Raw genomic sequence first — 57671 nt, 5'->3', positions numbered from 1 at the left:
TCAAACCTGGTGGATTTGGGTCTTATCAAAGAAGAATGAACGGACAGATGTCGAATTTATTATATTGATGCTTATATCCGGGAGGTCTGAAATGAAGGTCAAACGAATCGTCGCCAATATCAATGCAAAGGATGTCGCAGCGGCAAAATGCTTCTACCAGGATGTGCTCGGCCTTGATTTATTGATGGATCATGGTTGGATTAGAACTTATGGTTTAAATGAAGAGATGAGTATTCAAATTAGTTTCGCTTCGCAGGGCGGCTCGGAAACGCCTACGCCCGATCTATCGATTGAAGTCGACGATGTCGATGCTGCATTGGAAGGCATGAAGAGGGCTGGATTCCCGATAGAATATGGTCCTGTTAATGAGCCTTGGGGCGTTCGGCGATTCTATGTCCGCGATCCGTTTGGCAAGCTTATTAACATTCTGGCTCATGAATAAATCGTAGGGAGGATAATGTTAGCCTTCAGGCCGTCAGTTGTTACGTATGTCGAAGGGTTAAGGTACCATGTACTGCCACTCCGTTTTGTCGCCGTACGCTGGATTTCCTCCAGCGAACTCTGCAAAATGAGGAACCATTTGGAGCTACGTTGGAATCACTCCATCAAAAAAGCCAAAAATGAGCCGAATGATCAAAATTTGGACTTAAACTAAAAAGTAGACACTTCGTTATTGGAAACCTGTATACTCAAAACAACTAATAAACGAGGTGTAAGAATGGAGCAAAAACGTAAACGATACAGTGAGGAGTTCCGCCGGAAAACGATTGAACATCTGTACGAAACAAAGAAATCGTTAACTCAGTTATCCCGAGAGTTAGATATTGGGGTAACGACACTAAGTAATTGGAAACAAACCTACAGCAAGGAAAAGAAAGATCAGAGTACTCAGCCCCTGGTGGACTATGATCGTCTAAAGAAATTGGAGCAACAAAACCGTGAGTTACAAGAGGAAAATGAAATCCTAAAAAAGGCTATGCACTTCTTCACCAAAAACCGGGAATAATTTATTCATTTGTTCATAAAAACCGCTTTAAGTACCGAGTTAAGAAGTTGTGCCGTGTTATGGGCGTTTCCCGAAGCGGTTATTACAAGTGGCTCATAAGAAAACCAGACAAACGTGCTAAACGACGTAAACACCTGAAGATACGTATTCGTTATCATTTTGAAGGCTTTAAACGTCGCTATGGCAGTCCAAAAATAGCTGCAAAGCTGCGTGAGGAGGGTTGGGTTGTAGCCACGAAAACGGTAGCCTCGCTCATGAAAAAGATGGGTCTGGTTTCGTGTGTTGTTAAGAAATACAAAGCTACGACCAACTCCAAGCATAGCTTACCTGTTTTTGAGAATGTGCTGAATAGAGAATTTAAAGTAGCCAAGCCGCATCACGCTTGGGTTGCAGATATTACTTATGTGCCCACGTCCGAAGGATGGGTTTATTTAGCGACCCTGATGGACCTGTACTCTCGCAAAATTGTTGGCTGGGCTATGAACGACCGCATAAACAAAGAACTAACACTAGCCGCTTTAAACGATGCCTACGAGCGAGAAAACCCAGGTCCAGGGCTGATACACCATTCCGATCGAGGGTCTCAGTATGCTGCAAACGAATACCGTGCACAGGTAGAAGAATACAAGATGGTTGGAAGCATGAGTCGCAAAGGAAACTGCTATGACAATGCATGTATCGAATCTTTTCACAGTGTTCTAAAAAAAGAGCTTGTTTACCAAACGAAATTTCGTTCGCGTAAACAAGCTTATGAGGCGCTTAATGGATATATTGAACTTGAATATAACCGTATTCGCATCCATTCTACACTTGGCTATAAATCCCCAGTTTCATTCGAAAAACTGTACTACCAGCAGCTCCAAGTTTCATAAATAAGTGTCTACTTAATTGACAGAAGACCAATTGAGCCATCTCTAATGGATGTAATCCAACGTAGATCATCAGCTCCACTAAAAACACCTCATATTACTGTATTAAATCCAACGTAGAACTCTGTTATCTATTGTTGAGGTAATTCCGTGTCGAGGTAGTTTGCTGAAGAAGCCGCAAGAGATCGATCTGACTATGAAAACAGCAGTGCAGGGATAGCCCCCTGCACTGCTGTTTTTAATGATAATCTTATTCATAAATGCGGATTTCAATCACTTCGGCATGTTCGCCGCCGTTGGTTTCCTTCACCACGATCCGGACCCGGTCCGTCCGTACCGGCTTGCCCAGCGTATGGATTTTTTTACGGGTCCGGTTCATGCTGTCACTCGCGACAATGATCCATTCGCCGCCTGCCCATGCCTGCAACTCATACGATTTGGCAACCTCCGGAATAACAAGGAACGGAGTCTCATGGTGATGTAGGTTAATCAGATCCTCGTTCACGTCATCGTTAAAGGTGATATGAACTTCCTTTACGTCGGCCGGCTGGGACAGCTCAACCTCCACCCACTCTTCCCGGCCCTCCGCCAACGGCTGGGACACCCACTGACGCGGACCGCCATACGGACGCGCATAACCGTCAATCACTTTGTCCGGCGCAAAAGCCTTTGTGCCAACCGCAAAGCAGAAAGGCTTGCGGACCAGTCGTTTCATAGACCATTCAATTACCGGCTGATCCGGCTGATGGTCCTCCAGATCGGAGCTTACAATCGGCTTAACGCCTCTCTCGAACGCTAGCACGCCGGTAACCGGAACGGCTGACGTATGGAGGCTTGCCTCTTCATTGGCACGGACAATAACAAACACATTGCAAGGCTCATTACCAAAAAGCGTATTGTCTGCAGGCACATCCAGCCATTGTTTCTCCCCCGCTCTAACCGGGATGGTCAACGCTTGCTTAAAACCAGCCGGCACATAATTCTCCGGACGTCCCGTATCCCAAAGCTCAACGGTTAAGCTGGTTGCTTCGGATGTTGACACAAGAAGAGTTAATCCGTCAAAGCCGCCGTCCGCAGGAAACACAAATCCGACATCCGAAGCAAGCCGGTACTCTTCAGCCGGACGGTCCAGCCGGATTTGCGTCATCGTACTGGATGCCGTCACCGTTCCCGTTCTCGCCAAATCCGCCGGATCTTCATTGCGTAGACCAATTATGGAGGCATCCATGCGCAGCATCGTTTGCTGAAGCTCGGTTAGATGCCGCTCGCGCAGCTCGCGTGGCGTAATGCCTTTACTGGCCGACAGCGCGGCGCCAACGCCGGCCGCTTCCCCCATTACCGCGCAGGTTGCCATAACGCGGGTTGTCCCGAAGGCAACATGAGAGGCGCTGACATTACGTCCCGCGAACAGCAGATTGCCTACATTCCGGGAGTACAAGGAGCCGAACGGAATATGGTAGATGCCGTCGGCATGGAGATGCTTGGAGCCGCTTTCGGTTGCGTACATGCCTTGCGGCGGATGCAGGTCAATCGACCAGCCGCCAAAGGCGATGCGGTCCTCGAACGGACGCTGGGCGATCACGTCGTTTTGCGTCAGGATGGTATCGCCGAGGAAACGCCGGTATTCCCGCTTGCCCGGAATGGAACCAACCCATTCCAGCGTCATATTCTCGGCTTCGAATTGACCGGAGTTTTTTATATAATCCCAGATGCCGTAAATAACGGACCATAATTCATCCCGGATCCGTTCGTTCTCGTGAACGGTATCCAGCTCGCCGCCCCATTCGATCCACCAGTAATGGCAGCCGGAATCGCCGCTTCGGATCACGCGCTTGAGCGGAATCGAGGTCGTCGTAATGTCTTTCGCAAACGATGGAGCAACGAACCGGACCGGCTTGCCGGTATCCTTCGTATAGAACAGCAAGGTGCTGCCAAGCGTAATATCGTCGGCAGCCTCCGGCGCCCAATCCTCCCCGTACTCCTGACGGGCTTCCCGGCCGATGCGGTATGCCGCCCCCGCGAGGAAGCCCACTAATCCGTCTCCCGTACAGTCAAGGAAAACGTCGCTTTCGAACGTCATTTCCCGCTCCGAGCCCATCATCCAGCCCGTTACGCTTCGTATGATTCTAGCATCCAGCTCGCCGTCAGCTTCGACTTCCCTCACATCCGTATTCATATATAAGGTTAGATTAGACTCCGCTCTTACCGCTTCCAGCAGCGTCACATCCCAGAGATAAGGATTGCCTTCCGGATTGCGGTACTGATTCTGAATAAAGAGCTCTCCCATGATGCCGGTTTCGCGGGCATAACGGTTAACGCCATGCCCGGTAGCGCCGCATACCCATACCCGCACCTCGGAGCTGGAATTGCCGCCAAGCACCGGCCGGTTATGGACAAGCGCCACCTTTTGCCCCAATCTTGCCGCCGCAATCGCCGCGCTGATTCCTGCCAGGCCTCCGCCAATAACCGTCACATCGGATTTTACCGTTTCATGTCTCATGTCATAGCCTCCTTCAATTTAGCCTTTAACGGCCGAACTGGAAATACCTTGTATAATGTACTTCTGGCCAAGCAGGAAAATTAGAATCATAGGAACGATTGCCGCCGAAGAGGCTGCCATCATGCCGTTGTAGTCAACGTTGTTTTCCAGAACGAAATTCTGGAGGCCAAGAGGAATCGTATACAGCTTGGGGCTTTGCAGGAAGACAAGCGCATTCTCGTAATCATTCCATTGCCAGGAGAAATCGATAATCGCAAACGTCGCCAAGGCCGGCTTAGCCAGCGGCAGAACAAGCCGGAAGAATATCCGGAAATGACCCGCGCCGTCAAGAAAGGCCGACTCCGTAATTTCCTTAGGAATGCCCAGGAAAAACTGCCGGAGCATAAATACGCCAAAGATCGAAAACATCGCAGGCAATATGAGCGCCCAATGCGTGTTATAAATATGAAGCCAGTTAAACATGATGAATTTCGGAACAAAGATCACTTGAGGGGGAATCATCATCATGGATAAATATACCATAAAAAGGGTGTTCCGCCCTTTAAATTCCGTACGGGCAAAGCCGTAAGCGGCAAGTGCCGACATAAAGACGGCGCCGGCTGTGCCTATCACCGATATTTTCAGAGAGTTCAAATAATAAGGCAAAAAGTTATAGCTTCCCGACCATATCCGCTTATGACTGCTTAAGTCGAGCTTCGAAGGAAGCCATTGGCGGAATACTTCGCTTGGGGTCTGGAAGGATGTGCTGATCATCCATAAGAAAGGGACAATCATAAACAACCCTGCGATCAGCATCAAGATCGTAACGGAAAGCTTAACCGGTAGGTTCTTATTGGTTTCAATCATCAGGCTTGCTCCTCTCTTAGTAATGGACCCAGCGTTTTTGTCCGACCCACTGGATGATCGTAATGATAAGAATAAAGACGAACAGGAACCAGGAAATCGTGGACGCATAACCCATCTCATAGTAACTGAAGGCTGTTTTGTAGACGAACAGCGATAGGATGGTGGTGCTTCCGCTTGGGCCTCCGCCCGTAATAGCCTGGATAAGAGAGAAGGACTTAACGGTCATAATCAGACCCGTAATAAGCAGCATAAAGGTCGTTGGACTAACAAGCGGCCATACGATCCGCCATGTAATGGTTGCCGAACCTGCTCCGTCGATACGCGCGGCTTCAAGTTGCTCGGTCGAGATTTCCTGCAAGGCCGCCAAGTAAATAATCATGTTGTAGCCAAGCATAAACCAGATTTGGATAACGTCGATCGCATACATCGCCGATTTTGTATCCGCGAACCAACCCGGTGGCGAAACAATGCCGATAAAGCGAAGCACTTCATTGATTGGGCCTTGGGACGGCTGGAACAGCAGCATCCAGACAAACGCAACCGCTACGCCGCTTGAGATATACGGCAGGAAGAACATCCCCCTGAGCAGTCCCTTCAAGTACACGCTGCGGTTGAGCACCAGCGCAACGAGGAACGCCAGCCCCAGGGAGACGGGAACGGAGAACAGGAAGATGGCGGTATGCTTAAGCGAGGCATAGAACTGATCATCGCCAAACAAACGGTTGATATTGTCCATGCCGGTGAACTTCCAATTGGGATTAGCGAACTGATAATCCGTAAACATCATAACGAATGAATACAGGGCAGGCAAAATAAAGAAGGCCACAATGCCCAGCATATTCGGTAAAACAAACGCGTAACCAATCCAGCCTTGCTTCTGAATCCAGCTTTTCCTTTTCACAGAAAACGCCGCCTTTCTTGATCGTATAGAGCTGTCTGAATATAGCAAAGAGAGAAGAAGGAAGCGGGGAATCCTTCTTCTCTCTTTGGGGCTGAAAGGCTATATTCGGTTACTTGATATATTCCTGATGGCGTTTGGCCATATTTTTGAGAGTCGTATCAAGATCCTGCTCGTTCAGGAAGAATTTCTCGTACTCTTCCTTCCGCGCATCCAGTGCCTGCTGCGGCACGCTGAGCTGGAACGAAGGGAACTGGCCAAATACGACTTTGTTCATCGATTCGGTATCGTACTTGTCTTCTACCCCTTTAAGCAGCAAATCCATTGCTTGTTTGTTGTCTACGCTCTTCGAGGACGGAATACGTCCGCCGCTTGCCATCGGCAGCATGCCGCCGTCCGCATACCATTTCGCGAACTTCCAGGCAGCGTCCTGGTGTTTGGATTTCGCGTTTACGGAAAGCACGTCGCCTAGACCGCCCGGATACTTGTAATCCTTTTGGTCCGCCGTTACTTTAGGAATCGTAGCGAACGCGATTTTGAAGTCATGAGGGAAATTGGTCAGGTCATTCGCATTACGGAAAATAAATTCGCCTGCCGACAGCATCGCTGCTTCGCCTTTCAGGAACATCGTGTCTACCGGCATCTTGCTCGTTACCTGCTCGCCGTACTCCGGCGTCGATTTGTCTACAAACATCATGTCATGAACCGTTTGCAATTGCTTCTTCCAGAGATCGTTATCGAAGTTGGAAGTTCCGTCCGGCTTCGTTACGCCAAGACCGGCAATCGTTCCGTCGATTGTAGCCGTAAAAGCAGCATCATGCTGAAGCAGCCCGTATACTTTGTCTTTTTTCAATTTACTCGCATACTCTCTCAAATCATCCCAAGTCCAGTCTACAGACGGGATCGGCAGTCCGGCAGCATCCAGCATATCTTTGTTCAGCCAGATAAACAGCATATTTTTCTTTGTGGGAATGCCGTAATATTTATCCCCGATTTTCCATTGCGCAGCATCCTGCCCCATCTGATCATCGATGTTGTAATCGGTTTTTCCGCTGAGATCCAGAGCTACGCCGGCGTCAACGCGTTTTTGCAGACGGGTGAGCGTGTAGTTGATATAGAGGTCCGCATCCTGTCCGGTCATAAGCGCCGTGTCAAGCTTCAGGTTGCCCGGATCATCGTTGACGTAGCGGATATATTCAACCTGAATATCCGGATTTTCCTTATTCCAGTTGTCAATGACGGCTTGAGGGCCCGCTTCAGCGGGAACGGCTCCCCACAAGGTAAGCTTCACTTTTTCACCGGGTTTGCCTGCCGGCGATTCGCTTGCCGTTCCGGGGCTTGCACCGGTATTTCCGTTATTGCCGCCATTGCTTCCGCATGCCCCAAGAATCGTTGCAGCCAAAGTCGTAATCAGTACTGTCTTTAACCAGCCTTTTCTTTTCATTCGTTTTCCCCCTTCTGAAGATGTCCAGCCTGTTTGCTACGTCTTTAACTTTATCACCTGCCCGGCCATTGGGGGATGAACAGCGTTTGGGGAATCATAGAACGAATTTTTGTTCTTTGCGGTATTCGTTTGGCGTGACGCCGCACCAGCGTTTGAAGATTTTGATGAAGTAGTTGTCATTCTCGAAGCCTACGGTCCGGCCGATATCGCTGACGGTACGCTCGGTTTCGGCAAGCAGCATTTTCGCTGCCGCAACGCGGCGGTTCTGGATATAATGCGTTAAGGTAGACCCCGTCTTCTTCTTGAACAAATCGCTGACGTAGCTTGCATCCATGCGGATCCAATCGGCCAGACTCTTCAAGGTAATGTCCTCGGCGAAATGCTCTTCAATATAGGCGATAATGCGGTTCATCTCCGGATGATCGGTAGGTTCCTGCGCCGTCTTCTCCGGAAACCATTTGTCCGCCTTGCGCAGCTTCTCCATTCTCGCAAGCTCGGCAGCTACCTTCTCCATTGCCTGCCTTAAGCCTGCCAAATCCAAAGAGAGCTTCATCAAGTACCCGGAAGCTCCGTATTCTACTGCTTGGCGGGCATATTCGAATTCGCTGACGGCCGTAAGCATAACAAACCGGCATTCGAGCCCTTCCTCCCTGGCAAGCTGCAAGAGCCGTACGCCGTCCATTACCGGCATAAAAATATCGGATATCACGACATCGGGCTGAAGCTCCCGGATCATCCGCAGCCCTTCTTCGCCATCTGCCGCTTCACCAACGATCTCAAAGGGAATATCCGCCTTCGAAAATAATTTGCGCAAGCTTGCCCTTGCATGCTGCTCATCCTCAACGATTAATGTCCGCCACATGGGTAAGCCCCTCCTCCGTATAAGGTTTGGATAATAGCAGCGGGCAATTCATCGTCACCCGCGTTCCTTCTTCCGACGATTCCACCTGGAGCCCCGAAGGCTGATTTTTAAACATAAGCTCCAGACTCTCCCGCAGGTTCTGGATACCGATGCTTTTCCGTTTCCGCGCGGATTGATTGTTCTTCGCCTTCTCGATACCAACTCCGTTATCGATCACTTCCAGAATAAGCTGCTTGCCCCGGCTAGCTGCCCGTATAACGATGCGCCCTCCCCGCTGGGATTGTCCAAAACCGTGCAGCAGGGAATTTTCCACGAGCGGCTGCAGACTGAACTTCGGAATTAGCGCAAATTCAAGCTCGCCCTCTACCTCGTATTGAACCTCAATGCCGTGTCCAAACCGCTTCCGCTGAATGTCCATGTAAGATTCAATAAGGACGATCTCCTCCTTGAGAAGAATAAGGTCAGCCTCCGTATTTAACGTCGTTTCCAGTATCTTTCCGAGCGCTACGCAAATATCGTAAATATCGTCCTCGTCCTTATCCAAAGCAATGCTTTTGATCGTATTGAGCGTGTTCAGCAGAAAATGGGGATTCATCTGCCCCAGCAGCACCTGGAACCGGACATACTGCTTCTGCCGCTCCTCCAGCTTTAATCTTTCCAAAAGACCGTTAATGTCGGTTATCATGGAGTTGAAGCTTCGGGTTAAGGCCAGAATCTCGCCCCTTCCCTGCTCCGGCAGCTTGGCCTTCAGATTGGATTTGACCGTTGTTTCCATCTTTCGCTGAAGCAGCTTCAGCGGTCCGGTAACCGTGGAGGAAATGAAGTAAATCATCAGCATAAACAGGATCAGAATGGTGATATAGAGGGCAAAAGAACGCTTCTTCTGCTTGTCCACCTCATTAAACAGCAACGATAGAGGAACCTTCTTAACAAGATAACCGTCAAGCTCCTGAACATTGCTATACGTATACATTATCCGGTTATTCAAGATGGATGTGGAGGAAGCATCGCTCTCCCCGCTCCGGCCGGCTGACGCAATGGACGCGGCAACCGCTGGCGGCACGCTTTCTTCAGGGGAAGATTGCAGGATGGTATTTCCGCCGGCATCCAGCAGGAAATAAGCCCCTTCCCCGCCGCTGCCTTGCGTTTTCTCCGCAAACCATGCTTCGTAATCAATGCTGAACCGCCCGTAAGCAAAAGGCTTCAGACCGTCGTCCCTCAACAATTCAAAAAGGCTGAGCATCCGGTTGCCCTTTACCTCCCGTATTTCGGTGGATTGATCATTCGTGCGCCAAATATACCGTTGACCGCCTTCCCGCTTCAGCTCCCGTACCCAGGCTTCCGAGCTGATTTCCTCGTAATTCAAGGAATTCTCCGGCGTATAAGAGGTGTAAGCGTTTCCTTTTAAGTCGATCAAGGTATAGTAAACCGTAGCTCCCGTAAGGAAAAAGCTGTTCTCGATACCCGCAAACTTATTTTCAACGATTTTCTTGCGGTTGATGGCATCGTATTGCTCCGGCTTTTGCATGACCTGACGAAGGACGGAATCCTGCTCCAGCAGCATTCCCGTCTTCATGACTAGACTCATCAGATCAACAAGATCGGTCTTAAGACCTTCAAGCTGCTCGATATTTTTGTCGGATGCGTTCCGCTGTAGCAGCTCTTCCGTCTCCCGGAAATTGTATAGGAATAGCAGCGCGATAGGAACAAGAAGGAAGATCAGGAGGGACAGCAAGATCCGGTTTTTAAACGTAGCCGGCGTTAACAAGCGGAATAATCGGGTGAACATTGGCGCTCAGTCCTTCACTAGGATGTATACCTCTCAATTTACTTGACGGATACGCCCGTCCGCAAGGAAAAAAACAAAAGCGGCTGTACAGGGTTTCCTGCGCAGCCGCTTCAGACATTAACTTATTTCTTCCTGCTTCTTCTCTTTTTAGCCGTTGAGAATTGAATATGGACTCCGTCGATTTCGTTCAAGAGAACATTGCGGAACACAAAGGCCGCTACGTTATTATAGTTCCCGTAGAAGTCGGAAAGGTCATCATTGTAGAACTGGACGACTTTAATCCGGAAAACCGGATAAACGTAGGTGCTGCCGAATATCGATCGAAGGGCGACAAACTGGAAGATCCGGTTTGTGCGAAATGCGATCCTGTACAGTCCCGCAATCTCTTTCGCCGTCAAGGCACGAGCAATCGGGCTAATTGCCCTCCCGCTGCTGATGACTTTAACGTGAATGCCGATCTCTCCAATGACCTTGTCCGAAGCCATTAGGGTTGCCAACGCCTTTGCCTTTTTGATCCCTTTTACTAACAGCTTAACCTCGAATTGACCGTCTCCGTGATCCTCCAGCCGACCAACCTTAACAAGCGGGTCTTTGCCAACCGAATATTTGATCTCATTATAATACGTAATTTCCGGCGGAGATAAACTGATCCTTGCCTTCTTGCCGTGTGACATGATGAATCTCCTCTCCTATGACGATTACTAGTATCATATTTTGGGAGAGAGGAGACGGTTACCTCATTCAACCAGGCGGGACAACTATTTTTGCATCTCAGTTGCGTCCGTATATACGTAATACATACAGCCTTGCTCTGCTTCGAACCCGCCGTCGCTAAGAGCAACGGCCGTCCCTTTCTCATCCTCCACGCGGATAGAACCGGCATAGCGAAGCTTGCATACGCCGCTTATTCTTGCTTCAATGGCAGCCTGCTTCAGCGTTCCATTCGCCCATTCCACATCAACCACATATCCGCCTCTTGCCTTCAAACCGCTGATCTGGCCATTTGTCCACGATGCGGGCAGCGCAGGCAGCAGGTCGATAGTATCCAGATGGCTTTGGAGCAGAAGCTCGGCTATACCCGCGCTTCCGCCGAAGTTGCCGTCAATCTGGAACGGCGGATGGGCGTCAAGCAGATTCGGGTAAGTGGATCGCGCAAGCAAGGTCTGTACGGCACCGTAGGCCTGCTTCTCATCCTTCAATCGGGCAAACAGATTCAGCAGCCAAGCGCAGCTCCAGCCGGTGTGCCCGCCGCCGTTCGCCAGCCTGCGATCAAGCGTCGCAACAACCGCTTCCAGCAGCTCCGGCTTCTTTTCGTTAATTTCTTTGCCCGGATAAACCCCGTACAAATGCGAAACGTGGCGATGCCCCGGCTCGCTTTCTTCGAAATCCTCATACCATTCCTGCAGTTGGCCGTGACGGCCAATCTTGTAAGCAGGAAGACGGTCCAGCGATGCAAGAAGCTCGTCGCGGAACTCCGCTTCTTCAACGCCTAGTGCATCAATAGCTTCCAAACAGTTCTGGAACAGATCGCGAATGATAGCGATATCCATCGTAGAACCATACGAAACGCTGCATGGCTCTCCTTCGCTTGTCAAAAACTTGTTCTCCGGCGAGGTGGACGGATTCGTAACCAAATCGCCGTTTGGTCCTTCGACCAGCCAATCCAGGCAGAATAAAGCCGCTCCTTTAAGCAGCGGATAAGCTTTCTCGCCGAGAAAATCCTTATCCATGTTATACAGATAGCTCTCCCATACCTGACGGACAAGCCATGCGCCGCCAAGCGGCCAGAATGCCCAGCTGGCGCTTCCGCCGGTTGGCGTCGTCATCCGCCAAATGTCCACATTATGGTGGGCGGTCCAGCCTCGGCTGCCGTAATGAATTCTCGCTGTACGCGAACCGGCTTCACTCATTTCCCTAAGCATGGTGAAGAGCGGCTCGTGACATTCGCTGAGGTTGCATACTTCGGCAGGCCAGTAATTCATCTGCGTATTGATGTTAATCGTGTAATCGCTATGCCATGGCGGCGACACATGATGATTCCAGATTCCCTGCAGATTCGCGGGCTGGGTACCAGGTCTCGAGCTTCCCATCAGAAGGTAACGTCCGAAATGGAAATAAAGCGCCTCCAAATGAGAGTCCTGCTTGGTCGTTTGATAGTCCGCAAGCCTGCGGTCGGTAGGCTTATCGGAACCGTCCGTTTCATCCGCTAAAGAGAAGGAAACACGGTCGAACAACTGCCGGTGATCTTCGGTATGACGGCTAAGCAGTCCTTCGAATCCGAGAGCCGCAGCCTTTTCCAGGCGAATAGAGCAGCGTGCCGAGCAAGCTTCCTGATCCGGCGACTGATCGTACCCGGCAAAGCCCGTTTCGGCAGTCAAATAAATATGAAGATAAGCCGCATTCCGGACCTCAAGCCCCTTCTCACCGTTCTTCACCGTTCCATCGGTCTCCACCTTCACCCGGATCTCGAACGGCAGGCCAAGCCCTTCCTCATAAAGGACATCCATAGGATGATCTTTATGATAATTGCCGGCCACATGGCTTGGAGCTTGTCCAATGAGATGAAGCTGCCGCTCTCCTGCTTCCTCTAACCGGTACTGCAGTAAGGAATCCATAACGATATCGCGGTTCAAAGTCCCCCCTGCAGCTTCATAACGGACAACAAGCGCTTGGTCCGGCACGCTCACGAAATATTGGGACTGTACCGTAACATCGCCATCCTGGTAGCAGGCTGCAGCAATCCCTTCATTCAGATGCAGTTCCCGTTTGTATTGCGATACGGCGGATTCCCGGTCTTCTCTGCGCACGATCGAAAGACCGCCAAGCGGCAAATAAGGCTCAACATCCCGTCCTTGCATGGTTGATTCAATCAGCCGCTCGGCTTCCGCGTATTTCCCGGAAAATATAAGCTGTCTAGCCTTGGCCAAGTAACGCTGGGCTTCATAATTAATCGGGTCCCGCGGAAAACCGGCCCATAATGTATCCTCATTCAGCAGAATTTGATCGATTTCCGTCCCCGCGAATACCATTCCGCCAATCCGGCCGTTGCCGATTGGCAAGGCTTCTTCCCATACCGATGCCGGCTGCTCATACCAGAGCTTCCAATCCCTTGCTTTCCCCATAACGCATCCTCCGTCTCCCTAAGCCAAAGAGAGCCCGCAAAATTCGGGCTCTCTTATAATCAAATGCTTATTATTCGCTCCACAATTTAACGCGGGCTTTAACCAGATCTTCACGGATTTTTTCCGCTTTTTCAACATTAGCTTTTACCAGCTCTTGTTGGTATGCATCCCAAATTTTATCAAAGTCTTCCGGTTTAGCCAAGATCGCTTCAGGAATACGTTTCCAAGTGATGTCCGTCAGTTTCTTCTCGATAACTACGGCTTCGCTGTCGCCAGGAACCGGAATGTTCCAAGCTGCGCCCCAAGGCTTAACTTTGAACTCTTCTTCTTTAGGGAACAGATCTTTCCATGTTGTTGCACCGTAAGCTTTAAGCGTTTCTTTCTCCACATCGTTGAAGCCTGCTACGATTTGCTCAGGGAAGCTAGTTGTGTAGTAGTTGCCGCTTGGATCTTTCACGCCGTCGCCGTAGTGACCGCTGAGCAGGTTGTAAAGGCCGATACCCGTTTCTTTCGTGAAGTTAACAGCGTCGTTGATTTTGCGGTTATTTACATCTTCAGGAATAACGCGTTTGCCGTCAACAACATTGTATTGCTTGCCTTCAATACCCCAGTTTACAAGCACTTGACCTTCATCGGAAGCCAGATAGTCAAGGAATTTGATCGTACGAACCGGATCCGGATTGTCTTTGGAGATCGCTACGCCGCTGCCGCCCATGAAGCCTGTTGGCCAGAACGATGCTTCCTTCACGTCTGCAGACATCGTAACCGGGTAGTGTCCGTAGCCTTGATCGAATTTACCCGCTGCTTTCAGAGCTTTCTCGCCATCGCCGTAATCCCAATCCTGGTCAATCAAGCCAAGAACGCGGCCGGAAGCGACTTTCGCTTTGTATTGATCGTATTTTTGAACGAAGCTTTCCGGATCCAGCAGGCCTTCAGCGTTCATATGGTTTAGCCATTTGAAGTAGTCTTTCTCTTCCGGACGACGGAAGTGGTACGTTACTTTTTGCGTATCGATGTCGATGTTGAACTCGCCGTCATCGGAACCGCCTGTTGCGAAGAATGCCGGGTTCGTTACCGAAATGTACATATGCCAGTCGTCAGCATTCAGTGTCAGACCGATATTCGGGTTGCCGTTCTCGTCTTTCGGATGAAGAGCAAGGTAGTCTTTGATCGCTTTCTCGTAATCCGCTACCGTACGAATTTGCGGGTAGCCAAGTTCTTTTACAACGCGGTGCTGCAGCTCGAAGCCGCCGCCAGCGTTGAAGTACTGCTGTCCAATGCCGTTATAGGAAGGAATGACGTAAATCGCATGGTCATCATCGCTGTAACGAAGACGGCTCATATTGCCTTCAAACAGTTTCTTCAAGTGAGGAGCATATTTATCAATCAGATCAGTTAAATCAAGTACGGCGCCGGCGTCAACAAACTTAGCGATACTTTGTTTTGCGCTGATCAGATCCGGATACTCACCGCTTGCCGCAATTAGGGACGATTTCTGAACCGCATCGCCTACCGCGAATTCCGCATCAAGGGTAATGCCTGTTTTCTCTGTAAGGCTTTTGCCGATTTCGTCTTGCATGTTCGCCCAGTTAGGTGATGGATCTTCGCTGTAATAAGTCAATGTGAGCGGTGAAGTATCTTCAGGCGCTGCAGACTCCGTGTTTGTTGCATTGCCGCCAGTATTTGCGCTGCTGCCGCTATTCTTTTCGTCATTGTTATTGCTGCCGCAGCCCGCCAGCAAACCGGCAACTAACGTAGTAGACAATGCCAGGCTTGACCATTTGCTGATTTGATTCATGTAATAACCCTCCTATATATTTATGAGAACCATATCGTATTAACGGGTTTCCCCAAGAATACCGCTTCTAATCATCAGATCAGCCTTTTACGGCGCCTAATGTCATGCCTTTAACGAAGTATCTCTGCAAGAAAGGATAAACAACCAGGATTGGTACGGTCACGACGATCGTAATCGCCATTTTTACGGATTCCGGGGAAACCGAAGACATCATTTGCGTCATGTTCGAGTTATGGATATCCACGTTATTGCCGGAAGTCGTACTTTGCAGTACCTTCATCAGCTCGAACTGCAGCGTAGTCAGCGATTCTTTGGAACCGTTGTAGAGATAAGTATCGAACCAGGAATTCCATTGACCGACGGCGAGGAACAAAGCGATTGTTGCCAGCGCCGGCTTTGCCATCGGAAGAATAATGCGCCAATAGATCGTAAAATCATTCGCGCCGTCGAGCTTGGCCGACTCTTGCAGCGCATATGGAATGCCATCCATAAAGGAGCGGATAACGAATACGTTAAAGGCACTTACGAGACCCGGAAGGATATAGACCCAGAATGTTCCCATCATGTGCAGGTCCCGGATCAGGAAGTAGACCGGAATCAGACCGCCCGAAACATACATGGTCAGCGCAAGGAAGACCGATACGAATTTGCGTCCTTGGAAATCCGGACGGCTCAGCGTAAACGCGAGCATCGAAGCACTGATCAAACCAACGATTGTACCGGCTACCGTACGTAATACGGAGATTTTGAAGCCGGTAATCAATCCTCCGAAGGAGAAGATTACTTTATAGTTTTCAGTAGTAAAGTCACGCGGGAAAATCGTAATCCCGCCCCTAACGCTGTCTACGGAATCGTTAAATGAAAGAGCAAGCACGTTCAGAAACGGATACAAAGTGATGATCATTACGAAGATGACGAATACGTATACGAACACGCTCAGAAGCCGGTCTGACAGAGGCGCGCCGCCCAGCAGTCTTTTTGATGTCATGGCTCACACTCCTCCTTACATGATGCTTTCTTTCGTAATTTTCTTAAACAGCCCGTTTGCCATAAACAGTAGAATAATACTAACAACCGAGTTGAAAATATTAACCGCAGTACCAAACGAGTAACGGCTCATCTGCAAACCGTATTCAAGCGCATACAAATCAAGGACTTGCGAATAGTCGCGAACAAGATTGTTGCCAAGCAGGAACTGCTTCTCGAATCCAATCTGGATCAAGTGACCGATCGACATAATGAGCAGGATAACGATCGTCGAACGAATGCCCGGCAGCGTAATGTGCCAAATCTGGCGAATACGGTTCGCTCCGTCTACCCTCGCTGCCTCATACATCTCTTGGCTGATGCCTGCAATCGCCGCCAGATAGATAATGGTGTTCCAGCCCATCTCTTTCCATACATCGGAGACGGTTACAATGCCCCAGAAGTAATGCGGCTTCGCCAGGAATTGAATCGGCGTATCGATAATACCAAGCCACATAAGAATTTCGTTTACCGTACCGTGGTCAGCCGAGAGCATCTTGGATACGATACCCGCAACAACAACCCAGGATACAAAGTGAGGCAGATACGATACGGTTTGGGCAAACCGTTTGAATGCCATACTGCGGACTTCATTAAGCAGAACCGCGAAGATGATCGGTACCGCAAAGCCTGCGATAATTCCCATAAAGCTCATTGCCAGCGTATTTCTCATAACAAGGTAGAACGTATCGTCCTGGAATAACGTTTTGAATTGATCGAAGCCTACCCAGTCCTGCTCCCAGAACGATTTGGCCGGCTTGAATTTCTGGAAGGCCATTGTCCAGCCCCAGAGCGGATAATAACTAAATACAAACACCCAGATTATGAAAGGCAGCGACATCATGTATAAGTATCTGTTACGGATAGCTGTTTTCCAAAAGTTTCTCTCTCTTTTTTTTCGCGTCTGCTGCGGAACGCTAGTTGTGACCGCTTTCATCGGTATCCCTCCTGCCTTATGCATTCATGATAACGGATACATGGCAGATCTCGGTACCCAAAGGATTTGGCATAAAATCATATAAAAATTAGTGTAAGCGGATTCACCAAGGTGAAACGGCTATCGCCGTCCTTGGCGGTGCGAGTTTCAATCCGGAGAATTCTAAGCCATGTTTGTAAGTAAAAACTTTATTAACTCTTAGAATTTAACTAAAAAACGCATGGTTTCTCCGGATGAGAGAAAACCACGCGTTCCTTCTAGGAATCCTTCTTACGATAAACAGACGGCGAAGAGCCCACATACTTGCGGAATTTGCTGTGGAAATAATCGACGTTTGCGTATCCGACCATCTCCGCAACCTGATATACCTTCAGTCCTTGCTCAAGTAATATTTTCGCTTGTTCCATCCGTACTTTATCCAGATACGTGTTGAAGTTTTCTCCCGTAACCTGCTTGAACAGCTTGCCGAGATAAGCACTGTTATAGTTAAACAGTTCGGCGAGCGTCTCCATTTTCAGGTTCTCCTTGTAATTCCGGTGAATCAGGTCGATCATGCGTTTGATCTGCTTGTCCGCAGACGAGTTGTCGAGAGAATCGGCTATCTGATCAATAATAGCAGTAGCAAGTCTGGTCAGCGAGCTTATCCGGTATTCACGGAACAGCTCCGGTATGCGCTGACGGTAATCGCGAACCTGAAGCTCCGGCCGCTTGGACGCAAGCTTATCGAGTACGGCCGAGACAAGCTCAACAAATGCCGCCTTCATTTCGGCTTCGCCAAATCCTATTGCTTTCATCGCTTCCGCGGATTCCTCAATCTGCTGCCGGATCGCTTCCCTGTTTACAATCTCAAGCGCCAGATAAAGCTTCTCCGCCGTTCCGGTCAAGTCCGGCTTGGCATCCTCACTGCCCGCCGGCATTTGCGGATCCTCCGCCGTAATCTGGCCGCCCTTAAGGAAGAACCTGTTCTTCATCCGTTCAAGCGCCTTCTGGTAGGCAGCCTGAATATCCGCGTTGCCCGATGCATTGCCGCCTGACACGACGGTAAAATCCGAAGCCAATCCTTCGCAGGCATCGGCAATCATCGCATGCATATCACGGCGGAAGCGCTCATTATCCAGCCCCTTGTTCAGCAGGACCAGCAAATAAGGCTCCATGGCGATTGCCAAACCTCCGCCGGACTGATCCAGCCGCTCGGATAACCTGCGTTTAATCTGGGCATGTCCGGCTGTCTCCTCTTCATTCCGTTCATGCGTCTTAATGAGCAGCAGTTCGAACTCCTTCCAATCCGGAGAAGCGGACAGCGGAGACAGGCTTGAGCCCGTGCTTCCTTCAACAAGCAGACGCTTTAAGTCATCCTCCGCATTGCCTTGGCGTTCGTCTAAGCGTTTCTGGCGGGTCTCATACTCAAGATCCAGCTCTTTCCTCAGGGAATGCAAGTATTCCATCAGTTCGTCCTCGTCAACAGGCTTCAGCAAATACCCGTCAATCCTCTGGACGATAGCCTGCTTGGCATATTCGAAATCCGCGTAACCGCTTAAGATCAACACATGCATCGTTCCGCCGTTTTCACGGATCTTCTTGATCAGCTCAAGCCCATTCATCTCCGGCATCCGAATATCCACGATAATGAGATCCAGATCATGCTGTTCGCATTTCTGCAAGGCATCCTTGCCGTTGGCTGCGGTGTCTACCACTTCATAACCGAGGCTCTCCCATTCCAGCAAAGTCCGGAGACCTTCCCGAATCATCGGTTCATCGTCCACAAGCAATACTTTATACATATAAATCCTCCCCAAAAGGTAAGGTGAAGGAGACCTTCGTCCCTATACCCGGTTCACTCTCGTATTGAAGCCCGTGCTCCGGTCCGTACGTCAGCTGCAGACGTAAATGAACATTGCGCAGACCAATCCGGTTGTTTTCTGCATCCTCTGTTTCGTTCAAATGCTGGGTAAGCTTATCTATTTTCTCGCGGGTCATTCCCGCTCCGTTATCGATGACGTCAACCCGGACATAATCGCCTTCCCTTACTGCCCGAACCGTTACCATGCCGCCCTCCACCTTGTTCTCGAAGCCGTGAATAACGGCATTCTCAACAAGCGGCTGAATAATAAGCGGGGGAATCGACACTCTTTCCACGACGGGATCCACATGAAGCTCGTAGGATAACCGGTCCTCATACCTGAATTTCTGAATATCCAAATAGCAGCGGACAATATCCATCTCATCGGCAAGCGGCGTAAGCCGCTGGCTTACCTCGATGCTGCGCCTCATGAGCTTGCCAAGCAGTCGGACAACCTGCGAAATCTCCTTTTCCCCTTTCAAATGGGCTTTCATCCGGATCGACTCAAGCGCATTAAACAGGAAATGAGGATTAATCTGGCTGGCCATCATCTTCAGCTTGATTTCGTTCTGCTTGGCTTCAAGCTGCCTCTTCATTTTGTTGGATTCCTGGACTTCCTCGACGAGACCATTAATGCTCGACACCATGGAATTAAACTGCCTGGACAGCTGTCCGATCTCATCCTTGCCGTCAATCTCCATGACGATGTCCAGCTTGCCGGTCGCAACCTTCGTAATATGCTTGCTTAAGCGGAGCATCCGCTTCGTAATAATCGTGGATACGCCTATGATCAGGAAAATGGCAATAACTAAACTGATTGAAATAACCGTTAAGGCAAGCGAGTTAATTCGATTGGCATCCGCCACAATCGTGTCAACCGAGAATACGGAAATAATGCGAAGCGTATTTCCGCTTGCTTCGGGTATCAAAGGCTCTATCAGGACACGCGAGGCTTGACCGTCTATATTCGCGGAGTACATTCCGCTCTGCTCCTCCACGATACTTTGTTCGTAGTCAATCTCCTGCAGCGTTTTCCCCGCCCTGCCCATCCGGTTTGCGGCAACAATCCGGTTATTATCGTCAACAATCATCGTCTCGAAGGATTCCTGATTCAGGATGCTGTTCAGCGCCTGCATATTTAACGTAATGACCAGAACGCCGCTTGTATTGTTGCTCGAAAAGCTGATTCCGCGCACGAGACTCAAATAATTCCGCTTGTCCCGCTCGTCCTCGAGATAATACCAATTTACGCCGCTGCCGGGTCTTAATGCATTGGCATACCAGACTGTTTCCTTCATCGAATTGTCCGGCTGGATAAAATCCCAGTTGTTCAGCATCGTTGGATTTTCCATGTAAAACCGGATATTCGCCACTTCGTCATGCTGCTGCCGGATCTCGTTGAAATCGGTATATTCCCGGTATGCTTTAACGACCTCGTAAGTCGATTCGTATTTCCGGTTCGTCACAGCCTCCAGCCGGCTGTTCTCCAGACGGTAAGCGCTGTCGTAAGCGACATTCATCAGCTCGGTCGTCCTTGCTTTGACGCGCTGCACGTTTGTATGCGTCTGCTCCATCGCGTTATCCAGCGCCATATTGCGCAGCTCGTTTGTCAGAAACACGCCAACGATCAGAATTGGGATGAATGCGACTACGATACAGGATAAGATGAGCTTTGTTCTCAGCTTCACGTTGTTAAGCAGGTGCGAGAACATCTGAAACATCTTCCAAGCCCCCTGTCACCATTACAAAAAAATTTGATTGCGTTTACATTCTAGGGGTTCAACCGCTAATTGTACAGGGATTTTATCTCCAATTTATCGGGTATGAACGGTTGCGCCAACATGATAGAATTTTTGAAACCCCTTACAATTAAAGGAGCTGACTTTTGTAGTGACCCACAATTCCGAACAAAAATATCCATTTCAAAATCCCGACCTGCCGCTCGAGCAGCGCGTTAATGATTTGGTTAACCGATTCACCCTGGAAGAAAAAATCAATCTGATGTGCCAGTACCAGGACGAGATTACTCATCTTGGCGTTAAAGCTTATAAGCACGGTACCGAAGCGGCGCATGGCATGGCATGGCTAGGCGAAGCAACAACGTTCCCTCAGCCGATTGGCCTCGCTTGCACATGGGACAAAGACCTGATGAAAAAAATCGGCAGCGTCATCGGCGATGAAGCACGCGGCTTCTATTCCCAGAATCCGACGCATAACGGTCTGACTTTATGGGCGCCAACCGTCGATATGGAGCGTGATCCGCGCTGGGGCCGTACCGAAGAAGCTTACGGCGAAGACCCGCATCTGACAGGCAAGCTGTCTGCTGCGCTTACTCAAGGCATTCAGGGCGACCATCCGTTTTATGTGAAAGCGGTCGCATCGCTTAAGCATTTTATCGGCAACAATAACGAGATCAATCGCGGAGAATGCTCCGTCAGCCTGGACCCGCGCAACAAAAACGAATACTACCTGAAAGCGTTCGAAATTCCGTTCAAGGAAGGCGGAGCCCTGTCGATGATGACCGCCTACAATTCGGTGAACGGCGTTCCCGCCAACATCAATCCGGATGTGAATAACATCGTCAAACGGGATTGGGGCATGAACGGTTTCGTCGTAAGCGACGCCGGCGACGTGCTTGGCACCGTCAACGACCATCATTACGTCGATACGTACAAGGAAGCCGTAGCTCTTACGATCAAAGCCGGCGTAGACAGCATCACCGACGATCATCCAATCTCGAAGCAGGCGATCCGCGATGCGCTGGCCGAAGGAATGCTGACGGAGAATGATCTCGACATCGCGCTGCGCAACACGTTCCGCGTCCGCTTCCGTCTTGGCGAATTTGATCCGGCAGACCGCAATCCTTATGCGGCAATCGACGAATCGGTTATCATGAAGCCGGAGCATGCCGAGCTTGCCCTTGATGCCGTGCGCAAAAGCATCGTGCTGCTCAAAAACGACGGTATCCTGCCGCTGTCTGCGGAAAAGCTGAGCAAAGCTGCCGTCATCGGCCCGCTGGCCGGCATCGTATACCGCGACTGGTACAGCGGTCTTATGCCTTATTCCATTTCGCCGTTCGAAGGCATCCGGAAGAAAATGAACGGTGCCCATCAAGCGGTAACGCTGGCAACGGGCAGCAACCGCGTGAAGCTTAAATCGCTTAAGAACGGCAAGTACGTGACACTTGGAAGCGACGAGAAAAACTCGCTGTCCGCAAACTCTCAGGGCGCGGATTCTGCCGATCTGTTCGAAACAACCGACTGGGGCTGGGACAGCCATACGCTCATCGCGGAGAACAACAAGCTCTATCTGACGACCGACGACGAGAAAATCACCGCATCTTCCGAGCATATCTGGGAATGGTTCACCAAGGAAGTATTCCACGTCCGTCCGCAGAATGACGGGAATGTCGTGACCTTTACGACTTGGAACAACCGTCCAGTAACCGTAAATGCGGAGACCGGAGGCTTGGAAGCGCAAGATGGCGATGCCATTATTGCCGAACCTTTTGCGATTGAAAAAGAAACCGACGGCCTGCAGGAAGCGATTGCTGCCGCGCGCAACAACGAAGTTGCGGTTGTTGTTGTCGGCAACCATCCGCTTATTAACGGGAAAGAGACGATTGACCGCCCTGACCTGACGCTTGCCGCTTATCAAGAGAAACTCATTCGCGAAGTCTACGCCGTGAACCCAAATACCGTTGTAGTAGTTGTGGGCAGCTATCCGTTCGCCATGCCTTGGGTGCAGGAGAATATCCCTGCGATCGTCTATCTGTCGCATGCCGGTCAAGAGCTGGGCCATGCGCTTGCAGACGTCCTCTTCGGCGATTACAACCCGGCTGGACGCGTCAACATGACTTGGTATGAGTCGGCTGACCAGCTTGGCGAATTTATGGATTACGACATTATCAAAAGCGAACGCACTTACCAGTATTTTGCCGGGAAGCCTTTGTATCCATTCGGACACGGTCTATCCTATAGCCGCTTCCAATACGATGCTCTCGCTCAAGAGCAGTCCGGTAATTCGCTTACCGTCAGCTTCCGCGTTACGAATACAAGCGATGTAGACGGCGAAGAAGTGGTTCAGCTGTACACAAGAGCCTTGGAATCCCGCGTGAAACGTCCGCTCAGACAGCTCCAATCGTTTGAACGAATTGCGCTTGCTGCCGGTGAATCCAGAGAAGTAAGCTTCAAGCTGGACCGTTCCGCTCTTGCCTTCTGGGATGTGACCAGAAGCAAAATGTGCGTCGAGCAAGGCAGCTATTCGTTCCTCGTTGGCGCATCCTCCGGCGATTTCCGCCTGGAAGGAACCTTGATCGTTGCCGGCGAGACGATTCCGCCTCGCGATTTGTCCCAAGTTACCGGCGCCGTGAACTATGACGATTATTCCAATGTCATCATCAGCGACAATACCGAAGGCGGCGACAGCGCGGCAACAACGTCGTCAGCGGCATGGCTCCGTTATGATGACGCCCTGCTTGGCGAAGAAATCTGCTTCTTCGAAGCAAGAGCTTTGTCTGCGCATGGAGCAAACCTCGAGATCCGCCTGGATGCTCCGGATGGTCCGCTCGCTGGCAGTCTGACGCTGCAAGCAAGCTCCGCTTGGCAGACGGTCACCGCTTCGATTGAGCAAGCAGCCGGTAAACGCCAAGTGTATCTGGTTGTTCAAGGCGAAGGAGAAACGAAGCTGAGCTGGTTCCGCTTCGGCAAATAGATATTTGTCAGCCCGGAAAGGGGAGTGAAACTTCCTCCTTTCCGGGCTTTTCTGTTGCTGTACGTATCTTTGTTACGTACGAATGGGCAAACAGCCGCTTGCTTCTTAGAGCAAGCGGCCGGTCGCCGATCGTTTTACAATTACAGTTTTACAATGATCTTCCGGCCGGAGGTTGGAATGAGCTTCAAGCCTTCGGATGTTTGCTGCGAGTCAGCGCCTTCAACAGCAGCTGCCTGCTCAATACCGCGCAGTACGACCTGCCATGGCTTGCCTGTGCCTTCATAGCTGATTTCGATTGTGCTGCCTGTACGTACCGCCGCAGCTGTTGCTTGCGGCTGACCGTTCAGATCATGGATAACCGTAGTTGCCGTTGCGCCGTCTTCCAGCTCGAACAGGTGCAGCGCTACGTTATCCGCATAATCGTAATCCGGCTTTTGGTTGTTGCTGCCGATTGCAAGAAGCGTGTTAGGACGAACAAGCAATGGAATCGAGCTGTAGCCGTGCCGCTCTTCTACCCATTTGCCGCCTTCAACCGTTGTGCCGTCGATCAGACTGGTCCATTTGCCCGCCGGCACATAATATTTCGCTGTACCTTCGGTATTAAAGATTGGAGCAACAAGCAGGCTTTCGCCCAGCATATATTGACGGTCCAAATAATGAGTTGTCGGATCTTCAGGGAACTCGAGAACCATCGCACGCATCATCGGTACGCCTTTTTCCGTTGCTTCAACTGCATGGTTGAACAGATAAGGCATCAGGCTGCTCTTAAGCTCCGTGAAGTAACGAAGCACGTCAACGGATTCTTCGTCAAACAGCCAAGGCACGCGGTACGACTCGTTGCCGTGAAGACGGCTATGCGAGCTGAGCATGCCGAAGGCTACCCAACGCTTGTAGATATCCGGTGGAGCTGTCCGTTCGAAGCCGCTGATATCGTGGCTCCAGAAGCCAAAGCCGGACAGGCCAAGCGACAGGCCGCCGCGGAGCGATTCCGCCATCGAATCATAATTCGCCGAGCAGTCGCCGCCCCAGTGTACCGGGTATTGCTGTCCGCCTGCCGTAGCCGAACGCGCGAACAGCATAGCTTCGTTTTTGCCGCGGTTTTCTTCGAGCACTTCGAATACCGCTTTGTTGTACAGCTGTGTATAATAATTGTGCATTTTTTGCGGATCGGAACCGTCGAAGTAAACGACATCCGTAGGGATACGCTCGCCGAAGTCCGTTTTGAAGCAGTCAACGCCCATGTCCATCAGACGTTTCAGATGGCCTTTGTACCATTTCACCGCATCCGGGTTCGTGAAGTCGACAAGACCCATTCCCGCTTGCCATTTATCCCATTGCCATACGCTTCCGTCCGGCTTGCGAACGAGGTAGCCGTTCTCCATGCCTTCCTGGAAGAGAGGCGACTTCTGGCCGATATAGGAGTTGATCCATACGCAAATGCGAAGACCGCGATCTTTCAGGCGGCGAAGCATGCCTTCCGGATCCGGGAACATGTCCGCATCCCATTCGAAGTTGCACCATTCGTATTCTTTCATCCAGAAGCAGTCGAAGTGGAAGACATGAAGCGGAATATTGCGCTCAGCCATTCCTTCAATAAAGCTGTTAACCGTTGCTTCATCATAGTCCGTCGTAAACGATGTAGTCAGCCACAGACCAAACGACCATGCCGGAGGCAATGCCGGTTTGCCGGTCAGCTTCGTGTAGTTGTCGAGAACATCCTTCAGCGTTTTGCCGCCTACGATGAAGTATTCCAGATGTTCGCCCGGTACGCTGAAGCCAACCTTCGATACAACCTCGGAACCAATCTCGAACGATACGCGTTCCGGATGGTTGACGAATACGCCATAACCTGCGCTGGACAGGTAGAAAGGAACGTTTTTGTACGCTTGCTCGGAGCTTGTGCCGCCGTCTTCGTTCCAGGAGTCAACAACCTGGCCGTTTTTGATGAACGGAGTGAAGCGCTCGCCAAGACCGTATACTTGCTCGCCAACGCCAAGATCCAGCATTTCGCGGAAGAACGCTTTGCCTTGATCTTGAACATAAGCTGCAGCTTTATGCGCTGTACCCGTCATCTTGCGGCCGTTCTGGAAGAATTCCAGGCCCCAACTAGGCGACTTGCGGATACGTGCCTGAAGGCCGCCGCTTGTCAGAGTCGTGTATTGCTCGTCATGTTCAACGGATACGCTATGATTGGCATCAACAAGAGTTTCGAATTCAGGGCCAACTTGTTTCACCCCGGCATGGTGAACCCAGCGAACTTTAATGACATCAGGGATTGGAGAGCTGATCTCCGCCGTAAGCATCGTGCCGTTCAGCGTATCGCCTTTGATTACAACGGGCTTTGTTGCCATGTAAGCCGTCAGCTTCCCGTTCTTTTCTTTCAGTTCGCGAACATCAACCGGATGCTGCATTTCAACGCCTTCGCGAATTTGCCAATAACCGTCGGTAAATTTCATGTTTGGGTTCCTCCTCAAATAATTGCGAAGCAATTATAGCTTCGTAAGCATTCGCTTAATGAATTGCGAAGTCATACTTCGTAAGCATTCGCTTAATTCGTAAGCGTTTGCTTATTGAATCGTGATAAAAGTCTTGCCTTGCGAGGATTTCTAAGTTGTTTCTAGCCTACTCAGTAGCTTCTCGTACCTTGTAAGCGGTTATGTTATAATAATATTGTCTTATTCTCTTTAACTCTGCCTAAATATTGCTCATTATTATCACGATTTTGACATTGGCTATTTTTCCTTAGGGGTTTTGTTTATGGATAAATCTTTGCTAAAAGAAGCTCGCAAGCATGGTAACCCGATCTATCCGGTCAGCTTGTACGAAATCACCTGTCCGTCTGATGCCCCTCTACTGGATTTGCATTGGCATGACGAGCTTGAGCTGCTGTTAGTAACGGAAGGAACGGCCGTATTCCGGGTAGATCTGCAGGATTATGAATTGCAGGCAGGTGAAGCGATCTTCGTCAATTCCGGCGAGCTTCATTCCGGATACGTTGTTGGTGGCAAACCATGCTCTTTCGACGCTGTTGTCTTCCATTCCAGCTTGTTCAGCAGCGGATCCATCGATTATTTGTTCGACCGTTATATTTCTCCCGTTCTCGAGAAAAGATATGAAGTACCAGCCCATTTGCGCCGTGAGCCTGGTCCGGGCATGGAGCTTCTTGCGATGCTGGATCAGATATTTGAGGTTCATCGTAACGAACAAGCCGCTTCGGAGCTTACAATTAAAGGATTGCTATTTAGCATATTGGCCAAGCTGGTCAGCTTGGGTAAACCGTCCGTACGCGTAAAGCCCGAGCAAGAGGGTTACCGGATTGAGCGGCTGAAGACCGTTATCGAATATATTGAACAAAATTATGCCGAGCCTATTCCTTTGCAGAAGCTCGCCGAGCTGGCTAGGATGAGCGAATCGTATTTTTGCCGTTTCTTCAAACGGATTACAACAAAAAGCCCAATCGAATATATGAACAGCTACCGTGTCCAACAGGCGGCCAGCCGTCTGCGGCAGACCGATGCCAAGATTATGGAAGTCGCACTCGACGTTGGCTTCAATAGCTTAAGCTACTTCAACACCGTATTCCGCCAGCGCTTCGGCTGTACGCCAAGGGAATACCGGAGCCGGCTGCAAGTAAACTCGTAAGTCGGAGCACGTAGGGTCTTGCACTTGTTGAGCTACTTCTGGGCCCTTAACGATATGCCATATCGTTAAGGGGCTCCAATGTTCCTTTTATTAAGGCTTACGATGTCCCATATCGTTAAGAATTCGCATATCGCTTCATTTAGAGCATTTCTGCGCCATTTCTGCGTTCTTAAGGATGTCCGGTATCGTTAAGAGCATTACAAAGTTACTTATAGCAAGCCTTAACGATGTTCCACATCGTTATGTTGCAGAAGAAAGGGACTGACCCGTAAGCCACAAAGCTTTCGGTCAGTCCCTTCTATTTATATTGGTTCAATTCGAAAGTAAGGGTCAAATCGGCTATTCGTAAGCTTTTGAGTCGTCAAAGCCAAAATAGAACGTCATTTCCCATAAGCAATGGGCAATGAAACTCTCAGGAGAGAAAGCCCGCGGAGAGTTGTTATCAATTAAGTACCCCAGCCATTCTCTAAATTTACAAGCCGCAAGAGAATATCCCGTCCATTCATCATCCTTACCGCAAACATCAAAAAAATAAGAAGGATCATCCTCAATAAACTCGGGAGCAGGAACCGTTTTTTTGAGGATAATGAATCAAAAATTTCTGCCATACCTTTGAAAAATCAGTTTCTAAGATCAATTGTTTAAAAGTCAGCATCGTACCTCGTAACCCCTTCTAACCTATGGTAAAATAATGGAATCTCCTTGAGAGGGTGATTGCGTTTTGACAGGAATAGATCAAAGCCAGTTGATAACTTCCGAAGCAGAGCTTCGATCGTTAATCGGCTATCCGAGTGAGCTTGTAGAGCATAAGGTTATTTCCGTCATTGATTCTAACTGCCGCAACTACATTTCCCAATCTCCTTTTCTCGTTGTATCGACTGCGGATTCCCACGGGAATTGCGATGTCTCCCCGAGAGGCGATGCGCCGGGATTTGTTCATGTTCTGGATGACAAGTATTTGATTATTCCGGAGCGTCCAGGCAACAAAAGAATCGACACCTTACGCAACATTTTATCGAATCCGCATGTCGGTCTGCAGTTTTTTATTCCGGGACTTGGAGAAACTCTAAGAATAAACGGCAGTGCCTACATAACCAAAGAGGAAGATCTATTAAAGCCGTTAGCTGTAAAAGACCGTGCACCTCAAATCGGTATTATCGTAGAGGTTAAAGAATGCTATATGCATTGCGCTAAGGCTTTCCTGCGCTCACAGCTATGGAAGCCCGAGACGTGGCTCGGCAAAGAGCAGCTGCCCTCCCCTGCCAAAATCATTTCCGAGCACGCCAACCTGGATGGATCAACTCCCGAGGTCATTGCCGCCCGGCTTGAGGACGGTTATAAGAATCGGTTGTATTAATCGTAATGAGAGGTTTTTCTAATGACAAACAGTACTTTAAACCGCAAAGTCGATGGTTTTATAAACAAGTCCAAGAAGTGGAAAGAAGAATATATCAAGCTGAGAGAGATCGTTCTCGAATGTGAACTGACCGAAGATTTCAAGTGGATGCATCCCTGCTATACGCATGAGGGCAAAAACATTCTAATCATCCACGGCTTTAAAGAGTATTGTGCCATTTTGTTTCAGAAAGGCGCTCTGCTCAAGGACCCTAACGGCATTCTCATCCAACAGACGGAAAACGTGCAGGCTGCGCGCCAAATCCGCTTCACGAATGTCGAGCAAATTATAGAAATGGAAGATATCCTGAAGGCTTATATCCATGAGGCCATTGGAATAGAGGAGTCCGGCCAGGAAATTACTTATAAAAAGAATGACCAGTATTCGGTTCCCGAAGAACTCCAGGTTAAATTCGAGGAACAGCCTGCTTTTAAAGAAGCGTTCGAAGCTTTAACGCCAGGCCGGCAAAGAGCATACCTGCTTCATTTCTCCGCCGCCAAGCAATCCAAAACGCGTGAAGCCAGAATAGAGAAATACTATCAGCAAATTCTTGAAGGCAAAGGGTTAAATGATTGAAACGTTTGATCTATGCGGAAAACTATCAAATCTGTGAGGTGGAGCATGAATTTCGAGAACGCTGCAGCTTTTATCTGGAAAAATGGCCGATTGCTAGAAAGAAGGCTATTTGAATTATTCTTTTTGAATGGTTCCGCGGACCGTGTAGTAGATGCCCTAAAAGCCTATCAGAATGAAGACGGCGGGTTTGGACATGCGCTGGAACCCGATGTACGGGCACCGGAAAGTCAGCCTCTCTTTATCGAGTTTGGTCTCCGAACTCTTTATGAAGCCAATATTAAAGCACCGGAGCTAGCGGGTCAGTTATGTAAATATGTTGAGAATAATGCGGATTTACAAGCAGGAATCCCAACGATAACGGCCTCCTCGAGCAATTATCCGCGTGCCGCGCATTGGAATTATCCATCATCCGATCAGCCCTCTTTTAGCCGGCTAACTGGCTTAGTTGGCTTGTTGAATTGGCAAGGCATTAATAATCCATGGCTAGAGCAAGCTGTCGGAATATGCTTGAACGATATCTCTTCTTCTCATTATGAGGATTCTCATACGATTATTACCGCATTCTGTCTGCTTGAAAGCCTCCCTCAAACCGTTGAAGTAAACAAACTATTTGCCAAGCTATCCGATGAACTATTTAAGGCGAGCTACTTCTGTTTGGAAGCTCCGCCTCAATCTTACGGACTTACTCCTCTAGATTTTGCTCCTGCTTCCGATTCGTATTGCAGAAAGATTTTTTCGGATGAGGTTATTGAGGCTCACTTGAACGTGCTGGAATCCGAGCAGGCACAAGACGGTGGATGGCAAATCCAATGGGAACCGCCAAGTGAAATGGCAAGATTGGAATGGCGGGCTTATAAGACTCTGAAGAGCCTTATCACTTTGAAATCCTACAATCGAATTTAAATAGAAAGAAAACTCTACTACCTCACCAGGAGGAAGTAGAGTTTTCTTCTTTCCCTTCAATTTCTAGGCTGTATGCGCAACGATTAAATTTCCGTCCAGATCATAAATTTTCAGAAATCTTCTACCTTCCTCAACAGGCTCAGCCAGCGAATCGCCGTGCACCCTAACGCCGCCGTCCGTTACTTTCTTACGCAGCTCATCCATGTTATCAACCTGGAATCCAAACGCCGGAAAAGGTTCTCCGTTCACCGTAAAGGTAGCGGATGTCTCATCTGAGGTTTGCCTATTACCTGTATCTCCCCAACTTGTATTTTACCTGCTCCAGCAAAGGTTGTGCTATAGCTCTTGCTTTCCTTGCGCCTTCACTCAGAATATCATCGATTTGGTCCTTTGCCGCCATGTATTGATTATATTTCTCCCGCGGCTCCTCCAGGAAAGCATTCATAACCTGATAAAGCTCCTGCTTCGCTTCCCCCCAGCTTATACCGCTTTGGAATTTTTTCCGTAATATTTCAATTTGCTCATCCGTAGCAAACTCTTTATAAAGCAGATAAATATTCGAGGTATCAGGATCTTTAGGTTCATGCGGCGGAGTAGAATCGGTCTTGATTCTGCTAATCAGCTTCATCAAGCTGTCGGCTGACTCAAACAGCGGAATCGTATTGTTGTAGCTTTTGCTCATTTTCCGTCCATCCAGTCCCGGTATCACGGCCGTTTGCTCATCCACGATATAATTAGGCAGCTTAAAGGTCTCGCCATAGTTGCGGTTAAAGGCTTCCGCCAGATCCCTTGCAATTTCGACATGCTGAATCTGGTCTTTGCCGACCGGAACTTGATCCGTCTGAAAAAGCAAGATATCCGCCGCCATTAAGATCGGATAAGTAAACAGGCCCATATTAACGCCGGTATCGGTATCCACGCCTAGCTGCTCGTTTTTATCCACGACCGCCTTATAAGCATGAGCACGATTCATCAGACCTTTTGGCGCCATGCAGGCCAGAATCCAGCTAAGCTCGAAAATCTCCGGTACGTCGGATTGGCGGTAAAATACAACCTGCTCCGGATTAAGCCCCAAAGCCAGCCACGTCGCCGCAATCCCGTAAGAAAGATCGTTAAACTCATCCCGATTTTGAATAAACGTTAGACCGTGATAATCCGCGATAAAATACAAAGCTGTGCGATCCTGCTTTTTGGCAATTTCCAGGGCTGGCTTTATTGCCGCGATGTAATTGCCGATATGCACTCTTCCTGTTGGTTTGATGCCCGTTAATACAGTGCTCATGTTTTTGCTCCCTTCTTCAACTTAGAAATAAAAAAAGGGGCTCTCATCCTTGGAAAAGGACGAGAAACCCCGTGGTACCACCTTCGTTAGCCCGATTCGCGCAAATCGGACTCGCTTTGACGTATCGACGCATGCTGGATGCTGGAATACGCGTCTCTTGTAACGACGAGACTTTCGCCAAAGCCTACTCAAAATCTTGTTTCGGTTTGGATGCTCAGAAGCCCACTTCGGCATAATCCCTACACTGATTCGCACCATCCATCAGCTCTCTGGAGTATTCGTTATGCGTACTCTCTTCATCATCGCAAGTTGGTATATAATTTTGTTATTACATTTTTACAACAGAACGCATAGATTTGTCAAATACTTACTTAATAAGTTGTTCAGTTTCCTCAATGAGTTCCCGCAGCAGATTCAAGGCGTTCTTTAAGCTATCCGGATCCTCTGTGATCAAAGCGAAGATTTCATTTACCCTACGGGAATAATGACGTGGTGCAATAGCGAACGAATCGACGATAGCAGAGGCTCCTTTTTCATTCATCGAGTAGGTTTCGTTAACTGCAAACAATACCTGATTCAAGCAAGCCACAGACCTGAAACAGCAACCGGCAATATATGATAAATCGTTCTTGTAGATACCCTTGTATCCATTTTCGAGAGAAAAGCCCGCCTCCCAGAAAAACCTTTGGACAATCGCTTTTTTAAGTGCTGCAGGATAAGGAGTTGTTCTGCTTTTCAACTGGCCTACGATTTCCGAAGGATCCCATAATACTTTGCATAGCGCGACCTCCGCCAAATAAATCGAATTCACGAATCCATGAGGATGTCCCGGCTGGTAATCCATGGTGATCTCCCCGCTCATGCCTTGTTCGATTACTTGCGACACTTTGTTTTGATCCCTGTAGAGGAAATCGACGGAAATATGATTGATTTTCAGCCAGCCCCCGCCATTAATCCATGGTCCCCACTCGCCTGTTTCGGTCACAACGTTATCTCGATGCTCGTCGTCCATTCCAGCAGCCGCTTGGCGAAGCTGCGGGATGTCCAGCCCTAGGCCGGAATCGTAATAGATACCGATATCAATATCGGAATGGGGATTCTCGGTTCCCCTGGCTCTCGAACCGCCAAGAACAATAGCCGTTACGCCTTTTATTTGTTTCAGTTGGTCAACTATATTCGAAATCGTGTTCTCCATGTCCATGATTCTCACCAATCCTATGAGCAATTATGTTCTATTATAAACCAAAAAAGGCGATACAGGCCTTAAGCCTGTACCGCCTTTTTGTTCAAAACCTGTTCAAAAGCATCGTTGAAATACTGCATGACGTATTTCGCGACATGACATTCGAAGGAGGCGTAATCCGTTACCACTTGCGTTGGATCCGTAATAAACTCGTGAATCCGTTCAAACGTAAATTGCGGCTGGTCAATGAACAACGTATTGGTCGCGCCGGGAACCACAACGACGGACGAATGCATAAGCAGCTGCGAGGACAGCGCATTGGATGTCAGGGAGATCGAATCCTCCGAGCCGATTAACGTCAGCGTAGGATGGGCTAATTGCGCGAAATCCTCGTTTACCGGCGATTCCGCATACAATTCGAATGTATCGAAATAAGTCTCCGGCGACACGGCCATATAGCCCGCTATGATTTTACGGTATAATGCATTTTCCTCCGTCAGCTTGAAAATTCCGCTAACCAAGCTTTCCGCAAGATTCAGCATGGATCCTTTGCTTATCAGCTGCTTGCGGCCGTGGATGATGGACGCTACCGTATTTCTTGGCAAGAAGGCGGGCGTCGACAGCAGAATAAGGCTTTTCGCCAGCTCCGCATATTCTAGGCTGAACTTTACGGCTAGGCTTGCGCCAAAGCCATGTCCGAGCAGGTGAACCGGACCAAGCTCGAGCTTGGTCAGCAGCATACGCAAATCTTCGGCAAATAACTCCCAGCTTACCGGAACATCGCCTCTCCCCGTCAGGCCATGTCCCCGCAGATCCAGCAGAACAACCCGGTAATGCTCCTTCATATAGGGAAGAATAGGCTCCCATATTTCCTGGTTAAGTCCCAATCCATGTATCAAAACAATCGTTTCCGAAGCGGATTCCGCATTATATATCTGATAGTTGACCGGAATATCCCGTAATTGGATAAATGGCATAGAATCCTCCTACGACAATGAACTGAATCTATCATATCGCCATTACGTCCATCCGTCTGTTGACTTTAAGTCACATTGCAGATAATCTCAAAGGAGAATACTAGATTCTGGGGGCGGACTAACGTGGATATTCGCATCGAATTTGGACAGAGAATCAAAGAACTGCGCGCCCGGAGCGGAATGTCACAGGAGCATTTAGCCTATCGGGCTGGTCTTGACCGGAGTTACATAAGCGGCGTTGAGCGCGGGGAACGGAATGTCAGCATAATCAATATCGAGAAGATTGCCTCTGCCCTGCAAATCGGCGTTGCCTATCTATTCTCGGGCGAGCGCTTCTCTCCCAAGCAAGCCTATCAGCCGAAAGACTTCATCGTTCCTTTCAAAGACCGGGTGCATTACACGCTGGATCCGGATAAAAAGCTGCTGTCGTTCCAGGTAAACGGCCTGGCATCGGGTAAGCAGGACGTAGAGTACATGTCCAATATCGTGCTTGGCATTTGCTCCGCATACGGGAAAGACGAGCTTGACGTGCTGGTGGATCATCGCGGCATGGTAACATCCGACGGTGAGCCAGTCGTTTATTCCCCCGAAGTGGCGGAAAGAGCCGTACAATTCCAACAGGAGCTTACCGCATATAGTAAAAAGGTACTTGTGCTTTGCAATTCGGAGTTTATGGTGGAGCAATTAAATCATGTAGCCAAAGCAAGCGGCATTTTCGATAAAGCGGCCCATCTGTTCGACAAGGACAAGGATATGGTCGGCAAAGCTTATGAAGCCTTCGATATCCATGATCATCCGTTTATCCGGACAAACCAATAATAAAAACCGCCTTTGCAGGCGGTTTTTTATTAGGAAAGAACAGCGTTGAGGCGTCGTGGCCGATTTACCAGATAGATGCTGCCAAGCACCAACGCAAGTCCGGCTAACAGCGAATAGGTGAACGGCTCATGCAGAAACATGGTTCCGATCAAGATAGCGACCAGCGGAATCAGAAAGGTAAAGGATGCTACCTTGCTCGCCTCTCCCGAATCCATCAGCTTATAGAAGACAAGCCAGCCAAGCGCGATAACAAAGATGGAGATAAATAACAGGCTGAAGATAAATCGGCCGCTCCATTCCACCTCCGACCAGCTTTCGGTAACAGAGCCAAGCCCGGTCATAAACACTCCGCCGATTATGAGCTGCATCGTAACGAGCCAGATATTATCGACCTTGCCGCTGGACTTCTTCACATAGATCGTACCCAGTGCCCAGCTTAATGCTGAGCCAAGCGCCAGCAGAATACCCGCCACGGAAATATGCCCGGTAGCGCCACTCGCCCCGCTTGATATAACCCCTACGCCTGCAAAACCCAGAACAAGGCCGATTACTTTTAACCCGTTCATCAACTCGCCAAGCCATAACCAAGAGAAAAGCCCAACCAATACAGGCTGTAGAAAAACAATCGCCGAGAACAAGCCGGCCGGCAAATACTGGATGCCAATCGTCTGAAGCCCGTAATACAGCACAACGTTTACGACTGCGGACAGGAGATAAATCGGCCAGGTCTTCCGAAATTGCAGACGTCGGTACCTTGGAACCGCGGCAGCAAGGAGAAGTACGCCTCCAAGTAAGGTTCTGACCCCCGAGAACAATATAGGCGGCATATAATGAAGCGCGTATTTGGAAAGCGGCCAGTTTATCCCCCATACCAGCACCAAGAAAGTAATAAGTAATACGGTTTGCCGCTTCGATAAGGTTTGCATGTTGAATATTCCTCTCTGATGATGCTTTAATGTCCCAATAGAATCGGCGTTAGAAATAAGGTAATAATAGCCGTCAAAATCATCGACACGCTGGATACGGTGCCCGAGATGCTGCCAAGCTCAAACGCTTTGGACGTTCCTGCCCCATGCGCGCTTGTTCCGAGCAGAACACCACGCGCGACCTCATTGCGGATCCGGAACAGACGGATAACGGGCGGCCCTACCAGAGAGCCGAATATCCCAGTTATCATCACGGCAACGGCCGTAATTGTCGGAATGCCGCCAATGGATTGGGATACATTCATCGCGATCGGCGTTGTTGCGGAATGCGGAATAAGACTGTAAATGATTTTGTCATTTAGACCAAGGCCTTGCGCCAGCCATAAAGAAGAAGCAACGGCGGCAGCCGAGCCGGTTAATACGCTGATTATGATCTGGGCCGCATGCTTTTTGATGAGATTAAAATGTCTGGACAACGGAATTGCAAACGCAATCGTTGCCGGACCCAGCATATCCGACAGCCAGTGCGCGCCTGTGTTATAGTCGGCATAACTGGTTCTCGTCACCGCCAGCAGCACAATCAGCACCACTGGCGTCACAATTAACGGCGATAACAGCATTATCGGTTTATAACGGTAAATCTTTTGGGCCAATATATATACAATAACGGTAAGAAGCAGGCTTACGGCCGCAATAATCATCCGTGTGATTCCTCCTTGCGTTTAGCAACCTGCTGAGCTACCAGTCCGCTGCATAACATGACGATAACGGTACCCAACGTAATAACAAGCGCGATTTGTACGCCTGCGCTCATAATAAGCTGCTTGTAGCCAATAATGCCAACCGCGGGCGGAATAAAAAAGAGCAGCATGGTGGCAATAAGCCAATCGGAGCCGGACTCCACAAATTCGCGCGGAATAATCTTTGCCTGCAGCAAGATAAACAGAATGAGCATGCCCAGAATGCTGCCGGGAACAGGCAGGTGAAGCCATTCAACTAGGTGGTTCATCAGCCACGAGAATACAATAAAGAACAAAACCTGAATTAATAATTTTACCACGTAACGCATAACGGCCAACTCCCTTTAAAGGAAGTGTACAGCAGCCTTTTTCATAGGTAAAATACATTTACAGAATGGTTTTCATTCCAATTATCTATGGATAAGGAGAAGCTTGCTCTTGGATATAAGACACTTGCAATATTTTGTGGAAGCCGCCCGCTTCCAAAGCTTCACCAAAGCCGCGCAATCCCTTTATATTACTCAGCCGACCATCAGCAAAATGATCAAAAATCTCGAGGAAGAGCTGGGAGTTGTCCTATTCGAACGGGTCGGCAAAAAAATCGTAATAACCGATGCCGGTTCGATTCTGCTCGAGCAAGCCCAGCAAATGGTCCAATCGTTCGGCAATATGAATTCGCGGCTGTCCGAGCTTATGGAGCTTAAGGTCGGCCATATCCGCATTGGCCTGCCGCCTATGGTTGGGGTCACCTTTTTCCCCCGTATCATCGGAAAGTTCCGCGAGAAGTATCCCAAAATTACGATGCAGCTGTTTGAGCACGGTGCTAAAAAAGTCGAAGCCGACGTAGGTTCGGGCGCGCTCGATATCGGAGTTATTCTGCTCCCGACTAATGATGAGAAGTTCGAATCCTTCTGCTTCCTGCGGCAGGACCTGATGCTGGTTGTCCCTCCCTCGCATAAGCTAGCCAGCCGGAGTGAAGTGCCGCTTATCGAGCTTAAGGAAGAGCCCTTTCTATTCTTCCATGAGGAATTTACTCTGCATGACCGGATCATCGCCGAATGCGAGAAGCTGGGATTCCAGCCGGATGTCGTCTTCAAGAGCACCCAATGGGATTTCATCAGCGAGATGGTAGCCGCAAAGCTGGGAATCGCGCTGCTGCCCGAGGCGATATGCCGCGAGCTCGATCTGGAACGGCTTCGCATCATCCCTCTGACCTCGCCAAGCATTCCCTGGCATCTGGCCATGATCTGGCGCCGCGACAGCTACCAGTCGTTCGCTACGCGCGAATGGATTGCTTTTGCCATGGAGGCGCTGCAGCAGTCTTGAAAAAGAAGCCGCCCATGAATTGGACGACTTCTTTATTATTAATTATTTATTTCTGCTAACCCGCGGTCCCGGAGGCGGGCCGCCTGGACCTCCTGGGCCACCTGGGCCGCCTGGGCCGCCTGGGCCGCCAGGACCTCCCGGTCCACCTGGACCCATCCACGGACCGCCTGGTCCTGGCCCAAATCCAGGGCCGCCCCATGGCGGACGCGGCGGTGGTCCCCATCCCCACCACGGCGGACGCGGCGGTTGTCCCCATCCCCACCATGGAGGACGCGGCGGCTGCGGCTGCCAGCCCCACGGCGGCGGGAATCCACCCGGTGGAAAACCGCCTGGTTGAAAGCCTCCCGGGACAAATGTCCGATTAGATTTCGTCATTTGAAATTACTCCTTTATCAGAAAAGTAATTGAATGCCTGCGTTAGCGTATGCCAATACCTAGGGGTTGGTATAGGCAACCGTACACCTTCCCGGGAATAGGCGAATATCCTATAGCAACTTTTCTGTTTTGGAGGACCAACATGATCCCTATTTATCCTTATTACAGCCAGGAAACCAAGTGTCAGCAGGTACCGGTAACTTTCCCGCCGCAGCATCAGGACCGACAGCCCGGCCTGGAATATCTCATGAATCCGACTCCGATCTCGGATAACCCGGGATACAAGGGCAGCGGAAAGCTGAAAGGCAAGGTTGCGATTATTACAGGCGGTGACAGCGGAATTGGCCGCGCCGTTGCGATCGGATTTTCCAAGGAAGGCGCGGATGTCGCAATCGTTTATTTATACGAACGCGAAGACGCGCTGGCAACCAAGCAGATGGTAGAGCAATACGGAGGACGCTGCCTGTTGATCGAAGGCGATCTTAGAAAGCCGGAATTTTCCTCAGAGGTTGTACAACAAACAATCGAGTGTTACGGATGTCTGGATATCCTCGTCTTGAATCAAGGCGTACAATTCCCGCAAAAATGCATTCTGGACATCTCTAACGAGCAGCTCGAGGATACGTACAGGACAAACATCTTCCCTCATTTCTATTTGACGAAAGCTGCGCTTCCCCATCTGAAGGCCGGAAGCTCCATTATTAGCACGGCATCCGTTACTGCCTATGCGGGAGCACCGCTGTTGGTTGATTATTCCTCCACGAAAGGAGCTATCGTCTCCTTCACCCGTTCCTTGTCTCTCCAGCTCGTAGGCTGCGGCATACGCGTAAATGCCGTTGCCCCCGGTCCGATCTGGACGCCGCTTATCGTATCCAGCTACTCGGCTGAATATGTCAAAACCTTTGGCCTGGAGACGCCGATGAAACGCGCCGGCCAGCCGTTCGAGCTAGCGCCTACTTATATTTATCTCGCATCCGACGATTCCTCGTTTGTTACCGGTCAAGTCCTGCATGTGAACGGCGGAGTCATGACGGAGACGTAGAGAGTCATGACGGAGACGTAGATGATTCCATCCCGTCCGCGAGCGATACAAGCTTGTTAATCGTGTTCCAGTTGCGGACGGTCGAATGCACGCCAAGCTTTTCCGCTTTTACCGCAAGCTTGGAATTACGCACCGTTTGATAGAAGAGCAAATACAGATCCCGTCCCTTGCTGCCGAAGACCTCCTCCGCCGTTACAAACGATTGAAGCTTCTCGAGCTGTCCGGCTGCCGGCTCTTCCAGCATCATCGACACATACAGGTATTCCCCCTGCGCCGTGGCCGCCGCCGCCGCAAGCTGCTCTTCGCTAAACGGACAGCTTGCGGCGATAACGCGCAACTCCTCCGCTGTCCGCATAATAACCTTGATTGAAAGACCAAACACCGTTTCAATTTGCTGCTCGATCCTGCTGCGCAGCACACCTTCATCCTCATCCGACTTGAACAAAATATTGCCGCTCTGAATATACGTCTGCACCTCATGCAATCCCATTGCGGTCAATGCCTCACGCAAGTCGGCCATCTTGATTTTGTTTTTCCCGCCGACATTAATGCCGCGCAGCAATGCAATTTTTACGCTCATAGTTCCTCCTTCATCCTCTCAAACTGCTTCGCATGCAGGTCTTTGTATACCCCGTTTTGCAGAAGCAGCTCTTCATGCCGGCCTTTTTCCACGATTGCTCCGTCCTGCACGACCAGTATTTGATCGGACGCCATAATGGTAGACAACCGGTGCGCAATCACGATACTTGTCTTATTCTGCAGCAGAACGCTCATTGCCTTCTGGATGTAATACTCCGATACCGTATCAAGCGAGGATGTCGCTTCATCCAAAATAATTATTGCCGGGTCTTTGAGCAGGACCCTCGCAATGGAAATCCGCTGCTTTTCCCCGCCCGACAGCTTCATCCCCCTGTTGCCTACTACCGTATCGTAGCCATCCGGAAGCTCCATAATGAATTCATGGATATAGGCCGCTTTGCATGCCACCCGCATTTCCTCTTCCGAAGCTTCGTCATTGGCGTACATCAGATTTTCCCGGATCGTCCCGTTAAATAGATAACTGTCCTGGGTAACCAGGCCAATCTGCGACCGGAGCGATTCCAGCGTCATATCCTTGATATCCGTTCCGCCAATTCGGATACGGCCCGAGCTGCGCTCATACAGCCGCGGCAGCAGGTTCGTAATGGTCGTCTTTCCCGCCCCGCTTGGACCAACTAGAGCTGTCATTGTCCCCGATTCGGCCGTAAACGAGATATTCCTCAGAGCGGGTTTATCTTTCAGATAAGCAAAGCTTACATCCACAAACTCAATATCCTGCCCGGAAATATCCGCTGGCAGCGCCTCCGGCTTATTGACGATAACCGGTTCCATATCGAAATAATCGAAGATCCGTTCAAACAAAGCGATCGAACGGTTGATATCAACGTACAAATTCGTCATTTGGCCAAACGGTCCGTAAATCCGCCCAAGCAAAGCAACAAAGCTGATAATTTCGCCGACTGAAATTTCGCCTTGAATATATAAATATCCGCCGTATAAGTAAATCAGCATCGGACCAATCGTTGTAAACGTGGACAGCAGCATCATAAACCAGCGGCCGGCCATGGATTCCCTGATCTGCAGTCGGGTGGATTCTGCGTTCACGGCCTTAAAGCCTTCGTATTCCTTCCGTTCCTTCGTGAAAAGCTTCATCAGCAGATAACCGCTGATGCTAAGCGTTTCCTGAATAATATGGTTCTGCTCGGACATTTTCTCCTGGGTCTCTTTGGCGATTTTCCAGCGGACACGGCCCATTTTGCGCGTTGGAAAAAGAAACAGGGGAACAACAACCATCCCTAGTATAGCCAGCTTCCAGTTCATGACGAACAGCGTTCCAAGCGTTGTAGCAAGAATAAACAGGTTGCTCGCAAAATTTACGACAGTGCTGTTGAACACCCCCTGAATGCCGGAAATATCGCTTGTCATTCTCGTGATGACTTCTCCCTGCTTCACGTTGGAATAGAATTGCAGCGGCATCTTTTGCAGGTGGCGGTACATCTGGTTTTTCATGTCGTATACGATATTTTGCGAAATATAGGAATTGAGATAGCTCTGCAGCACGCCAAGCAGGCTGGACGCAACGGTTGCGGCAAGCGATATAAGCACCAGCTCCACGAGCAGCCTCATATCTTTATTCGGAAGCGCATCGTCCACGATATGCTGGATAAAAATCGGCGGCAGCAGCCCCAATCCCGAAGAAAGAAGCAAAATAAACAATACAACTACGGTCTGTTTCCAGTAAGGGACAAAATAAGCGGAGATGCGGACGAGCATCGCTTTTGTGATATTCGGCTTCGCTCCGTCATCAAACTTCATCTTGTTAAAGCCCATTCCCCCTGGACCTCCGTACATTCTGGACATCGGAACCCCTTCTTTCGTAAGCGTTCGCTTAGAGATGGCTCAGGATCTGCTGATGAAGCTTATGCAGCTTATCGACATCATCCGGAGACAAGTTCTCAAGCGCGCTGCTCAAGGCTTTATAAGAAGCCGCCTCCTGATTGTACAACTCGCACAACTCTTCGCCGGCTGGCGTGATAAACAGCTGGATCTCTCTCCGGTCCTGCTCGGAGGGCTCCCGTACGAGAAGCCCCTTCAGGGCAAGCTGGTCAATATGAACGCTGACCCGGCTTTTGGCGAATACAAGCTTCTCCGTCAGTTCCTTCTGCTTTTGCCCCGGGTTCAGTCGCACCGACTCCAAAATATTGATCTGATGAACGGTTAAACCTAGGTTAGCCGCACTGTGAAAAGCCAGCTTCTTCAGTTGCCGGGTAATCCGGAAAAAAGACTGGTAAATATCCATTGCATCTGCTGCCATCTTATAAACACCTTCTTAGTTATCATTGTGAACCGTTACGGTTGTAAACTAATTATACGCAAAAAGAAGAGGGCCTGCCAGCCCTCTTCTTTTCTTCTTAATATAAGGGATATTTCTGGCGCAAATCCTCCCGGTGAAGCACATGGGAGTCCTCGCGAATGTAATGGCATACATAGGAACGGCGCCAGCGATCCTTGCTCCGGTTTTTTCCTGACGAATGGATAAGCAGTTCGCTGAAAAACAAGATATCTCCCTTCTCCATCACAACCGGAATCTGTTTGCTTGTATCCACGCCTTCCGTTTCCTCGGTCCAGGGCTCATGCTCCTCGATGTTTTTGACCGAGCCATGCGGCAGCAGCCCAAGCCTATGGGTGCCCGGCATTACCCACAAGCAGCCGTTCTCGACATCGATCATATCCTCCATCGCCGTCCATGCGGCAATCATCGTCATCGGATCATTCTTGATGTAGTAGTAATCCTGATGGGCAGCCTGACCGGGCGATCCAGGCTCTTTGTAGAAATACATGCTTTGCACGCATACCGCTTCTTTGCCCATCAGTTGCGCCAGCGCTCCGCGGACAAGAGCATGCTTCATCAGCTGCCTGGACATGCTGTCATGCTTATGGGAGTTAAAGAGACGCAGCGAATATTTCTTCGACTCCTCGCAAGCCGCCCACTCCGGTACCTGCGGCTGGTTCCTGATATCGTAAATGTGTCCGTTAAAGGCATCAATCAAATCACTGGACATGCCCTTCTTCCATAACAAATATCCGTTCTCTCTGAAAAAGGCAATCTGTTCATCCGTAAGGGGAGTAAGCGGAGCCGTATAAGTTGTATTCACAAATCATTCTCCTTTATGATTCATATTGCTCGAGCGATACTCTCATCGTACTCCCGCTACCCAATCCGGACAATGGCTGCAAATTACACAATTGTATCTGTGATTGATATTTCTTGTTCTTAGGACTTACAATTAATCTGAGGTGATCTTATGTATGTAGCTTCAGCCGTAGCCGGCTCCGTCGTTTACCCTCCGGGGGGTAAGTTTGGTCCCCGTATCCAGCAGGATTTTCAGCTTGTGATGCTGTATACCGGAGAGATGTCCGTTACTATCGACGGCCGGGAGCTCAGCGTCCAGCCCGGACATGTCGTTCTGCTATTGCCCGGGCATGAAGAGCAGTTCGTCTTCTCGAAAACCGAAGATACCTGGCACCGCTGGATTGCGGTACATGTGCCTGAGCTTGCGGAACAGACCCGGGAATCGTTCCGGCTGCTGCCGGAATGCCTGCCGCTTACCGAAGAAATGAACCGGCTTACGGATCTCCTGCTCCGTCTTCAGCGGGATGCTCTGCCAACCGCCCCCGTCATGCAGCAGCTTGGACTAGCCGCTTTGCATTTATATCCAATTGAATCCAGACGGTCTTTGGAGCAGAAGGAGAAGCATCCGGCGATTTATTCGGCATTAGCCTGGATTCACGAGCATTTCGCCGAAGAAGTGACTTTAAAAGAAATAGCAGCTGCCGCAAACGTTTCTCCCGAGCATCTGGCAAGACTGTTTAAGCAATATGAGCAGACTACGCCCTTCCAATATCTATGGGGCTACCGTATTCAGAAAGCGGTAGAACTGCTCAACAATACAGGTCTTACCGTTACGGAGATTGCTCAGCGCAGCGGCTTTAAGACCTCCCATCATTTTGCAAGACAGCTTAAGCAAGCTACCGGCCGGACCGCCTCCGAGATTCGGCAATTATCATGGAGCGGTCTGCGTAAGGCTTAAGTCGGATGGTTCCAACGTTTGCGCCGGTAAAAGCAGCCCTTCGAGGTAGGTTTTATTATGTTGAACGGACGGATGATCCGGGCGGTAGGCGCGTGCGATTTCATTATGCTCGTATGCTTTCAGCCACTCCCCAAGCTTGTCATAACAGACGCAGAGCTGAAGATGAGGCAGCCAGGTTGAGCAGGATGTATTTTGCATGGACCATGCCTCATCCTGCCTTGGCGCCCGCAATGCCGATTCATACCAGAAAGCGGCCGTCTCATAGGCGCCGACTTGCAGATGGTAATAACCGATCCGGCAGCAATTGTCTGCCCTTGGACTTCCATAGCTGAAGGATTGGAGTGCGGATTCCAGCGCCAGCTCTTGATTCCCCAATGACGCATAACAGTCCGCAAGCTTGCCGCAAGCCGCTATGTTATCCTCTACCCATCCTCTTTTAGATTGAAGGAACAGACTGTAATAATGGACTGCTCTTTCATTGAGGCTATGATCCTTTAATTCATTGGCGTAATAATACAAGTCTCTTGGACTTAATTCATCGCCCTTGGCAAGACGTTGCTCGTAGATACGCAGATTCCGGTCATTATCATGTCTTGTACTGGCATGAGTAACCGCAATATCGGCAGCGAACGCGGCCCCGTATACTTCCAAATATTCATGAACGGCACCAATCCATCGGAACTGACGCGAACGCTTCACCAACCGGTTGCGGCGCAGCCTGTTTGTTACCGCTCCGGTCTCGTCCTGCGTTAAATTGTATAACATCGATACGGTGTCCACTTCCGTTGACAGGGATGCCTTTAGCTCGAGCAGCTTAACCTGTTCCTCTTCTTTAAAAATATCATCCGCATCCAGCCACAATATGTATTCGCAAGTTGCCTTCCCGAAAGCGAAGTTCCGTGCAGCGGCAAAGTGATCGATCCACTCGAAATCGTAGATCTTTGGCGTATAATCGGAAGCAATTTCTTTAGTCCTGTCCACGGATCCTGTATCAACCACAATAATCTCGTCTGCAATTCCTTTCACCGAATCCAGGCACCGTGCCAGAACATCCTCTTCATTCCTCACAATGAGACAAAGGCTGATACTGATCATTGCCCAAAACCCTCCTTTATTCGAATTTTTCCGCCGAGTTCCGACAGTTCTCGATAGACAAGTCTTCTTTTTCGTTTAGCCATAAAGAATATTACTAATTTATGGAACATACTTTTCAATATTCCAATTTCCGGGCGTATGCGGTGAGGTGAAGTGGGAAGGAGAAAGCTTGCCGCTAGCCTGAGCAATGTCAGAAGACAAACGTACATCTAGAGGAGTGATAAAAGGATGGCCACTGGTCCAATTCCAATTACGGCATCACAATTAGGTTCCTTGCAAAATTTATTAACCGATTTGTCCAATCTGCTGCCAAATGTTCTAGAGAACCCGACATCTAGCCGCGTATCTCAACTGAATACCATTTTAAACGAGCTTCGATCACTTGTATTAAGCATTGATTTTGATGCTGATGAACAGTCCGCGCTGCTTTCCCTTCTGGAAAATCAGATTACCCTTGTCGAAACTGCGCCATTTTCTCCGCTTGGGACGGTTATTTTAACGGAGTCTCTTATCAATATACTTGGAGCGGACGCATTATTATTTAATATTCCTCCAGCCTCCAAGGACTCCCTCATTGGCCAGATCCGGACCATTTCCCGCCAGCTTGCCCTTATTCTCCCTGTAATTAGCCCGTCATCCGGACCTCAAGGTCCAACCGGTCCTCAGGGACCTGCGGGTATTGCGGGTATTGCGGGTATTGCGGGTATTGCGGGACCTGCCGGCCCTGCCGGACCTGCCGGACCTGCCGGACCCGCTGGACCTGCAGGATCTGCTGGACCTGCAGGCCCGGCAGGAGCTGCAGGCCCAGTTGGTCCAGCCGGGGCAGATGGCGCGATTGGCGCGACCGGCGCTACTGGGGCGACCGGGGCGGGTCTCGCCGGCATTACCGTCTACAACCCGCTAAGTTCTTCGACTTATCCTTTTGGCCAGCTTGTCGTCTATGAAGGCGATACTTATTTAGTTCTGGTCTCGAATCCAACAGGTGAACCAGACTCTTCTCCTGATTATTTATATCTTTCCGGAGATCCTACCGGCGCGACTGGGGCGACCGGAGCAACGGGTGCGACCGGAGCAACGGGCGTGACGGGTGACATTGGTTTAGCTGGCGCTACGGGCGCTACTGGCGACACTGGCGCGACTGGGGCAACGGGGGCGACTGGTAATACCGGTGCAAATGGAGCGACAGGTGATACTGGCGCGACTGGGGCCACCGGTAACACCGGCGCTACCGGCGCGACCGGCGCTACCGGCGCGACCGGCGCTACTGGCGACACTGGCGCTACGGGGGCGACTGGCGCTACGGGGGCGACTGGTAATACCGGTGCAAATGGAGCGACAGGTGATACTGGCGCGACTGGGGCCACCGGTAACACCGGCGCAAATGGAACAACAGGCGCTACCGGTGCGACCGGCGACACTGGCGCTACCGGCGCTACTGGCGACACTGGTGCTACCGGCGACACTGGCGCTACCGGCGACACTGGCGCTACCGGCGACACGGGCGCTACCGGCGACACTGGCGCTACCGGCGCTACCGGCGACACGGGCGCTACTGGCGACACTGGCGCTACTGGCGACACTGGCGCTACCGGCGCGACGGGCGACACTGGCGCTACCGGCGACACTGGCGCTACCGGCGACACGGGCGCTACTGGCGCTACTGGGGCTACTGGCGCTACTGGCGCTACTGGCGCTACTGGCGCTACTGGCGCTACTGGCGCGACGGGCGCTACTGGCGACACGGGCGCTACTGGGGCTACTGGCGCTACTGGCGCTACTGGCGCGACGGGCGCTACTGGCGACACGGGCGCTACTGGGGCTACCGGCGACACTGGCGCGACGGGCACTACTGGCGCTACTGGCGCGACTGGCGCGACCGGCGACACTGGCGCGACTGGCGACACTGGCGCGACCGGCGCTACTGGTGCTACCGGCGACACTGGCGCGACCGGCGACACTGGCGCGACCGGCGCTACTGGTGCTACCGGCGACACTGGCGCGACCGGCGACACGGGCGCGACCGGCGACACGGGCGCGACTGGCACAACGGGCGCTACTGGCGCAACGGGCGTAACCGGCGACACTGGCACAACGGGTGCGACTGGCACAACGGGCGCGACCGGAGCTACCGGCGCTACTGGCGTTACCGGAGCTACTGGCGTAGGCGCTACTGGCGCGACCGGTGCGACAGGCTCAGCCGGCTCCGGGGCTATTATTCCGTTTGCTTCCGGTACGCCTGCCGTCTTGACTACTGTACTGGGAGGGCTGTTGAACACCTCTACATTGACCGCCTTCGGAACCAACGCTGCGGGCGTTACGGTTGCAGGCGGCACAATTGACTTGACCGGTGCAGCAGGTCTGCTTCTGAACATGGCATTTTCCGCGCCGCGTACCGGAACAATCACCTCGTTAGCCGCATACTTCAGTACAACGGCAGCCTTAACTCTGGTGGGCTCGACGGTAACTATTACAGCCCAGCTCTTCGAATCCGCAACGCCAAACAATACGTTTACGGCTGTGCCTGGTGCCTTGGTGACCTTAAGTCCGTCTCTGACAGGAGTTCTTGCTCTCGGTACGATTTCTTCCGGTCTAACTACGGGACTCTCTATTCCTGTAGCAGCGGGTACTCGCCTGCTCCTTGTCTTCTCGGCTTCCGTCACAGCGGGGCTGGATATCGCCACAACCGTTGCCGGATATGCAAGCGCGGGATTAACCATCGTATAACCATAAAAAAAGCACGGAGCCATAGCTCCGTGCTTTTCCTATTAGTTATTGTAAGGATCAATCGTTCGAATCGTACCGTCTTCGTTATACTTCAGCTCGGTAAACTTCACGCTTCGCTTATGGTCAACGCCGCCGGAAAGCGATGCATCATGATAGAACAGGTACCACTTATCCTGGAATTCCACGATGGAATGGTGGGTTGTCCAGCCGATTACCGGCGTCAAAATGGTGCCTTTGTAGACGAACGGTCCTTGCGGATTGTCACCAATGGCATACACAAGCTTATGAGTCGAGCCCGTTGAATACGACAGATAATACTTGCCGTTGTATTTGTGCATCCACGGTCCTTCGAAATAACGGCGATCTTCGTCGCCGGCAAGCAGCGGATTGCCTTCCTCATCCACGATTGAAATCTCTTTCGCCTCGGATTTGAAGGTCAACATGTCGTCGCTCAGTTCCGCTACGCGCGGGCCAAGAGCAGGACCGTTTACATCGGGATCGGCGGCATCTGCAACAAATTCGCCAGTTGTCCACTTCTCCAGCTGTCCTCCCCAAAGACCTCCAAAGTACATGTATGCTCTGTTATCTTCATCCACGAAAACGGCAGGATCGATACTGAAGCTGCCGGGAATATAGTTTTCTTCTGCCTTGAACGGACCCGCCGGAGTTGCGCTGGTAGCTACGCCAATACGGAAAATGCCTTCTTTATCTCTGGCAGGGAAATACAAGTAATAGGTATTGTTCTTGAATGCGGCATCCGGTGCCCACATTTGTTTGGAAGCCCATGGCACATCCTTCACATGAAGAGCTTCGCCGTGATCGACGCACGGAGAATTCGCGTCATCCATGGACAAAATGTGATAATCCTCCATCTGGTATTGGTCGCCGTTATCGTTAGTCGGGCCGTCATGATCGAGGTCATGGGAAGGATAAATATAAATTTTGCCTTCAAAAACATGCGCAGAAGGATCTGCCGTAAAAATATGCGTTACGATTGGTTCATTTGGTTTGGACATGTGCTTAATCTCCTTTTCGCGCATAACTGGTACCATTCTAATACACCTTTTTCATTCTAACTTTATTCAGCTAACGTTAAACTACATAAATTAAAGAACATTGCGTGTAAAATTAAGATTTCCGCATAAAAAACCCGTGCAATCAACGGATTACACAGGTTTTTTACCAGTTTTTGTTTTTGTACAACTATTATTTTCCCATATCGAGTACGATACGCCCGCGGCCATGTCCCGCTTCCGAGCGGATATGCGCTTCTCGTGCTTCTCCAAGTGTAAATACAGCCTGAACTTGCGTTTGAACAACACCTGTGCCGATCAGCTCCGCAATATCCGCTAAATCCTGCTTGGAGGCCAGCGCTGAGCGGAGCACGCGCACGCCCTCCCGTTGTCCCCGCTCTATCGGAGGCTGACCTGTTATCGTAAGCAAAGCCCCTCCCGGCTTGATAAGCGGCCATGAACGTTCCAGCGTAGCTCCACCAATCGTATCCAGCACAAAATCCACTTCCCGCTCCAGCCCCGCTTCAAACGGACCGGCCGTATAATCAATCGCATGATCTACGCCAATGGCTCGGATAAAATCGATATTCGAAGGGCCAGCCGTTCCGATAACATAGGCGCCTTTCCATTTGGCGAACTGGACGGCAAATAAACCTACGCCACCGCCTGCACCATGGATAAATACGCGGTCCCCGGCCTTAATGCCCGCGTTGTTGATAGCACACCAGGCCGTTGTTGCTCCTCCGGAAATCGTAGCCGCTTCAGCAAAGCTGATGGACGAGGGCTTAAGCGCGGACGAATCGACCGAAGCCGTTGTATATTCCGCATAGGTTCCGTTTGCGCTTCTTCCGAATACCTCCTGCCCGGCTATAAGTCCGGTTACTCCCGGACCCGCGCTTTCGATTACACCGGCAAAAGCCGTCCCCGGAGTAACGGGGAAATTCACAGGCATCGGAAATAGTCCTTTGCGAATTTTCCAATCCACGGGAAGTACTCCGGCAGCCGCAATACGGATCAGCACCTCCCCTTCTTGCGGAACCGGCTTTGGCGCCTCTTCCAGCTGCAGCACCTCGGGTCCCCCAAATTGATAATAACGGATGGCTTGCATCGTTTGAGCCATAGGAATAGGCCCTCCTTATTGGAATGTCATGCGAAATCGTGTAAAATCAAAATACGGAATGAACACATATTGAGTATACTCACTAATTATTCGATAAGTAGACTATAAGAATTCATGTGTCAAAAGTCAAGGAGGAACAATGGCAGCATCCGATACAACAATACCATCCGCCGGCCACCTGCTGGAAACGTTACTCCGGACAACACACCGGCTGCACCTCCAGTTCGAAGCGCAATTATCAGTCCTTGAAATTCCGGAATATTTATCCGGACCAAGGCTACGCTTCCTTGTCTCTGTCGCCGAAGCCGGACAAATCCGGATGAGCGATATCGCCGCAAAGCTTGGCATCAAGCCGCGCACCGTAACGCAATTCGTGGATGCGCTTGAGCAGGAGAAGCTGATCGTCCGCCTGCCCGACCCGGAAGACCGCCGGGCTACGTTTATCCGATTGTCCGAAATAGCGCCTCCGCTTATTCAACAAGCGCGGCTTGCGATGAGCGAGTCGGCAGACTTGGTTCTCGCATCGATATCGCCGGAGGAACGCGGCGAGCTGCTGCGTTTGCTGCATCAACTGAGCGAATAGCCGGAAAGGATTACAGCTTATGAGCTTTCAATATACCGATGATGACGTCCGGGTATTATGCGGCCGGTTTGCCTTCGAAGAAGGGGAGGCCATCTGGCAGGCGGGCGGAGTGACGATATTGCGGTACGACCCGGACAAACCGTTCTGCGAAGCCAATGTCCGGACGAACCGCGACCTGATTGTGACGGCTGCCCGCATCCGCGGCGAAATCGTGGCAACCTGCACCTGCCCGGACTTTGATCCCGAAGATAAATATTGCGAACATGTCGCAGCCATGCTGCTGCATTTGTTAGAGCTGCCCGAAGAAGCGCTGAACCTGGCCCGCATCTCGGCAAGCGATCAGCTGCTGTCGTCCAGTATATTGGACTTATTCGGCAGCCGGGAACGGGGGCAGTCCACGCTTCTTGGCAGTACTCGTTATGTTAGAGACACCCGCATCCCCGTTGAGATTCAGTTCACCTGCGTGATCTTCTCGAGCGGTTACCGGAACTACCGGATCGGTATCGAGCTGCGCACGGGTCTTGGCAGGCTTTACGTCGTGCCGGATATCCGCGCTTTTATCGAAGGAATAGCTTTAAACGTCACCCGCACCTTCTCCAAGCAGTTTACGTTTAACCCCGCTGATCACCGATTCCGAAATGAAGATTACGCCTTGCTGGGCGAACTAGCCAGGATCAGCAAGAACGAAGCGCTCTATCAGGAGGAAGCGGCGCCTTTAAGCGGAAAGACTCGCGGCAAGCAAAACAACCGGATGCTTATGATCCCTCCTGCGGATTGGCCAACCGTGCTGCCTCTGCTTGCGGCTTGTCCTTCCGTGCTGATTGATCAGGAGGGCACCGTTACCGCCGGCCTGCAAATAAACGATGAAGCCTCCCCTGTCCGATTCGAATTTGGCGAGCAGGACGAGAGCGGCTTCCAACTGAATGTCGAGGGATTGGACCAGATTACCGTCTTAACCGCCTACAACATGGTGCTGAGCGAAGGCCGGATGAAACAGCTTCCCGAGGCCTCGTGCAAACAGCTGGCCGATTTCAAAAATATGCTGGATGCCTCGCACCGGCAGCATGTCGTCATTTCGCCGGAACAGATAGAGCCTTTTATGGAGAAGGTTGTCCCCGAACTGATGAAGCTTGGACAAGTTCAAGTAACCCGAAGCGTATCGGAGAAAATCGTGCAGACTCCCCTGCAAGCGAGACTCTATCTGGACCGGATCCGGGACAGATTGCTCGCCGAGCTGGAGTTCCAATACGGGGATATTAAGATTAACCCGCTGGCGGCTCATACGGACTATAAGACCGAGGACCGGATCCTTCTCCGGGACGGAGACCGGGAAAACCGGATCCTCGACATCATGGAGCAAAGCGGTTTTATTACGACTGAGCTTGGCTACTACATGCAAGACGAGGAAAGCGAATACGAGTTTCTGCGGCATACCATTCCGAAACTGGAGAAGCTGCTGCAGGTTCATGCTACTTCGGCCGTTAAGACGCGGATCGTTGTCCCGAATACTCCGCCTTTACTGAAGGTAGAAGTCGACGAGAGAACCAACTGGCTGGAATTCAAGTTCGAACTGACCGGCATTTCCGATGACGAGATCCGCAGCGTGCTTCGCTCTATCGTAGAGAAGCGCCGATACCACCGGCTGCAGGAAGGCGCGCTGCTGCCGCTCGAAGGCAAGGAATACGAAGCGATTACGAGGATTATTAACGAGACGGGCTTCCTCCGCACGGACCTGAATCAATCCGTCTTCCGCATCCCCGTGGCGCGTGGACTCCATCTCGGGGATTTCGAGAATGAAGGAAGGACCATTCAGCTCGGCAAATCGCTGCGCAAGCTGTTGGCGCATATCCGCAACCCGGATCACCTGGAATTCGAAGTGCCGGCTACTCTGCGGCATGTGCTAAGGGATTATCAGATATACGGCTTCCAATGGATGAAGACGCTGGCCCATTACCGGTTCGGCGGCATTCTGGCGGACGATATGGGACTTGGCAAAACGATTCAAAGCATCGCGTTCCTTCTCTCCTGTCTTCCGGAGATCCGGGAAATGGAACAGCCCGCTATCATCGTTACGCCGGCATCCCTTATGTACAACTGGCTTAGCGAACTGAAGAAATTTGCACCGGAGATCCAAGTGGTCATCGCGGACGGAACACGACCGGAAAGAGCGGCCAAGCTCAGGTCTCTGAAGGGAATAGACGTCGTCATCACGTCGTACCCGCTTCTGCGCCGGGATATCGATCTGTACGTCCAGCGTTTCTATCATACGGTTATCTTGGACGAAGCGCAGGCGTTCAAAAATCATACGACTCAAACCGCGCAGGCCGTAAAAGCCTTGCAGGCCAAGAATCGTTTCGGGTTAACCGGTACACCGCTTGAGAATAGAGTCGAGGAGCTTTGGTCCATTTTTGGCGCCGTGTTCCCCGAGCTGTTCCCTGCTCGCAAGGTCTTCTCCGACCTGCCGAGGGAAAACATCGCGCGCCGTGCGCGCCCCTTCCTGCTTCGCCGCCTGAAATCCGACGTGCTGAAGGAGCTGCCGGAGAAAATCGAGACCCTGCAGGCCACCAGTCTGCTGCCGGAGCAGAAGAAGCTGTACGTCTCGTATTTGGCCAAGCTGCGTACGGAAACCGTCAAGCATCTGGATAATGACCGGAGCCTCCAGCAGAACCGGATTAAAATTTTGGCCGGCCTGACCCGGCTGCGCCAAATTTGCTGCCATCCGGCATTATTTATTACCGATTACGAAGGCAGCTCCGCCAAGTTCGAGCAGCTGTTCGAAATCGTGGAGGAATGCCGCAGCACTGGCAAACGGATGCTGATCTTCTCGCAGTTCACCGAGATGCTGAGTCTCATCAGCAAAGAACTGGTCCGCCAGGGCATCTCTTATTTCTACCTCGACGGCAGTACCAAAGCCTCTGAACGGGTAGAGCTATGCAACCGGTTTAACGACGGGGAGAAGGACATTTTCCTCGCATCGCTTAAAGCAGGCGGAACAGGACTTAACTTGACCGGTGCCGATACCGTGATTTTATATGATTTATGGTGGAATCCCGCCGTTGAGCAGCAAGCAGCCGACCGGGCGCACCGGATTGGTCAGACCAAGGTGGTTCAGGTAATCCGGCTGGCCGCACATGGCACGGTTGAAGATAAGATGTACGCGCTGCAAGAGCGGAAGAAAAACATGATCGACGACATTATCCGGCCCGGTGAAGAGCAGCTGTCTTCTCTTACCGATGCGGATATCCGCGAGATTTTGGCGATTGGAGCCGATGAGCGGGATTTGTAAGAGGAATGTTACAGACAAAAAACGGCTGTGCAACCGGGGGTTGGTCCCAACCTTAGCACAGCCGTTTTTTTTATATTCCGACATGACAACCATGAATGCAGCGTAGGTTAAATTAATCGTTATAATGGCAATATTTCTTTAGTTTGAAGAATCGCAAGCTTGATCCTGTCCTGGGCGGTTTGCTGCAGCCGCTCCGCAATATCGGGCGTCTCGCGGTAAATCGGAGGATGATGAACCGCGCGGAAATGTATCGGCACAAGAACATGAGCCTGCAGAACAACAGCCGCAGCTACCGCCTGCTCCGGAGTCAGCGTAATAGGCTGGCCGCTTGGGATCATGCCCGAAAATTCTACAACGGCGCCATTTACCGGCAGGCATGCCGCATCGAACGGTCCATATGCTCTGCTGAGCTTCCACCAGTAGCCGTGCCATAACGTGTCGCCGCTATGAATCAGCTTCTTCCCTCCACCTTCCACAATCCATGAGACTTGAGGATCGCCAAACCCGTCTACGGAGAAGCCTGCCGTAACCGTTAATTCGCCAACTTCAATCTGTTGCCCTAAGATTACGCCTTGAATATTGGTCAACGGTGTATTGGTCATATGCCGTACGGATTCCTGCGGAACATAGACCGGAATAGATGCGCCGTAGTAAGCGGCGATAGCTCTTGGATCAAAGTGATCCTCATGATGATGCGTAACGAAAACGGCTTCCGCATGGCCGAATTCATCCAGAGGGAACAGCTCTTCATGGGATGCACCAAACTTGGCAGGAAAATGATACATCGGGTCGATGGCAATCGATGTTTCGCCGCTTAATACGCGAATACCGGCCCATGGCAGCTTTTGAAGGAACATAAACGCATCATCCTTTATTTTTAATGGGTACCAAAGGTTCCGCCAATATCATAATAGAGACTGGATTTTATTGTCAATTCCGGCTAAAGGGGGAAATTTCAATGATTTCTTTAGAGCAAAAGGTTGGCAGGCTAGGAGATCAGGAGTTTAACTACTACATAAGCGCAAGCGAGAACAAGGAAACGATCGTCATGCTGCATGCCGCTTTTGCCGACCACACCTTATTCCAAGAGCAGATTCCGGATCTGATGGAGCATTACCGGCTGATCACTCTCGATTTTCCCGGACACGGGATTAACGCGGGGACTAAATCCAAGCTTACCATGCAGGACATGCCGGACATCATCAGCCGCATTCTTGCAGACAACCGGATCGAAGCCTGCCATCTGCTTGGCGTTTCGCTTGGCTCAGTGGTCGCGCAGGCTTTTGCGGAAAAATATCCCGAGCAGGCACAGTCCGTCATCATAGTTGGAGGTTACTCCATTCATAAAGCGAATAAGCGTGTGCGCAAAGAACAGCAAGCCGAAGGGCTCAAATGGATTGGATATCTGCTATTCTCCATGCCCAAATTCAAGCAATATGTCCTGAATGCCTCTTGCGCTACCGAGCAGGGGCGCACCTTGTTTGAACAGGGAATCCGGCACTTTCGGCGCCAATCCTTTCAGGCGATGAGCGGCATGGGCTCCTTTTACACGGAGAAAACAGAACCCATGCCTTACCCGATGCTTCTTATTCTCGGAGAATATGACCGGAAGCTGGTCCGTGATGCCGCACAGGAGCTTCATCGGCTGGAGCCCCATTCACAGCTCGTGACCCTTCCGGCTGCGGGACATTGCGCCAACGCGGATGCACCGGAAGCTTTTAACCGGACCATCCGGCATTACTTGTCTAACGTTACCTGCTGGCCGTCCGCAGGGATCAGAACCTGATCAAGCAGATTCTCGGCGCTTAACGCTTCCGCGAGAACATCTCTTGTCACCAGACAATGATTGATCGTATCCATATGCACGGCAACCACCTTCGTAGACGGTGCATAACGGCATATCTGGATGACATCCTCCGCATTCATCGTAATGGGATCGCCAACGGCAAATTGCGCCCCTCCCGCGTTCACAACCGCGACATCAGGCTTGAAGGCGTCCAAAGCATGCTTCACTTCGTCACACCAGATGGTATCGCCCGCGATATATAGAGTCGGCTCGCCATCTGCCTGAAGAATAAAGCCGGACACCTGCCCCATTTTTTCGCCGATCTCTCCCGTCCCATGCCGGCCGTTTGTTCTTGAAATTGTAATGCCTTTATAGAGGACGGACTGCCCGATTTCCGTTACGTTAGCAAAATACTGGCCCGTGATCGCTGCGGCATCTCCCGGCTGACAGAACAGCGGCGTCGACTTCGGCAGCGCCTCTATTGCGGCGGCATCCCAATGATCGGGATGGAGGTGGCTGACGAGAATAACCTCCGGCTGCAGCAGCTTTTCCGTGTGAAAGGGCAGCGGAACAAGCGGATTACACCGGTCATTCGTTGAATTCATAATCGGCGGATTTACGCCGGCTTCGCTAAACATCGGATCCACAAGAAACCGTACTCCCGCATAGTCCAGCCACAGCGTGGCATGCCTAATAAGTTGAATGTTCATATTTGTATCCCTCATTTCTAATCGTGTCTGATACAATTATAAAATAAGCCGTATCCTACGCGAATAACCTGGTGAAACCATTTAACCGCTTTTATTTTCATGATGAAAGGATTTCTTCCGACATGTTGCATTCCTACGGAATTGACGATATCGACAGACAAATATTAAGCTGCCTGATTGCGGATGCCGGCCAGTCCCACAAGTCCATTGGAGAGCAGGTGCATATGACCGGTCAGGCCGTAGGCGCCCGCGTCCGCAAGCTTCAGGACCTTGGCATCATTGAAGGCACAACGGTCAATTGGAATCCCGAGAAAATCGGCTTGACCGTCCATGCCTTTGTCACCGTCTTTTTGGCGTCCAATACGGCACATCAGGCGTTCCAGCAATTTGCGGGCAGAAGCAGTCAGGTTGTTGAGATTCACCGCGTCAGCGGCGAAGGCTGCTATTGGATGCGCGTGCGCGTCGGCTCGCAGCAGGAGCTGACAAGCTTTCTCGACGTATTGCTTGGTTACGGCAACTATAAGGTAAGCTTGTCAATTGGGCGGATGAAGTAAAAACAAAAAAAGGAGCCGCGTATCGCAACGCTGCTCCTTAGTTCTATTCCAATACGCTTTTATAACGATCCGGACGGTAGCCTGCTGTTTCCGCCATGATAGCCGCAAGCTCCTTGCCCTGCTCCCGCAGGTCATCCATGTACAGATCCGCTTCAATACGGCCTCTGGACATAATGAGCGCACGGTCGATAACCGTCTCGATCTCGTCAAGGTGATGGGTAACGATCAGTATCGTTTCATCCCCCTTCAAATTGCCGATCATCAGCTTCAGAAAGTCCCGCCGCGTAAACATATCTTTGCCGAGGAACGGTTCATCCATCAAAATGTATTTGGCGCCTTTCGCCATCCCCGCACTGATCTCCAGCTTGGATTTCTGGCCTCTCGAGAAGGTGCGAATTCTCTTATCGGGCTCCAGCTCGTAAAATTTCAGCAGCTTATTATAATACGCAAGGTCAAATTGCGGATAAAAGGCGGAGAGAAATTCCGCATATTGAACCGGTGTCAGCTTCGGAATGTAACTCCCCTCTTCGGTTATATACGCAATCTGCGCATACTGCTCCCCTACAGGACGGCCGTTCAGCAAAATGTCCGTATGCTGGACCTCGCCTAGTCCCATAATCGCTTTGAGCAGCGTCGTTTTCCCGCTTCCGTTCTCGCCCAATACGCCAACAATTTCGCCGCTTGGAATGCTCAAATCCCGGACATGCAGGATAGGTCTGGCATCGCCGAATGTTTTCTCCACGTACTTTAATTCAAGCATGGCTATTCCCCCTTTCCTCTCTCAAGCTTCAGATGGTCGAATAAACGATAGTCGTAGAACCGGAGATCATAAGACGTTCCGTCCGGCCAGTTAAGGGTATTAACCGAATCATCGTTCAAATCCGATACCAGCTCGCCCTCGTAAAGAAGCTGATTCGCTTTATACGCTCTTATCATTAAATGAATCGGCAGGAAGCTATCAAACCGATCGTCCGGTCTAGGTTCAGTAAAGGTATAAACCAGATACAGCCTTCCACCCAGATATTGCATGTTCATTCGGCTGCGATAATAATCCTTCCAAGTGCTTGCATAGTCCAGATTGGTTGCATCAACCAGCTGCATCCCGTTTCGGAAATCGATACTCCATACCGTTTTGTGATAGAAGGTATTATAATCCGTTGAAATGGAATTGTTCTGAAAAACAAGATTCAAAACCTTATCATTGGAATAGGCCTCATATTGATCCGAATACACGCTGCCCGATGGACCAAGCCTAATATTGCCAAGCATCTTCCCGCTTTCCGGATCATAACCTCTCACGACGACTTGCCCGTTCTCCTTCAATATAAGCGC

49 protein-coding genes, 1 pseudogene and 1 other annotated feature (1 of these 51 running past the window's edge) are annotated in these 57671 nt (G+C 50.6%); of the genes and pseudogenes, 16 read left to right on the top strand and 34 right to left on the bottom strand.

Translation table 11 applies throughout. The annotated features are described in order from the left end of the window. Positions 1-91 precede the first annotated feature (91 nt). Both PJDR2_RS10005 and PJDR2_RS09995 read left to right on the top strand, forming a co-directional pair. The gene (locus tag PJDR2_RS10005) at positions 92-442 is read left to right on the top strand and encodes a VOC family protein (RefSeq protein WP_015843549.1); all 351 of its coding nucleotides are present in this window, start codon (positions 92-94) and stop codon (positions 440-442) included. Positions 443-718: 276 nt separating this feature from the next. Then, positions 719-1878 (top strand): annotated as a pseudogene (locus tag PJDR2_RS09995) (IS3 family transposase). Positions 1879-2125: 247 nt separating this feature from the next. On the opposite strand, the gene PJDR2_RS09990 reads toward PJDR2_RS09995, so the two are convergent. The 13 genes from PJDR2_RS09990 to PJDR2_RS09930 all read right to left on the bottom strand — a co-directional run bounded on the left by PJDR2_RS09990 (position 2126) and on the right by PJDR2_RS09930 (position 20658). Beyond that, positions 2126-4375, bottom strand: coding sequence for an FAD-dependent oxidoreductase (locus PJDR2_RS09990; RefSeq protein ID WP_015843546.1), 2250 nt, complete (start codon positions 4373-4375; stop codon positions 2126-2128). An 18-nt stretch (positions 4376-4393) separates the two neighbouring features. Then, on the bottom strand, positions 4394-5221 hold the full coding sequence (locus PJDR2_RS09985; protein ID WP_015843545.1) for a carbohydrate ABC transporter permease: 828 nt from the start codon (positions 5219-5221) through the stop codon (positions 4394-4396). 16 nt (positions 5222-5237) lie between these two features. Then, positions 5238-6122 (bottom strand): carbohydrate ABC transporter permease, encoded by an 885-nt coding sequence (locus PJDR2_RS09980; protein ID WP_015843544.1) that lies wholly within the window; start codon positions 6120-6122, stop codon positions 5238-5240. A 109-nt stretch (positions 6123-6231) separates the two neighbouring features. Beyond that, the gene (locus tag PJDR2_RS09975; RefSeq protein ID WP_015843543.1) at positions 6232-7563 is read right to left on the bottom strand and encodes an ABC transporter substrate-binding protein; all 1332 of its coding nucleotides are present in this window, start codon (positions 7561-7563) and stop codon (positions 6232-6234) included. 94 nt (positions 7564-7657) lie between these two features. Continuing rightward, positions 7658-8425, bottom strand: a complete 768-nt coding sequence (locus PJDR2_RS09970) for a response regulator transcription factor (RefSeq protein WP_015843542.1) — start codon at positions 8423-8425, stop codon at positions 7658-7660. Continuing rightward, entirely contained in the window at positions 8403-10214 is a 1812-nt protein-coding gene (locus tag PJDR2_RS09965; RefSeq protein ID WP_015843541.1) for a histidine kinase, read from the bottom strand. The genes PJDR2_RS09970 and PJDR2_RS09965 overlap by 23 nt, the downstream gene beginning before the upstream one ends. Before the next feature lie 122 nt (positions 10215-10336). Then, positions 10337-10888, bottom strand: a complete 552-nt coding sequence (locus PJDR2_RS09960; RefSeq protein ID WP_015843540.1) for a hypothetical protein — start codon at positions 10886-10888, stop codon at positions 10337-10339. Positions 10889-10972: 84 nt separating this feature from the next. Then, positions 10973-13336 carry a glycosyl hydrolase family 95 catalytic domain-containing protein gene (locus PJDR2_RS09955; protein ID WP_015843539.1) on the bottom strand — a complete coding sequence of 788 codons (2364 nt, stop codon included), beginning with the start codon at positions 13334-13336 and terminating at the stop codon, positions 10973-10975. A gap of 70 nt (positions 13337-13406) precedes the next feature. Further along, on the bottom strand, positions 13407-15134 hold the full coding sequence (locus PJDR2_RS09950) for an ABC transporter substrate-binding protein (protein WP_015843538.1): 1728 nt from the start codon (positions 15132-15134) through the stop codon (positions 13407-13409). Between the two features lie 79 nt (positions 15135-15213). Continuing rightward, positions 15214-16122, bottom strand: coding sequence for a carbohydrate ABC transporter permease (locus PJDR2_RS09945; protein ID WP_015843537.1), 909 nt, complete (start codon positions 16120-16122; stop codon positions 15214-15216). 15 nt (positions 16123-16137) lie between these two features. Next, positions 16138-17097: an ABC transporter permease gene (locus PJDR2_RS09940; protein ID WP_015843536.1), complete on the bottom strand. Its 960-nt coding sequence runs from the start codon at positions 17095-17097 to the stop codon at positions 16138-16140. Between the two features lie 257 nt (positions 17098-17354). Beyond that, entirely contained in the window at positions 17355-18878 is a 1524-nt protein-coding gene (locus tag PJDR2_RS09935; protein WP_015843535.1) for a response regulator transcription factor, read from the bottom strand. Beyond that, complete coding sequence (locus tag PJDR2_RS09930) at positions 18871-20658, bottom strand: sensor histidine kinase (RefSeq protein WP_015843534.1); 1788 nt, start codon at positions 20656-20658, stop codon at positions 18871-18873. Before PJDR2_RS09930 ends, PJDR2_RS09935 begins: the two co-directional genes overlap by 8 nt. A gap of 169 nt (positions 20659-20827) precedes the next feature. Here PJDR2_RS09930 and PJDR2_RS09925 point away from each other — a divergent pair, with 169 nt between their 5' ends. Then, complete coding sequence (locus PJDR2_RS09925; RefSeq protein WP_015843533.1) at positions 20828-23650, top strand: glycoside hydrolase family 3 protein; 2823 nt, start codon at positions 20828-20830, stop codon at positions 23648-23650. Positions 23651-23790: 140 nt separating this feature from the next. Here the strand turns inward: PJDR2_RS09925 and yicI are convergent, their stop codons facing one another. Continuing rightward, positions 23791-26106, bottom strand: a complete 2316-nt coding sequence (gene yicI / locus PJDR2_RS09920; RefSeq protein ID WP_015843532.1) for an alpha-xylosidase — start codon at positions 26104-26106, stop codon at positions 23791-23793. Positions 26107-26407: 301 nt separating this feature from the next. On the opposite strand from yicI, the gene PJDR2_RS09915 reads away from it, so the two are divergent. Further along, complete coding sequence (locus PJDR2_RS09915; RefSeq protein ID WP_015843531.1) at positions 26408-27292, top strand: AraC family transcriptional regulator; 885 nt, start codon at positions 26408-26410, stop codon at positions 27290-27292. A gap of 339 nt (positions 27293-27631) precedes the next feature. Here PJDR2_RS09915 and PJDR2_RS33845 read toward each other — a convergent pair whose 3' ends face one another. Next, positions 27632-27844: a DUF6557 family protein gene (locus PJDR2_RS33845; protein ID WP_416202271.1), complete on the bottom strand. Its 213-nt coding sequence runs from the start codon at positions 27842-27844 to the stop codon at positions 27632-27634. Positions 27845-28022: 178 nt separating this feature from the next. Between PJDR2_RS33845 and PJDR2_RS09910 the strand changes: the two genes are divergently transcribed. The 3 genes from PJDR2_RS09910 to PJDR2_RS09900 are packed head-to-tail and all read left to right on the top strand — an operon-like array spanning position 28023 to position 30167. Then, positions 28023-28649, top strand: a complete 627-nt coding sequence (locus PJDR2_RS09910) for a pyridoxamine 5'-phosphate oxidase family protein (protein ID WP_041614184.1) — start codon at positions 28023-28025, stop codon at positions 28647-28649. Positions 28650-28670: 21 nt separating this feature from the next. Then, positions 28671-29264 carry a YdeI/OmpD-associated family protein gene (locus PJDR2_RS09905; protein ID WP_015843529.1) on the top strand — a complete coding sequence of 198 codons (594 nt, stop codon included), beginning with the start codon at positions 28671-28673 and terminating at the stop codon, positions 29262-29264. Positions 29265-29309: 45 nt separating this feature from the next. Beyond that, complete coding sequence (locus PJDR2_RS09900) at positions 29310-30167, top strand: hypothetical protein (protein ID WP_015843528.1); 858 nt, start codon at positions 29310-29312, stop codon at positions 30165-30167. Between the two features lie 63 nt (positions 30168-30230). Here the strand turns inward: PJDR2_RS09900 and PJDR2_RS33120 are convergent, their stop codons facing one another. From PJDR2_RS33120 to PJDR2_RS09880, 4 genes are all read right to left on the bottom strand, one after another. Next, positions 30231-30371 (bottom strand): hypothetical protein, encoded by a 141-nt coding sequence (locus PJDR2_RS33120; RefSeq protein WP_015843527.1) that lies wholly within the window; start codon positions 30369-30371, stop codon positions 30231-30233. Between the two features lie 82 nt (positions 30372-30453). Next, positions 30454-31449, bottom strand: a complete 996-nt coding sequence (locus PJDR2_RS09890) for a tryptophan--tRNA ligase (protein WP_015843526.1) — start codon at positions 31447-31449, stop codon at positions 30454-30456. A 52-nt stretch (positions 31450-31501) separates the two neighbouring features. Then, positions 31502-31761 (bottom strand) — a binding site (T-box leader). A gap of 55 nt (positions 31762-31816) precedes the next feature. Further along, on the bottom strand, positions 31817-32650 hold the full coding sequence (locus tag PJDR2_RS09885) for a nucleotidyltransferase domain-containing protein (protein WP_015843525.1): 834 nt from the start codon (positions 32648-32650) through the stop codon (positions 31817-31819). 62 nt (positions 32651-32712) lie between these two features. Then, the gene (locus PJDR2_RS09880; RefSeq protein ID WP_015843524.1) at positions 32713-33609 is read right to left on the bottom strand and encodes an alpha/beta fold hydrolase; all 897 of its coding nucleotides are present in this window, start codon (positions 33607-33609) and stop codon (positions 32713-32715) included. A gap of 123 nt (positions 33610-33732) precedes the next feature. Between PJDR2_RS09880 and PJDR2_RS32405 the strand changes: the two genes are divergently transcribed. Next, positions 33733-34428, top strand: coding sequence for a helix-turn-helix domain-containing protein (locus tag PJDR2_RS32405; protein WP_015843523.1), 696 nt, complete (start codon positions 33733-33735; stop codon positions 34426-34428). A gap of 29 nt (positions 34429-34457) precedes the next feature. On the opposite strand, the gene PJDR2_RS09870 is transcribed toward PJDR2_RS32405, so the two are convergent. The 3 genes from PJDR2_RS09870 to PJDR2_RS09860 are packed head-to-tail and all read right to left on the bottom strand — an operon-like array spanning position 34458 to position 36423. After that, complete coding sequence (locus PJDR2_RS09870) at positions 34458-35354, bottom strand: DMT family transporter (protein ID WP_015843522.1); 897 nt, start codon at positions 35352-35354, stop codon at positions 34458-34460. A gap of 26 nt (positions 35355-35380) precedes the next feature. After that, on the bottom strand, positions 35381-36055 hold the full coding sequence (locus PJDR2_RS09865) for an LrgB family protein (RefSeq protein ID WP_015843521.1): 675 nt from the start codon (positions 36053-36055) through the stop codon (positions 35381-35383). Continuing rightward, positions 36052-36423, bottom strand: a complete 372-nt coding sequence (locus PJDR2_RS09860; protein ID WP_015843520.1) for a CidA/LrgA family protein — start codon at positions 36421-36423, stop codon at positions 36052-36054. The genes PJDR2_RS09865 and PJDR2_RS09860 overlap by 4 nt, the downstream gene beginning before the upstream one ends. A 109-nt stretch (positions 36424-36532) precedes the next feature. Here PJDR2_RS09860 and cidR point away from each other — a divergent pair, with 109 nt between their 5' ends. After that, the gene (gene cidR / locus PJDR2_RS09855) at positions 36533-37420 is read left to right on the top strand and encodes a cidABC operon transcriptional activator CidR (protein ID WP_015843519.1); all 888 of its coding nucleotides are present in this window, start codon (positions 36533-36535) and stop codon (positions 37418-37420) included. 42 nt (positions 37421-37462) lie between these two features. On the opposite strand, the gene PJDR2_RS33115 is transcribed toward cidR, so the two are convergent. Next, on the bottom strand, positions 37463-37795 hold the full coding sequence (locus PJDR2_RS33115; RefSeq protein ID WP_083778089.1) for a hypothetical protein: 333 nt from the start codon (positions 37793-37795) through the stop codon (positions 37463-37465). Between the two features lie 142 nt (positions 37796-37937). On the opposite strand from PJDR2_RS33115, the gene PJDR2_RS09845 reads away from it, so the two are divergent. Beyond that, positions 37938-38837 carry an SDR family oxidoreductase gene (locus tag PJDR2_RS09845; protein WP_015843517.1) on the top strand — a complete coding sequence of 300 codons (900 nt, stop codon included), beginning with the start codon at positions 37938-37940 and terminating at the stop codon, positions 38835-38837. 4 nt (positions 38838-38841) lie between these two features. Here the strand turns inward: PJDR2_RS09845 and PJDR2_RS09840 are convergent, their stop codons facing one another. The 4 genes from PJDR2_RS09840 to PJDR2_RS09825 all read right to left on the bottom strand — a co-directional run bounded on the left by PJDR2_RS09840 (position 38842) and on the right by PJDR2_RS09825 (position 42532). Next, positions 38842-39417: a DUF1697 domain-containing protein gene (locus PJDR2_RS09840; RefSeq protein ID WP_015843516.1), complete on the bottom strand. Its 576-nt coding sequence runs from the start codon at positions 39415-39417 to the stop codon at positions 38842-38844. Next, on the bottom strand, positions 39414-41237 hold the full coding sequence (locus tag PJDR2_RS09835) for an ABC transporter ATP-binding protein (protein WP_265525123.1): 1824 nt from the start codon (positions 41235-41237) through the stop codon (positions 39414-39416). The genes PJDR2_RS09840 and PJDR2_RS09835 overlap by 4 nt, the downstream gene beginning before the upstream one ends. Positions 41238-41265: 28 nt before the next feature. Then, a complete protein-coding gene (locus PJDR2_RS09830; protein WP_015843514.1) occupies positions 41266-41691 on the bottom strand; it encodes a MarR family winged helix-turn-helix transcriptional regulator in 426 nt (141 codons plus the stop codon). A 97-nt stretch (positions 41692-41788) separates the two neighbouring features. After that, positions 41789-42532 (bottom strand): phytanoyl-CoA dioxygenase family protein, encoded by a 744-nt coding sequence (locus PJDR2_RS09825; RefSeq protein ID WP_015843513.1) that lies wholly within the window; start codon positions 42530-42532, stop codon positions 41789-41791. Between the two features lie 150 nt (positions 42533-42682). On the opposite strand from PJDR2_RS09825, the gene PJDR2_RS09820 reads away from it, so the two are divergent. After that, positions 42683-43468: an AraC family transcriptional regulator gene (locus PJDR2_RS09820; RefSeq protein ID WP_015843512.1), complete on the top strand. Its 786-nt coding sequence runs from the start codon at positions 42683-42685 to the stop codon at positions 43466-43468. Here the strand turns inward: PJDR2_RS09820 and PJDR2_RS09815 are convergent. Then, positions 43442-44563, bottom strand: coding sequence for a glycosyltransferase family 2 protein (locus PJDR2_RS09815; RefSeq protein ID WP_015843511.1), 1122 nt, complete (start codon positions 44561-44563; stop codon positions 43442-43444). The genes PJDR2_RS09820 and PJDR2_RS09815 overlap by 27 nt on opposite strands. 228 nt (positions 44564-44791) lie before the next feature. On the opposite strand from PJDR2_RS09815, the gene PJDR2_RS09810 reads away from it, so the two are divergent. Next, positions 44792-47287 carry an exosporium glycoprotein BclB-related protein gene (locus PJDR2_RS09810; RefSeq protein WP_015843510.1) on the top strand — a complete coding sequence of 832 codons (2496 nt, stop codon included), beginning with the start codon at positions 44792-44794 and terminating at the stop codon, positions 47285-47287. Positions 47288-47328: 41 nt separating this feature from the next. Here the strand turns inward: PJDR2_RS09810 and PJDR2_RS09805 are convergent, their stop codons facing one another. Together PJDR2_RS09805 and PJDR2_RS09800 are read right to left on the bottom strand one after the other, a co-directional pair. Then, positions 47329-48303 (bottom strand): glycoside hydrolase family 43 protein, encoded by a 975-nt coding sequence (locus PJDR2_RS09805; RefSeq protein ID WP_015843509.1) that lies wholly within the window; start codon positions 48301-48303, stop codon positions 47329-47331. A gap of 190 nt (positions 48304-48493) precedes the next feature. Continuing rightward, positions 48494-49420 carry an NADP-dependent oxidoreductase gene (locus PJDR2_RS09800; RefSeq protein ID WP_015843508.1) on the bottom strand — a complete coding sequence of 309 codons (927 nt, stop codon included), beginning with the start codon at positions 49418-49420 and terminating at the stop codon, positions 48494-48496. A 139-nt stretch (positions 49421-49559) separates the two neighbouring features. On the opposite strand from PJDR2_RS09800, the gene PJDR2_RS09795 reads away from it, so the two are divergent. Both PJDR2_RS09795 and PJDR2_RS09790 read left to right on the top strand, forming a co-directional pair. Further along, the gene (locus PJDR2_RS09795) at positions 49560-50003 is read left to right on the top strand and encodes a MarR family winged helix-turn-helix transcriptional regulator (RefSeq protein ID WP_015843507.1); all 444 of its coding nucleotides are present in this window, start codon (positions 49560-49562) and stop codon (positions 50001-50003) included. Positions 50004-50022: 19 nt separating this feature from the next. Continuing rightward, the gene (locus PJDR2_RS09790; protein WP_015843506.1) at positions 50023-53289 is read left to right on the top strand and encodes a DEAD/DEAH box helicase; all 3267 of its coding nucleotides are present in this window, start codon (positions 50023-50025) and stop codon (positions 53287-53289) included. Positions 53290-53408: 119 nt separating this feature from the next. Here PJDR2_RS09790 and PJDR2_RS09785 read toward each other — a convergent pair whose 3' ends face one another. Beyond that, positions 53409-54146 carry an MBL fold metallo-hydrolase gene (locus tag PJDR2_RS09785; protein WP_015843505.1) on the bottom strand — a complete coding sequence of 246 codons (738 nt, stop codon included), beginning with the start codon at positions 54144-54146 and terminating at the stop codon, positions 53409-53411. 101 nt (positions 54147-54247) lie between these two features. Between PJDR2_RS09785 and PJDR2_RS09780 the strand changes: the two genes are divergently transcribed. Next, positions 54248-55075, top strand: a complete 828-nt coding sequence (locus PJDR2_RS09780; RefSeq protein ID WP_015843504.1) for an alpha/beta fold hydrolase — start codon at positions 54248-54250, stop codon at positions 55073-55075. Here PJDR2_RS09780 and PJDR2_RS09775 read toward each other — a convergent pair. Further along, positions 55027-55785 carry an MBL fold metallo-hydrolase gene (locus PJDR2_RS09775; protein ID WP_015843503.1) on the bottom strand — a complete coding sequence of 253 codons (759 nt, stop codon included), beginning with the start codon at positions 55783-55785 and terminating at the stop codon, positions 55027-55029. The two genes, PJDR2_RS09780 and PJDR2_RS09775, sit on opposite strands and share 49 nt — an antisense overlap. A 122-nt stretch (positions 55786-55907) precedes the next feature. Between PJDR2_RS09775 and PJDR2_RS09770 the strand changes: the two genes are divergently transcribed. Further along, the gene (locus PJDR2_RS09770) at positions 55908-56339 is read left to right on the top strand and encodes an Lrp/AsnC family transcriptional regulator (RefSeq protein ID WP_015843502.1); all 432 of its coding nucleotides are present in this window, start codon (positions 55908-55910) and stop codon (positions 56337-56339) included. 43 nt (positions 56340-56382) lie between these two features. On the opposite strand, the gene PJDR2_RS09765 is transcribed toward PJDR2_RS09770, so the two are convergent. Beyond that, a complete protein-coding gene (locus PJDR2_RS09765) occupies positions 56383-57099 on the bottom strand; it encodes an ATP-binding cassette domain-containing protein (protein ID WP_015843501.1) in 717 nt (238 codons plus the stop codon). Positions 57100-57101: 2 nt separating this feature from the next. Next, positions 57102-57671 carry the end of a hypothetical protein gene (locus tag PJDR2_RS09760; RefSeq protein ID WP_015843500.1) on the bottom strand. Its footprint extends 663 nt past the window's final position, so only the last 570 of its 1233 coding nucleotides appear in the window; its start codon lies off the right edge, out of view; the stop codon is at positions 57102-57104.

Source organism: Paenibacillus sp. JDR-2 (assembly GCF_000023585.1).
In the GTDB taxonomy this organism is placed as follows: Bacteria; Bacillota; Bacilli; order Paenibacillales; family Paenibacillaceae; genus Pristimantibacillus.
Note: the sequence above shows the minus strand (reverse complement) of the source record. Positions and strands in the feature narration are given on the sequence as shown.

Coding starts and splice junctions, on each gene's coding strand:
- PJDR2_RS09775 (WP_015843503.1), bottom strand. CDS start 55,785: ATGAACATTCAACTTATTAGGCATGCCACGCTGTGGCTGGACTATGCG.
- PJDR2_RS09975 (WP_015843543.1), bottom strand. CDS start 7,563: ATGAAAAGAAAAGGCTGGTTAAAGACAGTACTGATTACGACTTTGGCT.
- PJDR2_RS09870 (WP_015843522.1), bottom strand. CDS start 35,354: ATGCAAACCTTATCGAAGCGGCAAACCGTATTACTTATTACTTTCTTG.
- PJDR2_RS09795 (WP_015843507.1), top strand. CDS start 49,560: ATGGCAGCATCCGATACAACAATACCATCCGCCGGCCACCTGCTGGAA.
- PJDR2_RS09765 (WP_015843501.1), bottom strand. CDS start 57,099: ATGCTTGAATTAAAGTACGTGGAGAAAACATTCGGCGATGCCAGACCT.
- PJDR2_RS09885 (WP_015843525.1), bottom strand. CDS start 32,650: ATGGACATGGAGAACACGATTTCGAATATAGTTGACCAACTGAAACAA.
- PJDR2_RS09945 (WP_015843537.1), bottom strand. CDS start 16,122: ATGACATCAAAAAGACTGCTGGGCGGCGCGCCTCTGTCAGACCGGCTT.
- PJDR2_RS09965 (WP_015843541.1), bottom strand. CDS start 10,214: ATGTTCACCCGATTATTCCGCTTGTTAACGCCGGCTACGTTTAAAAAC.
- PJDR2_RS09985 (WP_015843545.1), bottom strand. CDS start 5,221: ATGATTGAAACCAATAAGAACCTACCGGTTAAGCTTTCCGTTACGATC.
- PJDR2_RS09815 (WP_015843511.1), bottom strand. CDS start 44,563: ATGATCAGTATCAGCCTTTGTCTCATTGTGAGGAATGAAGAGGATGTT.
- PJDR2_RS09820 (WP_015843512.1), top strand. CDS start 42,683: ATGTATGTAGCTTCAGCCGTAGCCGGCTCCGTCGTTTACCCTCCGGGG.
- PJDR2_RS33120 (WP_015843527.1), bottom strand. CDS start 30,371: ATGGATGAGCTGCGTAAGAAAGTAACGGACGGCGGCGTTAGGGTGCAC.
- PJDR2_RS09790 (WP_015843506.1), top strand. CDS start 50,023: ATGAGCTTTCAATATACCGATGATGACGTCCGGGTATTATGCGGCCGG.
- PJDR2_RS09805 (WP_015843509.1), bottom strand. CDS start 48,303: ATGTCCAAACCAAATGAACCAATCGTAACGCATATTTTTACGGCAGAT.
- PJDR2_RS09780 (WP_015843504.1), top strand. CDS start 54,248: ATGATTTCTTTAGAGCAAAAGGTTGGCAGGCTAGGAGATCAGGAGTTT.
- PJDR2_RS09950 (WP_015843538.1), bottom strand. CDS start 15,134: ATGAATCAAATCAGCAAATGGTCAAGCCTGGCATTGTCTACTACGTTA.
- PJDR2_RS33115 (WP_083778089.1), bottom strand. CDS start 37,795: ATGACGAAATCTAATCGGACATTTGTCCCGGGAGGCTTTCAACCAGGC.
- PJDR2_RS09940 (WP_015843536.1), bottom strand. CDS start 17,097: ATGAAAGCGGTCACAACTAGCGTTCCGCAGCAGACGCGAAAAAAAAGA.
- PJDR2_RS09800 (WP_015843508.1), bottom strand. CDS start 49,420: ATGGCTCAAACGATGCAAGCCATCCGTTATTATCAATTTGGGGGACCC.
- PJDR2_RS09845 (WP_015843517.1), top strand. CDS start 37,938: ATGATCCCTATTTATCCTTATTACAGCCAGGAAACCAAGTGTCAGCAG.
- PJDR2_RS09840 (WP_015843516.1), bottom strand. CDS start 39,417: ATGAGCGTAAAAATTGCATTGCTGCGCGGCATTAATGTCGGCGGGAAA.
- PJDR2_RS09905 (WP_015843529.1), top strand. CDS start 28,671: ATGACAAACAGTACTTTAAACCGCAAAGTCGATGGTTTTATAAACAAG.
- PJDR2_RS09835 (WP_265525123.1), bottom strand. CDS start 41,237: ATGTCCAGAATGTACGGAGGTCCAGGGGGAATGGGCTTTAACAAGATG.
- PJDR2_RS09890 (WP_015843526.1), bottom strand. CDS start 31,449: ATGAGCACTGTATTAACGGGCATCAAACCAACAGGAAGAGTGCATATC.
- PJDR2_RS09830 (WP_015843514.1), bottom strand. CDS start 41,691: ATGGCAGCAGATGCAATGGATATTTACCAGTCTTTTTTCCGGATTACC.
- PJDR2_RS09955 (WP_015843539.1), bottom strand. CDS start 13,336: ATGGGGAAAGCAAGGGATTGGAAGCTCTGGTATGAGCAGCCGGCATCG.
- PJDR2_RS09990 (WP_015843546.1), bottom strand. CDS start 4,375: ATGAGACATGAAACGGTAAAATCCGATGTGACGGTTATTGGCGGAGGC.
- PJDR2_RS09935 (WP_015843535.1), bottom strand. CDS start 18,878: ATGTATAAAGTATTGCTTGTGGACGATGAACCGATGATTCGGGAAGGT.
- PJDR2_RS09900 (WP_015843528.1), top strand. CDS start 29,310: ATGAATTTCGAGAACGCTGCAGCTTTTATCTGGAAAAATGGCCGATTG.
- yicI (WP_015843532.1), bottom strand. CDS start 26,106: ATGAAATTTACCGACGGTTATTGGCAAATTCGCGAAGGCGTTGAAATG.
- PJDR2_RS10005 (WP_015843549.1), top strand. CDS start 92: ATGAAGGTCAAACGAATCGTCGCCAATATCAATGCAAAGGATGTCGCA.
- PJDR2_RS09960 (WP_015843540.1), bottom strand. CDS start 10,888: ATGTCACACGGCAAGAAGGCAAGGATCAGTTTATCTCCGCCGGAAATT.
- PJDR2_RS09865 (WP_015843521.1), bottom strand. CDS start 36,055: ATGATTATTGCGGCCGTAAGCCTGCTTCTTACCGTTATTGTATATATA.
- PJDR2_RS09970 (WP_015843542.1), bottom strand. CDS start 8,425: ATGTGGCGGACATTAATCGTTGAGGATGAGCAGCATGCAAGGGCAAGC.
- PJDR2_RS09880 (WP_015843524.1), bottom strand. CDS start 33,609: ATGCCATTTATCCAATTACGGGATATTCCGGTCAACTATCAGATATAT.
- PJDR2_RS09770 (WP_015843502.1), top strand. CDS start 55,908: ATGTTGCATTCCTACGGAATTGACGATATCGACAGACAAATATTAAGC.
- PJDR2_RS09810 (WP_015843510.1), top strand. CDS start 44,792: ATGGCCACTGGTCCAATTCCAATTACGGCATCACAATTAGGTTCCTTG.
- PJDR2_RS09930 (WP_015843534.1), bottom strand. CDS start 20,658: ATGTTTCAGATGTTCTCGCACCTGCTTAACAACGTGAAGCTGAGAACA.
- PJDR2_RS09860 (WP_015843520.1), bottom strand. CDS start 36,423: ATGCGTTACGTGGTAAAATTATTAATTCAGGTTTTGTTCTTTATTGTA.
- PJDR2_RS09785 (WP_015843505.1), bottom strand. CDS start 54,146: ATGTTCCTTCAAAAGCTGCCATGGGCCGGTATTCGCGTATTAAGCGGC.
- PJDR2_RS09915 (WP_015843531.1), top strand. CDS start 26,408: ATGGATAAATCTTTGCTAAAAGAAGCTCGCAAGCATGGTAACCCGATC.